Annotated in this window: 36 protein-coding genes and 2 pseudogenes; 23 read left to right on the forward strand and 15 right to left on the reverse strand. The window is 71.4% G+C overall.

Features of this window, described 5'->3' with window-relative positions; genetic code table 11:
* Positions 1-88 precede the first annotated feature (88 nt).
* The 5 genes from hutU (at position 89) to K4G64_RS16535 (ending at position 5,955) form a co-directional block, all read left to right on the forward strand.
* On the forward strand, positions 89-1,702 hold the full coding sequence (gene hutU / locus K4G64_RS16515; protein WP_221756827.1) for a urocanate hydratase: 1,614 nt from the start codon (positions 89-91) through the stop codon (positions 1,700-1,702).
* A gap of 29 nt (positions 1,703-1,731) precedes the next feature.
* Entirely contained in the window at positions 1,732-2,934 is a 1,203-nt protein-coding gene (locus K4G64_RS16520) for an allantoate amidohydrolase (RefSeq protein ID WP_221756828.1), read from the forward strand.
* Entirely contained in the window at positions 2,925-4,277 is a 1,353-nt protein-coding gene (locus K4G64_RS16525; protein WP_221756797.1) for a formimidoylglutamate deiminase, read from the forward strand. The genes K4G64_RS16520 and K4G64_RS16525 overlap by 10 nt, the downstream gene beginning before the upstream one ends.
* On the forward strand, positions 4,274-5,569 hold the full coding sequence (gene hutI, locus K4G64_RS16530; protein WP_221756798.1) for an imidazolonepropionase: 1,296 nt from the start codon (positions 4,274-4,276) through the stop codon (positions 5,567-5,569). The genes K4G64_RS16525 and hutI overlap by 4 nt, the downstream gene beginning before the upstream one ends.
* A gap of 65 nt (positions 5,570-5,634) precedes the next feature.
* A complete protein-coding gene (locus tag K4G64_RS16535; RefSeq protein WP_221756799.1) occupies positions 5,635-5,955 on the forward strand; it encodes a hypothetical protein in 321 nt (106 codons plus the stop codon).
* 109 nt (positions 5,956-6,064) lie between these two features.
* On the opposite strand, the gene K4G64_RS16540 is transcribed toward K4G64_RS16535, so the two are convergent.
* Positions 6,065-6,979: an RNA polymerase sigma factor SigF gene (locus tag K4G64_RS16540; RefSeq protein ID WP_374206418.1), complete on the reverse strand. Its 915-nt coding sequence runs from the start codon at positions 6,977-6,979 to the stop codon at positions 6,065-6,067.
* Between the two features lie 250 nt (positions 6,980-7,229).
* Here K4G64_RS16540 and K4G64_RS16545 point away from each other — a divergent pair, with 250 nt between their 5' ends.
* The 4 genes from K4G64_RS16545 to K4G64_RS16560 all read left to right on the forward strand — a co-directional run bounded on the left by K4G64_RS16545 (position 7,230) and on the right by K4G64_RS16560 (position 10,876).
* Positions 7,230-7,607, forward strand: a complete 378-nt coding sequence (locus tag K4G64_RS16545) for an STAS domain-containing protein (RefSeq protein ID WP_031102780.1) — start codon at positions 7,230-7,232, stop codon at positions 7,605-7,607.
* A gap of 242 nt (positions 7,608-7,849) precedes the next feature.
* The gene (locus K4G64_RS16550) at positions 7,850-8,404 is read left to right on the forward strand and encodes an ATP-binding protein (RefSeq protein WP_221756801.1); all 555 of its coding nucleotides are present in this window, start codon (positions 7,850-7,852) and stop codon (positions 8,402-8,404) included.
* Between the two features lie 346 nt (positions 8,405-8,750).
* The gene (locus K4G64_RS16555; RefSeq protein WP_221756802.1) at positions 8,751-9,452 is read left to right on the forward strand and encodes an LPXTG cell wall anchor domain-containing protein; all 702 of its coding nucleotides are present in this window, start codon (positions 8,751-8,753) and stop codon (positions 9,450-9,452) included.
* A 434-nt stretch (positions 9,453-9,886) separates the two neighbouring features.
* Positions 9,887-10,876: a hypothetical protein gene (locus K4G64_RS16560; RefSeq protein WP_221756803.1), complete on the forward strand. Its 990-nt coding sequence runs from the start codon at positions 9,887-9,889 to the stop codon at positions 10,874-10,876.
* 117 nt (positions 10,877-10,993) lie between these two features.
* Here the strand turns inward: K4G64_RS16560 and K4G64_RS16565 are convergent, their stop codons facing one another.
* A complete protein-coding gene (locus tag K4G64_RS16565; protein ID WP_221756804.1) occupies positions 10,994-12,499 on the reverse strand; it encodes a peptide MFS transporter in 1,506 nt (501 codons plus the stop codon).
* A gap of 515 nt (positions 12,500-13,014) precedes the next feature.
* On the opposite strand from K4G64_RS16565, the gene K4G64_RS16570 reads away from it, so the two are divergent.
* Entirely contained in the window at positions 13,015-13,692 is a 678-nt protein-coding gene (locus K4G64_RS16570) for a response regulator transcription factor (RefSeq protein ID WP_062927250.1), read from the forward strand.
* Between the two features lie 28 nt (positions 13,693-13,720).
* Positions 13,721-14,998 carry an ATP-binding protein gene (locus K4G64_RS16575; protein WP_221756805.1) on the forward strand — a complete coding sequence of 426 codons (1,278 nt, stop codon included), beginning with the start codon at positions 13,721-13,723 and terminating at the stop codon, positions 14,996-14,998.
* A gap of 27 nt (positions 14,999-15,025) precedes the next feature.
* Here K4G64_RS16575 and K4G64_RS16580 read toward each other — a convergent pair whose 3' ends face one another.
* Positions 15,026-15,532 (reverse strand): GtrA family protein, encoded by a 507-nt coding sequence (locus tag K4G64_RS16580; protein WP_221756806.1) that lies wholly within the window; start codon positions 15,530-15,532, stop codon positions 15,026-15,028.
* Between the two features lie 164 nt (positions 15,533-15,696).
* Here K4G64_RS16580 and K4G64_RS16585 point away from each other — a divergent pair, with 164 nt between their 5' ends.
* Genes K4G64_RS16585 through K4G64_RS16595 form a run of 3 tightly spaced genes read left to right on the forward strand, consistent with a single transcriptional unit; the run spans position 15,697 to position 18,553 of the window.
* A complete protein-coding gene (locus tag K4G64_RS16585; protein ID WP_221756807.1) occupies positions 15,697-16,836 on the forward strand; it encodes a 5-(carboxyamino)imidazole ribonucleotide synthase in 1,140 nt (379 codons plus the stop codon).
* Positions 16,833-17,360: a 5-(carboxyamino)imidazole ribonucleotide mutase gene (purE, locus tag K4G64_RS16590; RefSeq protein ID WP_003990723.1), complete on the forward strand. Its 528-nt coding sequence runs from the start codon at positions 16,833-16,835 to the stop codon at positions 17,358-17,360. Before K4G64_RS16585 ends, purE begins: the two co-directional genes overlap by 4 nt.
* Before the next feature lie 5 nt (positions 17,361-17,365).
* Entirely contained in the window at positions 17,366-18,553 is a 1,188-nt protein-coding gene (locus tag K4G64_RS16595; RefSeq protein ID WP_221756808.1) for a dipeptidase, read from the forward strand.
* Here the strand turns inward: K4G64_RS16595 and K4G64_RS16600 are convergent.
* Complete coding sequence (locus tag K4G64_RS16600; protein ID WP_221756809.1) at positions 18,493-19,635, reverse strand: alkene reductase; 1,143 nt, start codon at positions 19,633-19,635, stop codon at positions 18,493-18,495. The genes K4G64_RS16595 and K4G64_RS16600 overlap by 61 nt on opposite strands.
* A 54-nt stretch (positions 19,636-19,689) precedes the next feature.
* On the opposite strand from K4G64_RS16600, the gene K4G64_RS16605 reads away from it, so the two are divergent.
* Both K4G64_RS16605 and K4G64_RS16610 read left to right on the forward strand, forming a co-directional pair.
* Entirely contained in the window at positions 19,690-20,049 is a 360-nt protein-coding gene (locus K4G64_RS16605; protein ID WP_221756810.1) for a MerR family transcriptional regulator, read from the forward strand.
* A gap of 112 nt (positions 20,050-20,161) precedes the next feature.
* A complete protein-coding gene (locus K4G64_RS16610; protein WP_221756811.1) occupies positions 20,162-21,298 on the forward strand; it encodes a dipeptidase in 1,137 nt (378 codons plus the stop codon).
* 43 nt (positions 21,299-21,341) lie between these two features.
* On the opposite strand, the gene K4G64_RS16615 is transcribed toward K4G64_RS16610, so the two are convergent.
* Both K4G64_RS16615 and K4G64_RS16620 read right to left on the reverse strand, forming a co-directional pair.
* The gene (locus K4G64_RS16615) at positions 21,342-21,734 is read right to left on the reverse strand and encodes a VOC family protein (protein ID WP_221756812.1); all 393 of its coding nucleotides are present in this window, start codon (positions 21,732-21,734) and stop codon (positions 21,342-21,344) included.
* Positions 21,735-21,748: 14 nt separating this feature from the next.
* Positions 21,749-22,120, reverse strand: coding sequence for a VOC family protein (locus K4G64_RS16620; protein WP_221756813.1), 372 nt, complete (start codon positions 22,118-22,120; stop codon positions 21,749-21,751).
* A 116-nt stretch (positions 22,121-22,236) separates the two neighbouring features.
* On the opposite strand from K4G64_RS16620, the gene K4G64_RS16625 reads away from it, so the two are divergent.
* On the forward strand, positions 22,237-22,743 hold the full coding sequence (locus K4G64_RS16625) for a CGNR zinc finger domain-containing protein (RefSeq protein WP_221756814.1): 507 nt from the start codon (positions 22,237-22,239) through the stop codon (positions 22,741-22,743).
* Between the two features lie 229 nt (positions 22,744-22,972).
* On the opposite strand, the gene K4G64_RS16630 is transcribed toward K4G64_RS16625, so the two are convergent.
* Complete coding sequence (locus K4G64_RS16630; protein ID WP_221756815.1) at positions 22,973-24,316, reverse strand: UDP-glucose/GDP-mannose dehydrogenase family protein; 1,344 nt, start codon at positions 24,314-24,316, stop codon at positions 22,973-22,975.
* A gap of 188 nt (positions 24,317-24,504) precedes the next feature.
* Between K4G64_RS16630 and K4G64_RS16635 the strand changes: the two genes are divergently transcribed.
* Positions 24,505-25,662, forward strand: coding sequence for an acyl-CoA dehydrogenase (locus K4G64_RS16635; RefSeq protein ID WP_221756816.1), 1,158 nt, complete (start codon positions 24,505-24,507; stop codon positions 25,660-25,662).
* 54 nt (positions 25,663-25,716) lie between these two features.
* Here the strand turns inward: K4G64_RS16635 and K4G64_RS16640 are convergent, their stop codons facing one another.
* Positions 25,717-26,922, reverse strand: a complete 1,206-nt coding sequence (locus K4G64_RS16640; RefSeq protein WP_221756817.1) for a phosphatidylserine/phosphatidylglycerophosphate/cardiolipin synthase family protein — start codon at positions 26,920-26,922, stop codon at positions 25,717-25,719.
* Between the two features lie 244 nt (positions 26,923-27,166).
* On the opposite strand from K4G64_RS16640, the gene K4G64_RS16645 reads away from it, so the two are divergent.
* Positions 27,167-27,535, forward strand: coding sequence for a four-helix bundle copper-binding protein (locus tag K4G64_RS16645; RefSeq protein WP_221756818.1), 369 nt, complete (start codon positions 27,167-27,169; stop codon positions 27,533-27,535).
* A gap of 88 nt (positions 27,536-27,623) precedes the next feature.
* Here K4G64_RS16645 and K4G64_RS16650 read toward each other — a convergent pair whose 3' ends face one another.
* Positions 27,624-28,922 carry an LCP family protein gene (locus K4G64_RS16650; protein ID WP_221756819.1) on the reverse strand — a complete coding sequence of 433 codons (1,299 nt, stop codon included), beginning with the start codon at positions 28,920-28,922 and terminating at the stop codon, positions 27,624-27,626.
* A 119-nt stretch (positions 28,923-29,041) separates the two neighbouring features.
* Here K4G64_RS16650 and K4G64_RS16655 point away from each other — a divergent pair, with 119 nt between their 5' ends.
* Entirely contained in the window at positions 29,042-29,599 is a 558-nt protein-coding gene (locus K4G64_RS16655; RefSeq protein WP_260460539.1) for an acyl-CoA thioesterase, read from the forward strand.
* 261 nt (positions 29,600-29,860) lie between these two features.
* On the opposite strand, the gene K4G64_RS16660 is transcribed toward K4G64_RS16655, so the two are convergent.
* Positions 29,861-31,342, reverse strand: coding sequence for an LCP family protein (locus K4G64_RS16660; RefSeq protein WP_221756821.1), 1,482 nt, complete (start codon positions 31,340-31,342; stop codon positions 29,861-29,863).
* A 126-nt stretch (positions 31,343-31,468) separates the two neighbouring features.
* On the opposite strand from K4G64_RS16660, the gene K4G64_RS16665 reads away from it, so the two are divergent.
* Both K4G64_RS16665 and K4G64_RS16670 read left to right on the forward strand, forming a co-directional pair.
* Positions 31,469-32,506 carry a glycosyltransferase family 2 protein gene (locus K4G64_RS16665; protein ID WP_221756822.1) on the forward strand — a complete coding sequence of 346 codons (1,038 nt, stop codon included), beginning with the start codon at positions 31,469-31,471 and terminating at the stop codon, positions 32,504-32,506.
* Positions 32,507-32,607: 101 nt separating this feature from the next.
* Positions 32,608-32,906: pseudogene (locus K4G64_RS16670) on the forward strand (ABC transporter permease); the annotation flags it as partial.
* A 75-nt stretch (positions 32,907-32,981) separates the two neighbouring features.
* Here the strand turns inward: K4G64_RS16670 and K4G64_RS16675 are convergent.
* The 5 genes from K4G64_RS16675 to K4G64_RS16695 form a co-directional block, all read right to left on the reverse strand.
* On the reverse strand, positions 32,982-34,643 hold the full coding sequence (locus K4G64_RS16675) for an LCP family protein (protein ID WP_221756823.1): 1,662 nt from the start codon (positions 34,641-34,643) through the stop codon (positions 32,982-32,984).
* A gap of 225 nt (positions 34,644-34,868) precedes the next feature.
* Entirely contained in the window at positions 34,869-36,623 is a 1,755-nt protein-coding gene (locus K4G64_RS16680) for an LCP family protein (RefSeq protein WP_221756824.1), read from the reverse strand.
* Positions 36,624-36,856: 233 nt separating this feature from the next.
* The gene (locus K4G64_RS16685; RefSeq protein ID WP_221756825.1) at positions 36,857-38,596 is read right to left on the reverse strand and encodes an LCP family protein; all 1,740 of its coding nucleotides are present in this window, start codon (positions 38,594-38,596) and stop codon (positions 36,857-36,859) included.
* Positions 38,597-38,838: 242 nt separating this feature from the next.
* A complete protein-coding gene (locus K4G64_RS16690) occupies positions 38,839-39,957 on the reverse strand; it encodes an LCP family protein (protein WP_221756829.1) in 1,119 nt (372 codons plus the stop codon).
* A gap of 258 nt (positions 39,958-40,215) precedes the next feature.
* Positions 40,216-40,986, reverse strand: a complete 771-nt coding sequence (locus tag K4G64_RS16695) for a TIGR03089 family protein (protein ID WP_221756826.1) — start codon at positions 40,984-40,986, stop codon at positions 40,216-40,218.
* 149 nt (positions 40,987-41,135) lie between these two features.
* On the opposite strand from K4G64_RS16695, the pseudogene K4G64_RS16700 reads away from it, so the two are divergent.
* Positions 41,136-41,315 (forward strand): annotated as a pseudogene (locus K4G64_RS16700) (N-acetylmuramoyl-L-alanine amidase); the annotation flags it as partial.

A 41,315-nucleotide genomic window follows, 5' to 3' on the forward strand; every position in this document is an offset into this window, starting at 1 on the left:
GCCCGTCTCCCTCCACCACCCTCAAACGAGGCCCTACGGGCCGCCCCCTGGTCCTGTCCGAGCACCGCGCGGCACGGAACCGAGCGCCCTGGGATGGCAGCAGGAAGCCGCCCTGCGGATGCTGCAGAACAACCTCGACCCCGAGGTCGCCGAGCACCCCGACAAGCTCGTCGTCTACGGCGGCACCGGCAAGGCCGCCCGCGACTGGCGCTCCTTCGACGCGATGGTGCGCACGCTGCAGGGGCTGAAGCAGGACGAGACCATGCTGGTCCAGTCCGGCCGGCCCGTCGGCGTCATGCAGACCCACGAGTGGGCCCCGCGCGTCCTCATCGCCAACTCCAACCTCGTCGGCGACTGGGCCAACTGGGAGGAGTTCCGCCGCCTGGAGCACCTCGGCCTGACCATGTACGGGCAGATGACCGCCGGCTCCTGGATCTACATCGGCACCCAGGGCATCCTCCAGGGCACCTACGAGACCTTCGCCGCCGTCGCGGCGAAGAGGTTCGGCGGGACGCTGGCCGGCACCATCACCCTGACCGCCGGCCTCGGCGGCATGGGCGGCGCCCAGCCGCTCGCCGTGACGATGAACGACGGCGTCGCGATCTGCATCGACTGCGACCCGCGCGCCATCGACCGGCGCATCGAGCACCGCTACCTCGACGTGAAGGCCGACAGCCTCGCCCACGCGCTCCAGCTGGCCACCGAGGCCCGCGACCAGCGCAGGCCGCTGTCCATCGGCCTCCTGGGCAACGCCGCCGAGCTGCTCCCGCGGATGCTCGCCGAGGGCGCCCCCATCGACATCGTCACCGACCAGACCTCGGCCCACGACCCCCTGGCCTACCTGCCGGTCGGCACCGCCTTCGAGGACATGGCCGACGCCGCCGCCAAGGACCCGGCCGGCTTCACCACCCGGGCCCGCGAGTCCATGGCCCGGCACGTCGAGGCCATGGTCGGCTTCATGGACGCCGGCGCCGAGGTCTTCGACTACGGCAACTCCATCCGCGGCGAGGCCCAACTCGCCGGATACGACCGCGCCTTCGCCTTCCCCGGCTTCGTCCCCGCCTACATCCGCCCGCTGTTCTGCGAGGGCAAGGGCCCCTTCCGCTGGGCCGCCCTGTCCGGCGAGGCCTCCGACATCGCCAAGACCGACAAGGCGATCCTCGACCTCTTCCCGGAGAACGAGTCCCTCGCCCGCTGGATCAAGATGGCCGGTGAACGCGTCCACTTCCAGGGCCTGCCCGCCCGGATCTGCTGGCTGGGCTACGGCGAGCGCGACAAGGCCGGCGAGCGCTTCAACGACATGGTCGCGAGCGGGGAGCTGGCCGCGCCGGTCGTCATCGGCCGCGACCACCTCGACTGCGGTTCCGTCGCCTCCCCCTACCGCGAGACCGAGGCCATGCTCGACGGATCCGACGCGATCGCCGACTGGCCGCTGCTGAACGCCATGGTGAACGTCGCCTCCGGCGCGTCCTGGGTGTCGATCCACCACGGCGGCGGCGTCGGGATGGGCCGCTCCATCCACGCCGGGCAGGTCACGGTGGCCGACGGCACGGCGCTCGCGGGCGAGAAGATCCGCCGGGTGCTCACCAACGACCCCGGCATGGGCGTCATCCGGCACGTCGACGCCGGGTACGACATCGCGGAGTCGGTGGCGGGGGAGCGCGGCGTCCGCGTCCCGATGCGCGAAGGTGACCAGGCGTGACCCAGAACAGCGGCAGCTCCTTCCACGACATGTGGCGCGAGCTGCTCCCCCTCGGCCGGCACCCCGACTCCGGCGGCTACCGGCGCTTCGCCTGGACCGCCGTCGACGGCGAATGCCGGGCCTGGTTCGAAGAGCAGGCCACGGCCCGCGGACTGCGCCACGAGGTCGACCGGAACGGCAACCAGTGGGCCTGGCTCGGCGACCCCGCCGAGGGCGACGCCGTCGTCACCGGCTCGCACCTCGACTCCGTGCCGGACGGCGGCGCCTTCGACGGCCCCCTCGGCGTCGTGTCCGCCTTCGCCGCACTGGACGAGCTGCGCCGCAGGGACGCCCGCCTCACCCGGCCCCTCGCCCTCGTGAACTTCGGCGACGAGGAGGGCGCCCGGTTCGGGCTCGCCTGCGTCGGATCCCGGCTCACCGCCGGGCAGCTCACCCGAGAGCAGGCGCACCGCCTCACCGACGGCGACGGCGTGACGCTGCCCCGGGCCATGGAGGCGGCCGGATACGACCCGGACGCCATCGGGCCGGACCCCGAACGGCTCGCCCGCATCGGCGCCTTCGTCGAACTGCACGTCGAACAGGGCCGGGCCCTGGACCTGTCCGGCGACCGGGTCGGCCTCGCCAGCGCGATCTGGCCACACGGCCGGTGGCGGTTCGACTTCCGCGGCGAGGCCAACCACGCCGGCACCACCCGGCTCGCCGACCGGCACGACCCCATGCTGTCCTACGCCGAGACCGTCCTCGCCGCCCGGCGCGAGGCCGAACTCGCCGGGGCCGTCGCCACCTTCGGCAAGATCGCCGTCGAACCCAACGGCGTCAACGCCATCCCCTCCCTGGTGCGCGGCTGGCTCGACTCCCGGGCCGAGGACCAGATGACCCTCGACGCCGTGGTCGGCGGCATCGAGAAGGCGGCCCGGAGTTACGCGGACGCCCACGGCATCGACCTCGACATCGTCCGCGAGTCCTTCACCCCCGTCGTCGAGTTCGACCACGCCCTGCGCGACGAACTCGCCCGCATCCTCGGCACGGACACCGACCTCGCGGTCCCCGTCCTCGGCACCGGCGCGGGACACGACGCCGGGATCCTGTCCGGGAGCATCCCGACCGCCATGCTGTTCGTGCGCAACCCCACCGGCGTCTCCCACTCCCCGGCCGAGTCCGCCGGCGAGGACGACTGCGTGGCCGGCGTACTCGCACTCGCCGACGTACTGGAAGGACTGGCGTGCAGGTGACGACAGCAGCCCCGCGGACGTACTGGCTGGAGCACGCCTGGCTCGGCACCACTGTCGAGCCGGGCGTGGCCCTCGACGTCCGGGACGGCCGCATCGCCGCCGTCCGCACCGGCGTCCCCGCCCCGCCCCCCGGCGCCGAGGTCCTGCGCGGACTCACCCTGCCCGGCCTGGCCAACGCGCACAGCCACGCCTTCCACCGCGCCCTGCGCGGCACCGTCCAGGTCGGCTCCGGCACCTTCTGGACCTGGCGCGAGGTCATGTACGCCACGGCCGGCCGGCTCACCCCGGACAGCTACCACGCCCTCGCCCGCGCCGTGTACGCCGAGATGGCGCTGGCCGGCATCACGGCCGTCGGCGAGTTCCACTACGTCCACCACAACCCCGGTGGCACGCCCTACGCAGACCCCAACGCCATGGGCGAGGCCCTCATCGCGGCCGCCGCCGAAGCCGGGATCCGCATCACCCTCCTCGACACCGCCTACCTCTCCTCCGGCTTCGGACAGCCCCCCACCGCCCACCAGCTCCGCTTCTCCGACGGGGACGCCGAGGCCTGGGCCGCACGCTCTTCACTTCTCAAGGAACGGGATCACGCACGGATCGGAGCGGCGATCCACTCCGTACGGGCCGTGCCGGCCGACCAGTTGGAGACCGTCGCACGGTGGGCCGGGGAGCGGCGGGCCCCGCTCCATGTGCACCTGTCCGAGCAGACCGCCGAGAACGAGGCGTGCCGGGAGGTCCACGGCTGCACCCCGACCCAGCTCCTCGCCCTGCACGGCGTCCTCGGACCGCGCACCACCGGCGTCCACAACACCCACCTCACCGCCGAGGACGTCTCGCTCATCGGCGGCAGCGGCACCGGCACCTGCATGTGCCCGACGACCGAGCGGGACCTGGCGGACGGCATCGGCCCGGCCGTCGCCCTGCAGAACGAAGGCTCCCCGCTCTCCCTCGGCTCCGACAGCCACGCCGTCATCGACCTGCTCGAAGAGGCGCGGGCCATGGAGCTGAACGAGCGGCTGCGCACCCGCACCCGCGGTCACTGGACGGCGGCGGCCCTGCTGCGGGCGGCCTCCGCCGACGGCCACACGGCCCTCGGCTGGGAGGACGCGGGCGCCCTGGAGACCGGCGCGCTCGCCGACTTCACCACCATCGCGCTCGACTCGGTCAGGACGGCAGGGCCGCTTCCGCGGCTCGGGGCCGAGACGGCCGTATTCGCCGCGTCGGCAGCGGACGTGTCGCATACGGTCGTGGCAGGCCGGCACGTCGTACGGGACGGGGTCCACTCCCTCGTACCGGATGTGCCGCGAGCCCTCGCGGACGCCGTCGAAGCCCTGCGCGGATGACCCCGGGCCGCCCGCCCGCGCGGCCCGGCACCGCCCCCGAACCCGACCCCACCGCCGACCAGGCCACCAAGGACGCCATGAGCAACGCGACGACCGTCAGCCCCGCCCACTCCGCGAGCACCGCAAGCACGCTCATCACGAACATCGCCAGCCTGGTCACCAACGACCCCTCCCTCGGTGACAAATCCCCCCTCGGACTGGTCCAGGACGCGGCCGTCGTCATCGAAGGCGACCGCGTCGTGTGGACCGGTGATCAAAGCAAAGCACCCGCCACTGACAACCGGGTCGACGCCGGCGGCCGGGCGGTCCTGCCCGGCTTCGTGGACTCCCACTCCCACCTCGTCTTCGCGGGCGACCGCACGCAGGAGTTCAACGCCCGCATGTCCGGGCGGCCGTACAGCGCCGGCGGCATCCGCACCACCGTCGCGGCCACGCGGGCGGCGAGCGACGGGGAACTCGAGGCCAACGTCACCCGTTACCTCGCCGAAGCCCTCCGCCAGGGCACCACCACGTTCGAGACCAAGTCCGGCTACGGCCTGACCGTCGAGGACGAGGCCCGCGCCCTGCGCATCGCCGCCGCCCACACCGACGAGGTCACCTACCTCGGCGCCCACATCGTCGCCCCCGAGTTCGCGGAGGACCCGGCCGGCTACGTCGCCCTCGTCACCGGCGAGATGCTCGACGCCTGTGCCCCGCACGCCCGCTGGATCGACGTCTTCTGCGAGAAGGGCGCCTTCGACGGCGACCAGGCCCGCGCCATCCTCACCGCAGGCAAGGCGAAGGGCCTGCACCCCCGAGTCCACGCCAACCAGCTCTCCTACGGCCCCGGCGTGCAGCTCGCGGTCGAGCTCGACGCGGCCAGCGCCGATCACTGCACCCACCTCACGGACGCGGACGTGGACGCCCTGGCCTCCGGCCGTACGGTCGCCACCCTGCTGCCCGGCGCCGAGTTCTCCACGCGGGCCGCATGGCCGGACGCGCGGCGGCTGCTGGACGCGGGTGCCACGGTCGCGCTGTCCACGGACTGCAACCCGGGCTCGTCCTTCACCTCGTCCGTCCCGTTCTGCATCGCGCTGGCCGTACGGGACATGGGGATGACACCGGACGAGGCCGTGTGGTCGGCGACCGCGGGCGGCGCGGCTGCCCTGCGGCGCGATGACGTCGGCCGCCTCACCCCGGGCGCGTACGCGGACCTGACGCTCCTCGACGCACCGAGCCACGTCCACCTGGCCTACCGCCCGGGCGTTCCGCTGGTCGGCGGGGTGTGGCGGCGCGGAGTGCGCGTGGTGTGATCACCGGCCGGTGAGAATGGGGTGCCGCGTCGGCGGACGACGGGCATCACCGGAGGGCGGGGCGGATGTTGAAGCACTGGTCGGCACCACTCGTGGTGAACGTACTGCTCGGGATCCCGGGCGTGGTGCCGTTCTGGCTGCTCTGGTACCTCGCGGTGAACTGGCCGCTCGCCGAGGCCGGCTGGACCGTGCGGGAACCCACGGAGAACGACGGCATGGCCCTCTGGCTCGTGATCGTCGTCCCCGTCGTCACGCTCTACGGCCTGATCTGGTGGCTCGCCAACAGGCCGCTCCGGCGCCGGACGGCACTCGCCCCGCACACCTACTGGCTGCTGAGCCTGACGGCCCCGCTGCTGCCGACGGCGGCGCTGTTCCTCAACTCCTGAGAGGCCGCCGGAGATACCCCTGAGAGGCAGCCGCCGACCACCGGTGGCACGCGCCCGGGGGCGGGCCGTCCGGCCCGCCCCCGAGGGACACGTACACCAGGGTCGAGGATCACTCCTCGACGGTCAGCCCCTTGCGCAGCCGTACCAGCGTCCGCGACAGCAGACGCGAGACGTGCATCTGCGAGATGCCGAGCTCCTCGCCGATCTCCGACTGGGTCATGCCCGCGACGAACCGCAGGGACAGGATCTTCCGGTCGCGCGGCGGGAGTTCCGCTATCAGCGGCTTCAACGACTCGACGTACTCGATGCCTTCGAGCCCGTGGTCCTCGTAGCCGATGCGGTCCGCGAGCGCGCCCTCGGAGTCGTCCTCCTCCGGCTGGGCGTCCAGCGAGGAGGCGGTGTAGGCGTTCGACGCGGCCATCCCCTCGACGACCTCGTCGTTGGAGATCCCGAGGCGCTCCGCCAGCTCGGCCACCGTGGGGGCGCGGTCGAGCTTCTGGGCCAGCTCGTCCCCGGCCTTGGCCAGGTCGAGCCGCAGTTCCTGGAGCCGGCGCGGAACGCGCACGGACCACGAGGTGTCACGGAAGAAGCGCTTGATCTCGCCGACGATGGTCGGCATCGCGAACGTGGGGAACTCCACACCGCGGGACATCTCGAAGCGGTCGATCGCCTTGATCAGGCCGATGGTGCCGACCTGGATGATGTCCTCCATCGGCTCGCTGCGGGAGCGGAACCGGGACGCGGCGAACTTGACCAGCGCGAGGTTCAGTTCGACGAGCGTGTTGCGGACGTACGAGTACTCGTGGGTCCCTTCCTCCAGCGTCTCCAGACGCTCGAAGAGGGTCTTGGACAGCGCCCGGGCGTCGACCGCGTCGACTTCCTCGTACGGGGGGATGTCCGGAAGTCCGGAGAGAAGGTCGTCCTGTGTGACGAGCATCTCGACCTGCTCGATGGGATCCAGATGTTCCGGAGTGGGTGTCGACGCCGCTTTGTGGGTACGCGAGTCGTCGAGCCGGGGTGACATGATGTCCTCCATCGTTCTCGGCATAAGGCTGCCGGAGCCGTCAGGTGCACTGCGGTGTGCGGCGCCTCCAAAGCCGGCCGTGTCGGGTACGTGTCCTTACTAGGCCTACCCGCTTTCCGGAGCCCACCGCAAGTGCGTTCTGTGGGCATATGTCCGTTTGTGTGTAGTTGTTCGGGTGTCGGACCGTGTGGGGAAGGCGTAGTGTTCGAGTGCGTCAGCAACCACCTCGACGTCGGGAGAGAGAGACGGCATGGACCGCGGGACGGTCGGCAGCGCACAGTCTGGCCGGCTTCTGGTGGAGGTGCGGGAAGAGGGCTCTAGCGCCGTCGTGACCCCGGCGGGTGAGTTGGATCACCACACCGCCGATCTGTTGCGTGAGCCACTCGAAGACTGCCTCGCCAAGGGATTCAAGCGCCTGGTCATCGACTGCGCGCGCCTGGAGTTCTGTGACTCCACGGGCCTCAACGTGCTCCTCGGGGCACGGCTGAAGGCGGAGGCCGCCGGTGGCGGCGTCTCGCTCGCCGGTATGCAGCCGGTGGTGGCGCGCGTGTTCGAGATCACGGGCGCGGATGCGGTCTTCAGCGTCCACGACTCGCTCGAGGCGGCCCTGGCCGACGAGTCGGGCTGAGCGGCGGTGCGTCGGCGCGCGGTGCCTCGGCCATCCCTCTGTGACCGGCGTCCCAGCCCCGTCACGTTTTCGTGCCGGATACATGGGTGTTCAGTCGGTCCGCCAGGGCAGGAGACATCCTGAGCCTGTCGGTCGCCAGAGTGGCGGGGGCGCCGCGAAACCGACGTGCCGCGCACTGTGTGACCGACTGTGTAGTGAATTTCTTGAATCCTGAACTGGTGAATCGGTGAGGTGAAGCGCTGATGAGCACCACCCGGCCTTACCCGCCGGGCGACCGCGGGCCGGAGCCCGGCGGCGCTTCCGGGGCGTCCGAGGGTGGCGTAGCGGCGGCCGGTGCGGCCGGCGAGGGCGTGGACGCGCCCTCCGGAGCCGCGGCGCCGCCCGGCGGTCGGCAGGTGCGCCGGCTGAGTCTCGAGGGCGAGAGCGGCGTGGTTCCGCTGGCCCGCGACTTCACCCGCCAGGCGTTGCACGCGTGGGGGTGGCTGCCCGCCGCCTCCGCCGACCAGCGGGCCGCCGCCGAGGACGTGCTGCTGGTCGTCTCCGAGCTGGTCACCAACGCCTGCCTGCACGCCGAGGGGCCGGACCAGTTGCAGATCACTTGCGACAACAAGGTGATCCGTGTGGAGGTCACCGACCGGGGCACCGGTCAGCCCGCCCCCCGCAACCCGCACCGCGCGGGGCGCCCGGGCGGTCATGGCATGTTCATCGTCCAGCGCCTGTGCCTGGACTGGGGCGTCGTCCGAGCGCCGGGCGTCTCTGGCAAGACGGTCTGGGCGGAACTGGGCGCACCCGCCTGATCGCGGGGAGTGCGCACATCGGTCCCGGAGTGTGAGCGACCGGCCCCGGTGGGTGATCGACGGGGCTTGGGGCGCGCCTGTCCGCTCTCGGTCATTCCTGTCCGATTTAGGGCTTACGTGCGGATCTCGGGCGTGATGATCTCAGGCGTTGGCGGGCGCCCTGGGGTGCGTCCGAACGGGTGACCACCCCGCACGGGATCCTCGCCACGCATCCCCTCGTACGTCACTCCTCGCACGCCGGATCCCCACAGATCCGGCGTGTGCTGTGTCTTCCTTCCTCAAGGCCCCGGGCGTACCTTGACGGCCCATCTGATACGCCGTCAGGAACAGGAAGGGGAGCGGCACCGTGTCGTACCGGAAACGAACCGCCGCACTCGCGTCCGCCGCGGCCCTGGCCGGCTCGGCGGTGTGGATGGCCGCCCCCGTCGCCCGGGCCGAGGTCGTCGACGTCAACTACCAGTGCAAGACGCCGATCGGCGACAAGAGTGCCGTCTCGCCCATCGACATCAAGGGCGTCAAGAGCGGCAGCGGCTACCGGATCACCATGTCCTGGCAGAAGGGCGTCTCCTCCAGCCCGGTCGAACTGGGCAAGGGCGCGATGACGCCGAGCGCCACCATCACCCTGGGCGGGGCCGACAGCGGCACTCTGGCGGTGTCGGGCCCCGCCAACGACACCGCGATCCCCGCCAACACGCCCATCAAGATCAGCGATCTGAGCGGCACGTACACGCCGGAGAAGAGCGGCGAGGTCACCTTCACTGCCGGTGTGCTCACCATCAAGGCCCTCGGTACGACGACCACGTGCACCCCGACGAACGACCCGGGCCCGTCCCTCACCCTGGACGTCAGCGCCGGGAGCGGGGGCGGCGCCGGCGGTTCCGCCCAGGGCGGCGGCTCCGGCGCGGACACCGGTGCCGGACTTCCGCAGACCGGGCCCGAGGACTCGGCCGTCGCCCTCGGCACCCTAGGCGGCACGGTCCTGCTCGCCGGGGCGGCGGGTGCGCTGTGGTTGACGCGACGTCATCAGGGGGCTCGGGCGGGCCGTTGACCACCAGGGTCGTCGACCGCCCCGCAAACCCTCCTGGCGGGTGCGCCGCTGAGCGCGGGACCGCACGGGGGTCGGTATGGCCGAGCGCCGCGCCGTAGGACTGCACGGGGCGGGTCTGTCCGAGCGTCGCACCGCAACGCCGCACAGGGCGGGTCTTCCGAGCGTCGCACCGCGGGACTGCACGGGGTCGGCCTGGCCGAGCGTCACACCGCAGGACCGCACAAGGTCGGTCTGGCCGAGCCCGCACACCGCAGGACCGTACGCCGCCAAGTCCGGTCGAGCCCGCACACCGCAGGACCGTACGCCGCCAAGTCCGGTCGAGCCCGCACACCGCAGGACCGTACGCCGCCAAGTCCGGTCGAGCCCGCACACCGCAGGACCGCACCCCGCCCGGTCCGGCCGAAGCCCGCACCGCACGAGCGCTGGAGCCGCCGATGCCGTCCGTCGTCCGTCTTCCGTATGTGTCGCTGCCGGTTCTCCTCGCCCTGCTGCTGGTCCTGGCGGGTGCCGGGCCAGTGGGGGCGGTGGAGGGGCCCGCCGTCGAGTTGTCCAAAGCCCAGGCGGGGACGGGTGGTTCGATCACCGTCAGCGGCAGCGGCTGGCGGCCCCGTGCCCTGCTGACGCTGCTCGTGTGCGGGCAGGCCGAGCCGAAGCGGGGCGTGACCGGCGGCACCAACTCCTGCGCCAACGCCGACGGCCGGGCCGTCACGACCGGCGCCGACGGGCGCTTCCGCCGCGAACTGCCCGTAGTGGAGCCGCCCGTGCCGTGCCCCTGCGTGGTCCACGTGGCCACGGTGACCGGACGCGGGGCCGAGGCCGACGCGGCTCTCCAGGTCGCCGGGCACGCCGTCGAGCCGCTGCCCGCCGAAGCGGCCGGCGGCCGGCTGTCCCTGCTCGCGGACACCCGGCTGCGCGGCTCCGGCGGTCTGCTCACCTGGTTCGGCTCCCCGCCCGCCCGGACCCTCGTGATCACCGTCGGCAACGTCGGCACGTCTCCGGTGAAGAACCCGGTCTTCCAGGTCGGCACCTCGCACGGCGTGTTCGCCCCGCAGTGGCAGGACCAGCGGTGGCGCGGCACGATCCGCCCGGGCGGCAAAGCCAGCATCGAGCTGCCCGTGGAGCTCGGGGCCGGAGCGCACGGCGACTACACCGTGTCGCTGAAATACGGCGGCAAGGTCCTCGCCGAGCACCCCTGGGGCGTGGGACGGCCCTGGGGCGTGACCCTGTTCTGGGCCCTCGTCCTGCTCGTCGTGCCGGTGGCCCTGTTCCGTGCGGGCCTGGGCGTGATCGACCACGTACGACCGCGCCGCCCCGGCCACGCGGCCCGTTCACCCCGCCGGGCATGGCCGCCCCTGGCCCGCCGGGCCTCCACCGAGCCCTGGTTCGCCCCGGAAGCCGACCCTCCGCGATCAACCGGGACATGACCGCCCGGGACATGACCGACCGGAACGTGGCCGACTGGGGCATGACCGCCCGGGGCATGAGGAAGGGCCGCCGCACCGGGGTGCGACGGCCCTGCTCGTGCAGTCAGGCGGCGTTGATCAGCGGACGTCGCCCATCATGGACTTGACCTTCTTGCGGTACATGTACACCGCGAAGCCGGCGACCACGGCGAGCGCCGCCTCCAGCGCCACGAAGCCCGTCTTGTCGAGGTTGATCCCGCCGACGGCCGGGTTGGACAGCAGCGCGGTGACGGAGTCGCCCGCGGTGACCGCGAGGAACCAGACGCCCATCATCTGCGAGGCGTACTTCGCCGGAGCCATCTTCGTCGTCACGGACAGGCCCACCGGGGACAGCGTCAGCTCACCGATGGTCTGCACGAAGTAGATCGCGACCAGCCACATCGCCGCGGCCTTGTGACCGCCCTCGGCGATCGACAGCGGGGCGAGGAAGAGGAAGAAGGACGCACCCACCAGCACCAGACCGGAGCCGAACTTCACGATGGTGCTCGGCTCCTTGCCGCGCCGGTTCAGCCACAGCCACAGCCAGGCGAAGACGGGCGCCAGGGCCATGATCAGGACCGGGTTGACCGACTGGTACCAGGAGACCGGGAACTCCCAGCCGAAGATCGTGTTGTCGGCGCTCTTCTCGGCGAACAGCGACAGCGTCGAACCGCCCTGGTCGTAGATCATCCAGAACACGGCGGCGGCGACGAAGAACCAGATGTACGCCGACACCTTCGACCGCTCGCCCGAGTCCAGGTCCTTGTCGCGCATGATCCGGGAGATGACCAGGACCGGCACGATCAGACCGAGGAGCGTGAGCGGGATCAGCGCCCAGTTCAGCGTGAAGTGGCCGGTGCCGCCGATGAGGCCGTAGAAGACCACGGCGATGGCCAGCCAGATCAGGCCCTTGCGCAGGGTGGACGCCTTCTCGGCGGGCGTCAGCGGGGTCGGGACCACGCTGCTCCTGGCGTCCAGGTGACGGCTGCCGAGCAGGAACTGGACGAGGCCCAGCGCCATGCCGAGCGCGGCCAGCGCGAAGCCCAGGTGCCAGTCGACGCTCTCACCGACGGTGCCGATGACCAGCGGCGCGATGAAGGCGCCGAGGTTGATGCCGATGTAGAAGACCGTGAAGCCACCGTCGCGGCGCGGGTCCTCCGGGCCGTCGTAGAGGTGGCCGACCATCGTCGAGATGTTGGCCTTGAGCAGACCGGAACCGATCGCGACCAGGCCCAGGCCGACGTAGAAGCTCGCGGCGGCGGGCAGTGCCAGGCACAGGTGGCCGAGCATGATGACCACGCCCGCGGCGGCGACCGTCTTGCGGGGGCCGAGCACACGGTCGGCGAACCAGCCGCCGGGCAGGGTGAGCAGGTACACCAGCGACAGGTACACGGCGTAGATCGCTGTCGCCGTGCCCGCCGGCAGATGCAGGCCACCCGGGGCCACCAGGTACAGCGGGAGCAGGGCCCTCATGCCGTAGTAGGAGAACCGCTCCCACATCTCGGTCATGAACAGAGTGGCCAGTCCGCGGGGGTGGCCGAAGAAGGTCTTCTCGGAACCGGGGGTTGCCGGTCGGGCCGAGTCCTTCGTCAGGCTGGACGCCATGGTCGTTCCTTGCTGCTCGGGACGCGCCCCGCGGCAGCGGTGGTGCGCCCGGTGGGGGGCTGCCGGCACCGGTGGGTACGGCCGTCCGCCCGACGCCTACGGGGGTCCGCTCCGGGTCACGAAGCGGTGGGCGGTCGCCACCGGGATCCACGCCTCTACGCGCGTCGCCGCACTACGAGGCCCGGCCACAGGTCGTTCACATCGGGGGCCGGCGGGAACCGGCCCGCACACAAAAGAGACCCTCAGGGCAAACGGCCTCCGAAGGTCGCCGTGGTGCTACAGGCGCTGAATCACCATACGGCAGGACACCGCCGTATATGGAAGGGCTTGAGACGCGGATCACAGGTTTCGACGGAACCGCGCGCCCGGTTTCCAAGGTCCTTACCAGGATCGCACCCCACAGGCAGAGGTTCGTGCGCGTACCCCCGGAACGTAAGACCCGGGTATGCCGGTGGTAAGAATCAAGGATTCCGGTCACACCCCAGCTCAGGGCGCCGCAGGTCTACCATCACCTCATGACCCGTGTACTGCTCGCCGAGGACGATGCGTCCATCTCGGAGCCGCTGGCCCGTGCTCTGCGCCGGGAGGGCTACGAGGTCGAGGTCCGCGAGGACGGACCCACCGCTCTCGACGCCGGACTGCAGGGCGGCATCGACCTGGTCGTGCTCGACCTCGGCCTGCCCGGTATGGACGGTCTGGAGGTGGCCCGCCGCCTGCGGGGCGAGGGCCACGCCATCCCGATCCTCATCCTGACCGCGCGCGCCGACGAGGTGGACACCGTGGTCGGGCTCGACGCGGGCGCCGACGACTACGTCACCAAGCCGTTCCGGCTCGCCGAGCTGCTCGCGCGTGTGCGGGCCCTGCTCCGGCGCGGCGCCTCCGAGCCGCAGCAGCCGCCCGCCACGCACGGCGTGCGCATCGACGTCGAGTCGCACCGCGCCTGGATGGGCGAGGAGGAGCTCCAGCTCACCGCGAAGGAGTTCGACCTGCTGCGGGTGCTGGTGCGCGACGCGGGCCGGGTCGTCACCCGCGACCAGCTGATGCGCGAGGTCTGGGACACGACCTGGTGGTCGTCGACCAAGACCCTCGACATGCACATCTCCTGGCTGCGCAAGAAGCTCGGCGACGATGCGGCCAACCCCCGCTACATCGCCACCGTGCGCGGTGTGGGCTTCCGTTTCGAGAAGAGCTGAGCCGCGAGGCGGGCTCGGGTAACAGGACATGCGTCGCCGACTGATCCAGTCCACGCTCGCCGTGGTGCTCGTCGTGATCGCCGTCTTCGGCGTCTCCCTCGTCATCGTCGAGACCCGCACGATCAGCAACAGCGCCCAGGAACGGGTGGAGTCCGAGGCGGTCCGGCTCGCCAGCATCGTCGACAGCCGGCTCTTCGGGGCGCAGCAGGTCGACGCGGAGGTGCTGCGCGACCAGGTCACACAGGACCGCTACTACGCGGTGATCCGCATCCCCGGGGAGTCGCCCATCGAGGTGGGCACGAAACCCGCCGGGGACGTCATCAGCGCGACCGCGCCCGGTGAGGAGGGCGAGACCGTCACCGTTCAGGAGCCGCGCTCCTCGGTGACCCGTGAGGTCGGCCGGACCCTGGTGATCATCGCGCTGGTCGCGCTGCTCGCGGTGGTGGCCGCGGTCCTGCTGGCCGTCCGCCAGGCGAACCGGCTGGCGTCGCCGCTGACCGACCTCGCGGAGACGGCCGAGCGGCTCGGCTCGGGCGATCCACGGCCCCGGCACAAGCGGTACGGGGTGCCCGAGCTGGACCGGGTGGCGGACGTGCTGGACGGCTCCGCCGAGCGCATCGCCCGCATGCTCACCGCCGAACGCCGGCTGGCCGCGGACGCCTCCCACCAGCTGCGCACCCCGCTGACGGCGCTGTCGATGCGGCTGGAGGAGATCACCCTCACCGACGACCCGGACACGGTGAAGGAGGAGGCCACGATCGCGCTGACGCAGGTCGAGCGGCTCACGGACGTCGTGGAGCGGCTGCTGACGAACTCCCGCGATCCGCGCACCGGCTCCGCCGTCTCCTTCGACCTCGACGAGGTCATCCAGCAGCAGCTCGCGGAGTGGCGCCCGGCGTACCGCAGCGCGGGCCGGGCGATCGTCAGCTCCGGCAAACGGCATCTGCGCGCGGTGGGCACGCCCGGCGCGGTCGCTCAGGTCCTGGCCGCGCTGATCGAGAACTCCCTCATGCACGGCGGCGGCACGGTGGCCCTGCGCACCCGCGTCACCGGCAACCAGGCGGTCATCGAGGTCACGGACGAGGGCCCCGGCATCCCCGCCGACCTCGGCGCCCGGATCTTCGAGCGGGCGATCAGCGGCCGCAACTCCACGGGCATCGGCCTGGCCGTGGCCCGCGACCTGGCGGAGGCCGACGGCGGGCGCCTGGAGATGCTCCAGACCAAGCCCCCGATCTTCGGCCTGTTCCTGTCCCGCACCCCCCTGCACAGGGCCGAGAACGACGACGGGGAACCGACGGTCCGCTAGGTGCGGCCCGCGGTCCGGGCCCGAGGGCTACGGCACCTGCTGCTTCGTCTTCGCAGGGACGGCCGGCTCGTTCCGCAGGACCGGGGCCGGGGCGGCCGGCGTCTCGCGGGCGGGGAGCGCGCGGAAGACCCAGGAGCGGTAGGACCAGAAGCGGAACAGGGTCGCGATGCCGATGCCCAGGAACTTGAAGACGTTGTTCTGGAGCGGGGTGTTCCAGCCGAAGCCGTACGTGGCCGCGTACAGGACGCCGTTCTCGATGACCAGGCCGATCGCGCTGAACAGCAGGAAGAGAGTCATCTCACGTGTGCGGCGGCTCTTGTCGCGGTCGCGGTACGTGAAGTAGCGGAAGCCGACGTAGTTGAAGACGATCGCGACGACGGTCGCGATCACGCTCGCGCGGACCACCTGGAGGTCGGTGGTGTGCCGCACCAGGTTGAAGACGGCGAGGTTGACCAGCACCCCGGCACCGCCCACCGCGCCGAACTTGGCGACTTCGTGGACGATCCGCCGGAGCCGAGAGGCACCATGTCCCATGGTCGTGCAGGCCCCCGTCCGGTCGTCGGCGTCAACCCAGCCATGCTAACCACCCTCCCTCGCGATCTTCCTGCGGATACCGGGGGGAGGGCCGGAGATGGTCCGGGTGGCCCCGGGGAGGGACGGGAAACCGGCCACCCTGGCGCGGCCGATACCCTGAGGGAGTGACGTTCCCCGTAGTCGGCATGGTCGGCGGTGGCCAGCTCGCTCGTATGACACACGAGGCTGGCATCCCGCTGGGCATCAGGTTCAAGCTCCTCAGTGACACCCCGCAGGACTCCGCTGCGCAGGTCGTGAGCGATGTCGTCATCGGCGACTATCGCGACCTCGACACGCTGCGCGAGTTCGCCCGTGGGTGCGATGTGATCACCTTCGATCACGAACACGTACCCACCGAGCACCTCCGGGCCCTGGAGGCGGACGGCATCCCCGTGCGCCCCGGCCCCGACGCGCTCGTGCACGCCCAGGACAAGGGGGTGATGCGAGCGAAGCTCGACGCGATCGGCGTGCCCTGCCCCCGGCACCGGATCGTGAGCGACCCGCAGGACGTGGCGGCCTTCGCGGCCGAGGGCGACGGATTCCCCGTCGTCCTCAAGACCGTCCGCGGCGGCTACGACGGCAAGGGAGTGTGGGTCGTCGACTCCGTCGAGGAGGCCGCCGACCCGTTCAAGGCCGGCGTCCCCGTGCTCGCCGAGGAGAAGGTCGACTTCCTGCGCGAGCTCGCCGCCAACGTCGTGCGCTCCCCGCACGGCCAGGCCGTGGCCTACCCGGTGGTGGAGTCGCAGCAGGTGAACGGCGTCTGCGACACGGTCATCGCCCCGGCGCCCGACCTCGAAGAGGCCCTCGCCCTGGAGGCCTCCGAGATGGCACTGAACATCGCCAAGGAGCTCGGCGTCGTCGGGCACCTCGCGGTCGAGCTGTTCCAGACCCGCGACGGCCGCATCCTCGTCAACGAGCTCGCGATGCGCCCGCACAACTCCGGCCACTGGTCGATGGACGGCGCCGTCACCAGCCAGTTCGCCAACCACGTGCGCGCGGTCCTGGACCTGCCCCTCGGCGACCCGCGCCCGCGCGCCCCGTGGACGGTCATGGTCAACGTCCTCGGCGGCGACTACCCGGACATGTACTCCGCGTACCTGCACTGCATGGCCCGCGACCCCCAGCTCAAGATCCACATGTACGGCAAGGACGTGAAGCCCGGCCGCAAGGTCGGTCACGTCAACACCTACGGCGACGACCTGGACGACGCGCTGGAGCGCGCCCGTCACGCTGCCGCCTACCTGAGAGGCACCATCACCGAATGAGCCCTGTTGTTGGCATCGTCATGGGGTCGGACTCCGACTGGCCCGTCATGGAGGCCGCCGCCAAGGCCCTCGACGAGTTCGAGATCGCCTACGAGGTCGACGTCGTCTCCGCGCACCGCATGCCGCGCGAGATGGTCGCCTACGGCGAGCAGGCCGACGCCCGCGGGCTCAAGGTGATCATCGCCGGGGCGGGCGGCGCCGCCCATCTGCCCGGCATGCTCGCCTCCGTGACCCCGCTGCCCGTCATCGGCGTCCCCGTGCCGCTGAAGTACCTCGACGGCATGGACAGCCTCCTGTCGATCGTGCAGATGCCGGCCGGTGTGCCCGTCGCGACGGTCTCCGTCGCCGGTGCCCGCAACGCCGGCCTGCTGGCCGCCCGCATCCTCGCCGCGCACGACGAGGAACTGCGCGGCCGGATGCGCGACTTCCAGCAGGAGCTGAACGACCAGGCCACCGAGAAGGGCAAGCGCCTGCGCTCCAAGGTCGAGGGCTCGGGCGGATTCGGCTTCGGCGCGGGGAAGTGACGACGATGACCTCCCAGGAGGCGGCCCGGGAACTCCTGCGCGAGTTCCCGGTCGTCGACGGCCACAACGACCTGCCCTGGGCGCTGCGCCAGCAGGTCCGCTACGACCTCGACGCCCGCGACATCGCCGCCGACCAGAGCGCCCATCTGCACACCGACATCCCCCGGCTGCGCGCGGGCGGGGTCGGTGCCCAGTACTGGTCGGTGTACGTCCGCACGGACGCGCCCGACCCGGTCGCGGCCACCCTGGAACAGATCGACTGCGTACGGCAGTTGCTGACCCGTCACCCCGAGGACCTGCGTCCCGCGCTCACCGCCGCCGACATGGAGGCCGCGCGCGGGGAGGGCCGCATCGCCTCCCTCATGGGGGCGGAGGGCGGCCACTCCATCGCCAACTCCCTGGGCACCCTGCGCGGCCTGTACGGGCTCGGCGTGCGCTACATGACCCTCACCCACAACGACAACGTGGACTGGGCGGACTCCGCGACCGACGAGCCGAAGGCCGGTGGTCTGACCGCGTTCGGCCGCGAGGTCGTCCGGGAGATGAACCGGCTCGGCATGCTCGTCGACCTCTCCCACGTGGCGGCGACGACCATGCGGGACGCCCTCGACGCGAGCTCCGCCCCGGTGATCTTCTCCCACTCCTCCGCCCGGGCCGTCTGCGACCACCCGCGCAACGTCCCCGACGACGTCCTGGAGCGGCTGCCCGCCAACGGCGGCATGGCGATGGTGACGTTCGTGCCGAAGTTCGTGCTCCAGGCGGCCGTGGACTGGACGGCCGCGGCCGACGAGAACATGCGCGCCCACGGCTTCCACCCCCTCGACACCACCGCCGAGGCCATGAAGGTCCACCGCGCCTTCGAGGAGCGGCACCCGAGGCCGGTCGCGACGGTGTCGACGGTCGCCGACCACCTGGACCACATGCGCGAGGCGGCCGGCATCGACCACCTCGGCATCGGCGGCGACTACGACGGCACGGCCTTCACCCCCGACGGCCTCGCCGACGTCTCCGGCTACCCGAACCTCCTCACCGAACTGCTCGACCGCGGCTGGTCCAAGGCCGATCTGGCCAAGCTGACCTGGAAGAACGCGGTCCGGGTGCTGGACGCGGCGCAGGACGTGGCCCGGGGGCTTCAGGCAACGCGGTCGCCGTCCAACGCCACGATCGAGTCGCTGGACGCGTCCGCCGGCTGATCACCGAGGGTGGGGTAGTCGGTGTAGCCGGTCGCCCCGCCCACGTACATGAAGTAGCGGTCGCGCATCGCGTTCAGCGGTGCCCCGAGCCGCAGCCGTGCCACCAGGTCGGGGTTGGCGAGGAAGGGCCGGCCGAGCGCGATCAGATCGGCCCCGGCGGCCAGCAGCGCGCCGGACGCCCGGTGCACCTCGTGCGTGGTGAACTCGCTCAGCACCGGGTTGCCGATGAGCACGCCCGGCCAGGCGGCGCGCACCGAACGGAACACCTCGGTGTCCGGGTCGGAGCGCACCAGGTGCAGATACGCGAGCCCCAGCCCGCCCAGCCGCTCGGCGAGCGCCGGGTAGAGCTCCTCCGTCTCGCCCTCCGCGATGCCGTTGACGGTGGCGCCGGGGGAGACCCGCAGCCCCGTCCGCCCGGCCCCGATCTCGGCGGCCACGGCTTCGGTCACCTCGGCCGTGAACCGGATCCGGGCGGCGACGGAACCGCCGTAGCCGTCGGTGCGGAGGTTGGTGTTGCGGGCGAGGAACTGGTGCAGCAGATGTCCGTTGGCGGAGTGCACCTCGACGCCCTCGAAGCCGGCGTCGAGGGCGTTGCGGGCGGCCCTCGCGAAGTCGGCGACGGTGGTGCGGATGTCCTCGCCCGTCATCTCCCGGGGGACGACGGACGGCAGCCGCCCCTCGGGCGTGTGGATCGTCTCGGGCAGCGGGACGGGCGAGGGCGCCAGCGGCGTGAGCCCGCTGGTCGCGGGGTGGCCGACCCGGCCGCCGTGCTGGAGCTGCAGGAACATCCGCCCGCCCGCGTCCCGCACGGCGTCCGTGACCCGTCGCCAGCCGGTCACGTGGGCCGGGCTGTGGACGGCGGCGATGTGGGGGTACGTCTGCCCGACCGCGTTCGGTGCCGAGGCCTCGGCGATGATCAGCCCGGCCGAGGCGCGCTGGGCGTAGTACTCGGCCATGAGCGGGGTCGGGGTGCCGTCCGCCTCGGCGCGGTTGCGGGTCAGCGGGGCCATCACCAGTCGGCTGGGCAGGTCCAGGCCGGGGAGGCGAGCCGGTTCGAAGAGAGCTGTCGTGTGCTGCGTCATGCCCGTACGCTAGAACCTGACACTCATGTCAGAATCAAGCCCTGGAGGTGGTCCGTGCGGATCGGTGAACTGGCCCGGCGCACGGGGGTCAGCGAGCGGTCGCTGCGCTACTACGAGAAGCAGGGCATGCTCTCCGCCGAGCGGACTCCCGGCGGGCACCGGGAGTATTCGGAGGCGGCCGTGGACCGGGTCATCCGGATCCAGGAGCTGTTCGCGGCGGGACTGTGCAGCGAGAAGATCGTCCAGTTGCTGCCCTGCATGCGGGACACCGACGGCGGTCCCTCCGTGGTCGCCACGCCGAAGCTGGTCGCCGACCTCACCGCCGAGCGCGCCCGCATCGACCGGATGATCGCCGACCTGGTCCGCTCCCGGGACACCCTGGACGAGGTGATCGACGCGGCCCAACTGTCCTGAGGGCCCCCGCACGCGAGGCCCGCGCCGTACTCCGAACGCCCCGCCCACCAGGAACCACTCCCCGCTCCGTGCGACGGTGGCCGTACCTCACGAACGACCGTACGGAGCCGCCATGGCAGACCTCCAGGACGACCTGCGCACCGCCGCCGCGGCCGCCGGCGAGTTCGACGAACTGGCCGAGCCGTACCCCGACGAGGGCATCGTCACGGCGGAGTCCTACGAGCCCGTCTCCGACCCGGACGACGCGCCCATGACCCGGGCCCGCGCGATCCTGGCCGCGCACCCCGTCGCCGACGGCTACAACGGTCTGCCCTGGGCGCTCAAGCGCCTGTCCTGGTACGACCTGGAGGACGGCGAGAACACCGTCGACACGGACGTGCCCCGGCTGCGCAGCGGCCATGTGGGCGCGCTGTTCTGGTCGTTGCACCTGCCCGAGGGCCTGGACGGCGACCGGGCCGTCGGCGCCACTCTGGAGCAATTGGACCTGGCGAAGACCGTCGTGCGGACCTGCGAGGAGGGGCTGCGGCCGGCCTGCACGGCCGGGCAGGTCGCGGACGCCCGCAACTGCGGCCGCGTCGCCGTGCTCCTCGGCCCCGTCGGCGCCCCGGCCCTGGGCGACTCGATCGGCATTCTGCGTCAGCTGCACCTGCTCGGCCTGCGCGTCCTCACGCTGACCGGCGCGTCCTGGGCGAGCGAGGCGGGCCTGACCCGGTTCGGCGAGGAGGTGGTACGCGAGATGAACCGCCTCGGCGTGATCGCGGACCTCTCCGGCGCGTCCGCCCAGACCCTGCGCCGCGTCCTGAGCCTGTCCCGGGCACCCGTGCTGTGCAGCCGCTCCGCGGCCCGGAGCCTGCGCCCCCACCCGGCCAACCTCCCCGACGACCTGCTGGCGGAGCTCGGCGCGGCCAAGGGGCTGTGCCTGGTGCCGCTGACCGCCGAGCAGACCGGCCCGACCGTCCGCGATGTCGCCGACCACCTCGACCATGTCCGCTCCGTGGCCGGAGCGCACTGCGTCGGGCTGTCCGGCACGTACGACTCCGGAGCCGCGCACCCGCAGGAGCTCGGCGACACCTCCTGCTATCCGCGGCTGATCGCCGAGCTGCTCAGGCGCGGCTGGGAGGAGGCGGACGTGGCCCTGCTGACCTGGGGCAATGTCCAGCGTGTCCTGCGCGGCGCCGACTTCACGGCCCGCGCCGCCCAGCAGCGCCGCGAGCCGTCCACGGCGACGATCTCGGAGCTGGACGGGTAGCCCGGGGCTGAGCCGCGCTGCTCGGTTCGACCGGCCCCGAGGCTCAGTCGTGCTCGATCCGGCACAGGCAGAACGGGTGCCCCACCGGATCGGCGTAGACGCGGAAGTCCTTCTTCTCGTCGTCCTCCTTGTCCAGCACCCGCGCGCCCAGCGCCAGCACCCGCTCCTCGGCCGCGTCGATCTCGTCCCAGGTCGAACCGGCGTCGAAGTCGAGGTGGAACTGCTGGGCGTTGCGGTCGGCCCGCGGCCACTCCGGCGCCGTGTAGCCGGGAGAGCGCTGGAAGGCGAGCCGGGGCCCGCCGGGGACGCGCAGCACCACCCAGTCGGGGTCGTCGTCCTCCGGTGTGCCGCCGCCGACCCGGGCGTAGAAGTGGGCCAGTTCGCGGGGTTCGGGGCAGTCGACGACCACGGAACGGAAACGTGCCACGGCGGGCATGGGGCCTCCCGGTGTCAGCAGGCGCAGAGGCAGAACGGGTGCCCGGCAGGGTCGGCGTAAACCCGGAAGGTCCGCTCCCGGTCGTCCGCGTCCAGCGGCTTCGCGCCGAGCGCGAGCACGCCCTTCTCGGCCGCGTCCAGGTCGTCCACCACGAGGTCGAGGTGGAACTGCTGGGAGCCGTCGGGGGAGGGCCACCGCGGCGGTACGTACCCGGCGGAGGTCTGGAAGGCCAGGGGTGTGCCGCCCGGCATCTTCAGATCGACCCACTCGTCCTCCCCGTCGGTCTCCACCGTCGGTGTGCCGCCGAGCACCTCGGCGTAGAAACCGGCCAGTGCGCGCGGGTCGGGACAGTCCAGGACGACGACACCCAGTTTGGCGAGAGCCATGACTTCCTCCTTGAAGTCGCCGTTACCCGCAGAGCCGGGCAACCAGTAACCGTTACTCCATGCTCCCCCATTGGCGGTAACCTCGCAAGGAGAATCGCGAGAGGTACGGTCCAGCCATGATGGAGAGATCGCCCGCGCCCGGAGGCCTGACCCTGGTCGAGGCCCTGGTGAACACGCTGGACCTGGAGTCCGGCGCCGACGCGCTGGACACAGCCGAGGGCCGGGCGCGCCTCGGCGTCACCGCGGACGAGGCGGACCGGGCCCGCACCCTGCGCGAGTCCCTGCGCGCGACGCTGCTCGCCCACGCCGGCCACCCGCCGCACCGCGACGTCACCCCGCTCGGCGAGCTCCTGGCCGAGGCCCCGCTCCTCGTCACGGTCGACGCGGCGGACGGCTCGGCCGCCCTCGCCCCCGCCGACGGCCGCTCCCTGCACGCGCGCGTGGCCGAGGCCGTCGCGCAGGCCCTGGTCGCCGGCACCTGGACACGCCTCAAGGCCTGCGCGGCCACCGACTGCCACTGGGCCTACTACGACCGCAGCCCGGCAGGCCGCGGCCGCTGGTGCTCCATGCAGGTCTGCGGAGCCCGCGCTAAAATGCGCCGCTACCGGGCCAAGGACGTGTAGCCACCACCGGGCCCACAGAGGTACAGCAGTTTCCGGGCCGACGAGATCAAGCCGCCGCCGGGTCCGGAGAGGTACAGCGGCCTGCGGGCCACAGTGGTACAGCCGCTACCGGCCCAAAAAGGTATGGACGGCCCGCCGCACGGCCCGGTGGGGCAGAATGCACGAAGACGCCGCTTCGGCCGACTGAGCCTCGGCCGAACCGGCGTCGTCCGTATGACGCGCCTCGCGCTCAGGCCCGGGGACGCCCCATCGCCCGGTACGTCCAGCCGGCCTTGCGCCACAGCTCCGGGTCCAGGGCGTTGCGGCCGTCCAGGATGACCCGCGCCGCGGCGACCTCGCCGAGCGCCTCGGCGTCCAGCTCGCGGAACTCCCGCCACTCCGTCAGATGCAGCACGATGTCGGCCCCGCGCACGGCGTCCAGCGCCGAGTCGGCGTAGCCGAGCGTCGGGAACACACCGCGGGCGTTGTCCATGCCCTTCGGGTCGTAGACCGTGACCTGGCCGCCCTGCAGGTGGATCTGCCCGGCGACGTTCAGCGCGGGCGAGTCCCGCACGTCGTCCGAGTCGGGCTTGAAGGTCGCGCCCAGCACCGCCACCCGCTTGCCCAGGAACGGCCCGCCGCCCAGCGCCTGCCGGGCCAGCTCCACCATCTGCCCGCGCTGGCGCATGTTGATCGAGTCGATCTCCCGCAGGAACGTCAGCGCCTGGTCCGCGCCCAGTTCACCGGCGCGCGCCATGAACGCCCGGATGTCCTTCGGCAGGCACCCGCCGCCGAAGCCGATCCCGGCCCGCAGGAACTTCTTTCCGATCCGGTCGTCGTAGCCGATGGCCTCCGCCAGCTTGGCCACGTCACCGCCCGCGGCCTCGCACACCTCCGCCATGGCGTTGATGAACGAGATCTTGGTGGCGAGGAAGGAGTTCGCGGAGGTCTTCACCAGCTCCGAGGTCGGGAAGTCGGTCACCACGAACGGCGAGCCCTCGGCGATCGGTGTCGCATACACCTCCCGCAGCAGCTTCTCGGCGCGCTCACTGCGCACGCCCACCACGAGACGGTCGGGGTGCAGCGTGTCGTCGACGGCGAAGCCCTCGCGCAGGAACTCCGGGTTCCACGCCAGCTCGGCGTCCTGACCGGCGGGCGCGTGCGCGGCCAGGTAGGCCGCGAGGCGGTCCGCGGAGCCGACCGGCACGGTCGACTTGCCGACGACCAGCGCCGGACGGTGCAGATGCGGGGCCAGGGAGGCGATCGCGGCGTCGACGTAGCTCATGTCGCAGGCGTACTCGCCGTGCCGCTGCGGGGTGTTCACACAGACGAAGTGCACATCGCCGAACGCGCCGATCTCCGCCCAGTCCTGGGTGAAGCGCAGCCGGCCGCTGGAACCCTCGATGCCGGCGACGTGCCGGCGCAGCAGCTCCTCGAGACCCGGCTCGTACATCGGGGCCTCGGCGCGCTCCAGCTTCTCGATCTTCTCGCGCACCACGTCGAGGGCGAGCACCTCGAAGCCCAGTTCGGCCATGGCCGCCGCGTGTGTCGCGCCGAGATAACCGGTGCCGATCACGGTGATCTTCAGGGCCATGGGTACTCCAGGGGTCTACGGCATGCGGTGCGCGCCCGAGCATAGCCGGGGCATGGCAGCGCGCTTCACTGGGCAACTTCTCCGCTGTCGCCTAGCTCACGTATCACTCGCGTGGGCGACCCCATAAACTTTTGATTACTTAACGGTAGTTAGCGTCAGCATCGCAGCGTTTTGGAGCGTGAGAGACCTTGGCCGGATCGGCTGACTTCGACCTGTACCGCCCGTCCGAGGAGCACGACATGCTCCGTGACGCCGTCCGCTCCCTGGCCGAGGCGAAGATCGCGCCGCACGCCGCCGCGGTGGACGAGGAGGCCCGCTTCCCGCGCGAGGCCCTCCAGGCGCTGGTCGCGAACGACCTGCACGCCGTGCACGTACCCGAGGAGTACGGCGGCTCCGGCGCGGACGCGCTGGCCACCGTCATAGTGATCGAGGAGGTCGCCCGGGTCTGCGCCTCCTCCTCCCTCATCCCGGCCGTGAACAAGCTGGGCTCCCTGCCGGTGATCCTCTCCGGCTCCGAGGACCTGAAGAAGAAGTACATGACACCGCTCGCCAAGGGCGAGGGCATGTTCTCCTACTGCCTCTCCGAGCCGGACGCCGGCTCCGACGCCGCCGGCATGAAGACCAAGGCCGTCCGCGACGGCGACCACTGGATCCTCAACGGCGTGAAGCGCTGGATCACCAACGCCGGCGAGTCCGAGTACTACACGGTGATGGCCGTCACCGACCCCACCAAGCGCTCCAAGGGCATCTCCGCCTTCGTCGTCGAGAAGTCCGACGAGGGCGTCTCCTTCGGCGCCCCCGAGAAGAAGCTCGGCATCAAGGGCTCCCCGACCCGCGAGGTCTACCTCGACAACGTCCGCATCCCCGCCGACCGCATGATCGGCGAGGAGGGCACCGGCTTCGCGACGGCGATGAAGACCCTCGACCACACCCGCATCACCATCGCCGCCCAGGCCCTCGGCATCGCCCAGGGCGCCCTCGACTACGCCAAGGGCTACGTCCAGGAGCGCAAGCAGTTCGGCAAGCCGATCGCCGACTTCCAGGGCATCCAGTTCATGCTCGCCGACATGGCCATGAAGATCTCGGCCGCCCGCGCCCTGACCTACCAGGCCGCCGCCGCCTCCCAGCGCGTCGACGCCGACCTCACCTACCTCGGCGCCGCCGCCAAGTGCTTCGCGTCGGACGTGGCGATGGAGGTCACCACGGACGCGGTCCAGCTCCTCGGCGGCTACGGCTACACGCGCGACTACCCGGTGGAGCGCATGATGCGCGACGCGAAGATCACGCAGATCTACGAGGGCACGAACCAGGTCCAGCGCATCGTCATGGCGCGCAACCTGCCGTAACCCGACCCTGCGGACGCTCCTCGGCCCCCGGCTCGTGCCGGGGGCCGACGTGTCTCACAGGAACCGCCGGATCGGGGTCACCGCGGCCTCGGCCAGGCGCTCGGACAGCGGGCGGCGCTTCCAGCGGGCCGGGTCGATCGGGTCGCTGTGCTTGCGGTCGGCCTCGAAGTCGGCGTCGAGCCGCGCGGTGAAGTCCTCGTCGAGGACGGCGAGGACGACCTCCTCGTCGTGCTCCATGGAGCGGCGGTTGAAGTTGGTGGAGCCGATGAGGGAGCAGACCCCGTCCACCGTGATGATCTTCGTGTGGAGCATGGTCGGCTGGTACTCCCGCACCTCCACACCGGCGTCGACCAGCGTCTGGTAGTGCTGCCGTCCGGCCAGCAGGCACGCCCGCTGGTCGGTGTGCGGGCCGGGCAGCAGGATCTCGACCCGGACCCCGCGGCGGGCCGCGGCGGCCAGCAGGTCGATGAAGTAGGTGTCGGGGGCGAAGTAGGCCGTCTCCAGCCGCAGCCGTTCCTGCGCCGAGGTGATCAGGACCCGCAGGACCGTCTGCATGTCCTGCCAGCCGAAGGAGGCCGAGCCCCGCACCACCTGGACCGTGGCCCGGCCCGGCTGCTCCTGGGCGGTGAAGCGGTCGTGCTCGTCGTAGAGGTCGTCGTGGCACTCGGCCCAGTTCTGCGCGAAGGCCGCGGCGATGCCGTCCACGGCGGGGCCGCGGACCTGCACGTGGGTGTCGCGCCACTCGTCCGGGTTGCGCGCGTCGCCGCACCATTCCTCCGCGATGCCCACGCCCCCGGTGAAGGCGGTGTGCTCGTCGGTGACCAGCACCTTGCGGTGGCAGCGGTGGTTCTGCCGCATCGGCGACAGGCGGGAGGGTCTGCGGAACCATGCCACCTGGACGCCGGCCTCGTCCATGGCGTTCAGCAGGTCCCGCTCTATCTCCTTCGCCCCGAAGCCGTCCAGCAGCAGCCGCACCCGGACACCCGCCCGGGCCCGCTCGGCCAGGGCCGCGGCGAACTCGTGGGCGACCTCGCCCCGCCAGTACACGAACGTCATCATGTCGACCGTGTGCTCCGCGGCCCGGATGGCCGCCAGCATCGCCGGGAAGATCTCATCGCCGTTGCGCAACGGCACGAGTTCGTTGCCCTCGGTCGCGGCGATACCGAGCAGCCGCTCCAGCCGTCTGCGCAGCCGCTGTTTCTGCTCCTCGGGCCCTCTCGGCTCCGGAGTTCTCGTCTCGTCGTACGTCTGTTGTGTCATGTTCGGGTCTCCCCCCTGCACGTGTCTCTCGCCGCCCCCGCCCCGGCGACGCCGGGCCCCCGGCGCACCTGCACCCCGTTTTGCCGCTGCGGGCTGTTTCACGCAGGGCCCGGTGCGTCGTGCCTCACAACCGGAAGAGCACCGCACACGGGTGGGTCCGCCCTGTGGTGCTCATGGGGTCACAGGCGTAGGACGAGAGGTGCGGGTGTCGAACCGCGGCTCCCGCCACCCCCTGGAGGACGACATGACCCAGCAGCCCGCCGCCACCACCACCCCGCTGAGCAAGGAGATGCAGGACTGCGTCCAGGCGTGCATGACCTGCCACAGCGTGTGCGAGGAGACCATGAGCTCCTGCCTGCAGATGGGCGGCCCGGCCCAGATGCAGATCATGCGCACGGTCATGGACTGCGCCGAGATGACGCGCATGTGCGCCGACATGATGATGCGCCGCTCGCCCCTGATGGCCGAGATGTGCGCGATGTGCGCCCGGGCCTGTGACATGTGTGCCGAGGCGTGTATGTCCATGCCGGACGACGCGCAGATGATGCGCTGTGCCGAGGCGTGTCGCCGCTGCGCCGAGAGTTGCCGCTCGATGTCGGCCGCGTCGATGTGAGAACCGCCGCAGACAGCGGAAGGGGGGCACCCGGACCGGTGCCCCCCTTCCGCTGCCTGCCCGCCCGGTCGTCCGGGGCGGTGTCCGCTCAGTTGCCCGAGACGGTGACCTGCTCGTCGTTCTTCAGCTGGCTCACCAGCGTCTTCACCTTCGCGGTGTCCCACTGGAGGTTGCCGTTGGCGCTGTTGCCCGCGATCGGCATGTTCATCGACTTGCCCTCGCCGCCGCTGACGCCCTTCATCGCCCAGAACATCGACGCCAGGTCGAACAGGCTCATGTCCTTGTCGACCACGAGGGTGTCCAGGCCGGCGCTCATGGTCGGGTACAGCTTGAAGGGGTTGAGGACCGTGGCCGGGGTGGCGACCTGGTTGGCCAGGGCCGAGAGGAACTTCTGCTGGTTCTTCGTACGGTCCAGGTCGGAGCCGGCGAGCGCGTAGCGGGTGCGGACGAAGGCGAGGGCCTGCTCGCCGTTCAGCGTCTGCTTGCCCTTCTTGAGGTCCGCGCCGGACTTGGTGTCCTTGATGTCCTGCGGGATGTCCATCTCGACGCCGCCGACCGCGTCCACGATGTTCGCGAAGCCGGCGAAGCCGATCTCCACGTAGTGGTCGATGTGCAGGCCCGTGTTGGCCTCCACGGTGCGCACCAGCAGCTCCGGGCCGTCCTCGGCGTAGGCCGCGTTCAGCTTCGTCTGGCGGCCGGTGTTCGGGTAGAGCTTGCCGGAGCCGGAGCCCTTGAACGACGGGATCGTGATGTTCGAGTCGCGCGGCAGCGAGATCAGCGTCGGGGCGCCGCCGCCGGTGTGCAGGATCATCATCGAGTCCGTGCGCTTGCCCTCGGCGGAGCCGGTGTGCAGCTTCTTCTTCTCCTCGGCCGACATGCCCTTGCGGCTGTCGGAGCCGACGATCAGGTAGTTCGTGCCCTCGCCCGCCTCCGGACGCTCGATGACCTTCGACAGGTCGACGTCGCGGTTGAGCTTGGAATCGGCCCAGAAGTACGTGGCGACGCTCGTCACGACCAGCAGGGTCACCAGCGTGATGGTCGTCACCTTGATCCGGCGGCGCCAGTTCGGGGCGGGGCGCGGCTCGTACAGGCCGTCGTCTGGACCGCCGGGGCCTCTGCCGCCGGGGGAGCCGTAGACCTGGCCGGTGTTGTAGCCGCTGTCGTAGCCGTCGCCGGTGCCGTAGCCCCCGTCTACGTACGACGGCTGCTGCGGCACTCCGCCGCCGTACGGCGGGGCGCCGCCGTATCCCGCCTGCCCGGGCGATGCCGCCGGACCGCGGCGGACCTGCCGCATGACACGGGCGCTCTCGGGCTGTGCGCTCGAGCTGCCACGTCCGTAGCGGCTGCCGCGGTTGTCGCCGGTGTATCCCTCGGGCCAGTCATTCATGCGCCCCAGTGTGCCGGTCTCCGTAGTGGCCCATACAAGAGTCGTCGGAAAATCAGAGCACGGCTGTGGCGAAGCTGACACAAATCCCCCTCATGCCGCCTCGGCATAAGGTGGGGGCCATGACAGACCAGGCCCCAGCTGCGGATTCCGGCAGTACGGATATCCCGGGCAAGCCGACTTCGGCGTCCCGCACCACCCTCAGCCACATCATGACCCACAACGACACGAACCTTCTGGGGACCGTGCACGGTGGGGTGATCATGAAGCTGGTCGACGACGCGGCGGGGGCCGTGGCCGGGCGGCACTCCGGCGGGCCTGCGGTCACCGCGTCCATGGACGAGATGGCGTTCCTGGAGCCGGTCCGCGTCGGTGACCTGGTGCACGTCAAGGCCCAGGTCAACTGGACCGGCCGGACGTCCATGGAGGTCGGCGTCCGGGTCCTGGCCGAACGCTGGAACGAGTCCGCCCCGGCCACGCAGGTCGGCTCCGCGTATCTCGTCTTCGCCGCGGTCGACGCCGACGGCAAGCCCCGCCGGGTCCCGCCGGTCCTCCCGGAGACCGAGCGCGACAAGCGCCGCTACCAGGAGGCCCAGATCCGCCGCACCCACCGCCTGGCCCGCCGCCGAGCGATCATGGACCTCCGCGAGAAGCGAGCAGCAGAGGGCATCGAGGACTGACCGGCCCGGCCGGGCGTTGACGCCGCGCGCCTCCTTGGTATTTCGCTGACGCCGTGGGAGGGCGCGCTGGACTTTGGCCTCGGGTGCGTGGGGGTTTGTCGCGCAGTTCCCCGCGCCCCTGGGGGCATGCGCCGCCTGCCTACACGAACGCCACGACAGGGCGCGCTGGACTCCGGCCTTGGGTGTGTGGGGGCTTGTCGCGCAGTTCCCCGCGCCCCTGGGGGCATGCGCCGCTGCCGGATTGCACGGACGTCGTCGCCCCTAGCTGCACGCCACCTCGTCCCCCCGTACCACCCCGAACTCGCCCTGCCCCGGGTCCTCGGCGCGTACCTTGCGGACGCGTTCGAAGTCGGGGCCCGCGATCACCTTCAGGGTCGCGCCCAAGCCCTTGACCACCCGCAGTTCGCTGCCCGGCAGGGCCGCCGCCAGGGATCGGGCCGAGCGGTCCCAGCGGGGGTCGTAGGCGACGACCGTGCGTTTCACGTCACGGGTGGCGGAGTTCACGGGGGTGTGGGTCGTGCGGAAGCCCGTCGAGGCCAGGGCCGCGTCCACGCGGCGGCCGAGGCCGGGCGCGCCGGTGCCGTTCTCCACCTGGACGCGGATCTGCTGCGGGGCTACGGGGACGACCCGGGCCGCGCCGTGCGGCCGGTGCAAGGACAGCGGCTGGTCCTTGCGCAGGGCGTGGAAGAGCCGCTCCGACTTCACCGGGTCCCACTTCAGCGTCGAGCCGACGCCCTTCACGGCGAACCCCATCCGCCCGATCGGGACGGTCGTGAACTCGGAGGAGGAGGGGGAGAAGTTCCGCATGGCGCGGCCCAGTTCCAGCATCTCGTCCGTGCCGAAGCCCTTGTCGGCCCGTACGGAGCCGAGCACCGCCCGGGTCGCGTCCCGGAACTTCATCGGGTTGAGGAGGATCCCGGACGAGGTGAGCCGTTCCACCAGGGCCGCCATGAAACGCTGCTGCCGCTTCATGCGGCCCAGGTCGGACGCCCCGTCGACGTGCCGGGCGCGGACGAATTGGAGCGCCTGCCCGCCCGCGAGCGTGTGCCGCCCGGCCGGCAGGTTCAGGCCGGTGTAGCTGTCCTTGAGGGGGTCGGCGGTGCAGATCTGGACGCCCCCGACCACGTCCACCGTCTTCATGAAGCTGGTGAAGTCGACCTCCAGGTAGTGGTCGATCTTCACCTTCGTCATGCTCTCGACCGTGCGCACGGTCAGTTGCGGCCCGCCCTCGGCGTACGCGGCGTTCAGCTTGACGGGGTGTCCGTGGTGCCGCTTGCCGGACACCCGGTCGACATGCGCCGGCGTCACCGCGTACGAGTCGCGCGGCAGGCTCACCACGCTGGCCCGTTCCCGGTCCTCGGAGATGTGCACGATCATGATCGTGTCGGTGCAGTGGCAGGGCGCGCCGCCCAGCCGGTACTTGCGGCGCTCCTCCTTGCTGATCTTCTCGCGGCCGTCCGTGCCGACCAGCAGGACGTTCATGCCGTGGCCCGCCTGCGGGCGGTTCTTCATGTCCTTGAAGGGGTCGACCCGGGCGATGTCCGCGTCCAGGCTGGTCATGACCGCGTGCCCGATGCCGGCGGAGGCGAGGACCACCACCGACAGCGTGGTGACCGCCCGCATGGCCCAGCGCGGCCGCCGCGCGGGCGGTGCGGACCTGCGGGGAGCGCGGCGGGGAGCGGGCGGCTGCGTGCGGCGGCGGGGAGCGGCGGTGGACCGAGGGGACCGCGGCGGTGTGGGCATGGGGCACCTCCGGACGACGGCCGTACGTGGGATCCGTGAAACCGTAGGCCGATACGATCTGCGGCCCGCGCCACCGCCCCGGCGGCGCGCAATGCTGTCCCCCGTTCGCGGTAACGTGAGGCCCCTATGAACGCCAATCCCGACGTGCGGCACCCCGCCGTTTCCGTGATCATGCCCGTCCTCAACGAGGAGCGGCATCTGCGGGGAGCAGTCCAAGCGATCCTCGCGCAGGAGTACGCCGGCGAGATGGAGGTCGTGATCGCCCTCGGTCCGTCCACGGACCGCACGGACGAGATCGCCGCCGAGCTCGTTGCCGAAGACGCGCGTATCCACACCGTCCCCAACCCCACCGGCCGTACGCCCGCGGCGCTGAACGCGGCGATCAACGCCTCCCGGCACCCGATCGTCGTCCGCGTCGACGGGCACGGCATGCTCTCGCCGAACTACATCGCGACCGCCGTACGGCTCCTGGAGGAGACCGGCGCGCAGAACGTCGGCGGCATCATGCACGCCGAGGGCGAGAACGACTGGGAGCACGCGGTCGCCGCCGCGATGACCTCGAAGATCGGGGTCGGCAACGCCGCCTTCCACACCGGCGGCCAGGCCGGTCCGGCCGAGACCGTCTACCTCGGTGTGTTCCGGCGCGAGGCACTGGAGCAGCAGGGCGGATACAACGTGGAGTTCATCCGCGCCCAGGACTGGGAGCTGAACTTCCGTATCCGTGAGGCCGGTGGCCTGATCTGGTTCTCGCCCGAGCTCAAGGTGTCGTACCGCCCGCGGCCGAGCGTGAAGGCCCTGGCCAAGCAGTACAAGGACTACGGCCGCTGGCGGCACGTGGTCGCCCGTTTCCACGAGGGCTCGATCAACCTGCGCTACCTCGCCCCGCCGGCCGCCGTGTGCGCGATCGGGGCCGGGATCCTGGTGGGCGCCCTGCTGACGCCGTGGGGCTTCGTCGTGCCCGGCGGCTACCTCGCGGCGATCCTGCTCGGCTCGCTGCCGGCGGGCAAGGGCCTACCGCTGAAGGCGCGGCTGCAGATCCCCGTGGCGCTGGCCACGATGCACATGTCGTGGGGCTGGGGCTTCCTGACCAGCCCGCGGGCGCTGGCGAGGAAGGTCATCGCCTCCCGGCGCCCCGCGGTGCGTGCGGACGCCACCGCGAGCTGACCCGACGCGGCCAGGGGCCCCTCCCCGGACGGGGAGGGCCACCTGGCGTGTGCGCACGCCGGAGTGCGGTGCCGGTCCCGTCGGTCAGCGGGCCCCGGCCGCTCGTCGCCGTGCTGGAGCGCACCGGGGAGAGCGGCCTGCGCCGCGCGCTCGGCGCCCGGGGGCGGCACATCACCGTCCAGTTCCTGGCCGAGCCGGCGCGCTCGGCGGCCTGGTCGGCACGAGCCTCGGGACGGTGACCGTCGTCGTCATGGCCGTCCACCGCGAGTGGACGCCGGTCATCCATCCGGCGACGGCGGTGACCGCCCCCCTGGTCGGCCGGGCCACCGGTGGGCTCGCCCGGCTCTACCCGGCCTGGCGCGCCAGCCGCAGCCAGCCGGCCGAGGCACCTCGCCGCTGAACCGCCCGCGCATACGAAAGGGGGCCCGTCGTCCTCCCGGACGGCGGGCCCCGCTCCTTCATGCCGCGGACGCGTTCACCACTGGTAGGGCTTGTACACGTCCATGCACTCCTTCTTGTCCGCGCTCAGCGCGTCCGCGGAGTCGGGCAGGTCGCCCGCCTCGGGAGCCTTCTGCTTCGGGTAGGTCGTGCCCTCCCGCCAGTCGCTGCCGATGGTCAGCGTGGTGGTCAGGTCGTCCGTGGCCCGCACCTGGCTGCTCGGGATGCCGACCGCCTTCGCCACCGACAGCGCGTTGGCCCGGCCCTGCTCCCCGGTGCTCTTCGGGTACGTCACCTGGGTCCGGCCATGCGGATCCTGCTGCCCGGAGGCGACGGCCCGGCTGAAGCCCTCCTGCTGCAGCGCGGCCACGATCGCGGCGGCCCGCCGGGGAACGGCGGCCTGCTGATCACTGGCCGTGCCGTTGACGACGGAGACCGAGAGGCCCGCGGCCGGCGCGGCGGCGGGACCCGTGGCCTCCACCGACGCCGGGGACGGGCCCGAGGCCGCGTCGGCGCGGGCCTTCCCGGCCTTGTCGAAGGAGATGTCGTCGCGCAGCATCGCCCACATCTTGGCGGCGTCCTCGGGCTTGGGCACGAGGTGGTTGCGGTCCAGGGGGTCCTCGATCCACGGCATCGTCGTCATCGTGATGCGGTTGGTCGGGACGGACTTCAGCTGCATGCCGACGTCGTACAGCTCCTTGACCGTGCCGATCTCCTCGGACACCTTCAGCGCCTTGGTGCCCGACTCGGCCAGGCCCATCAGGCGGCCGGTGTCGGTGAAGACGTTCTGCTGCTTGAGCGTCCGGATCATGGCGTTCATGTACATGTGCTGCGCCTTGGCGCGCAGCGGGTCACTGCCCCAGGCGTGGCGGGTGCGCAGCCACTGCAACGCCTGCTTGCCCTGCACCTTGTGCGTGCCGCGCTTCAGCTTCAGCCCCGAGCCGCCGCCCTGGCCGGGCAGCGGCCGGTCCCACACGTTCTGGTTGACGCAGACCGGGACGCCGCCGACGGCGTCCGCCATGTCCACCACTCCGGCGAAGTCGACCATCATCCAGTGGTCGATGTACACGCCGGTCAGGTTCTGCCAGGTGGCCAGGGTGCAGCCCGGGCCGCCGCGCTGGAGCGTCTCGTTGATGATCGTGTTCTTGGCCGGGTAGGTCTCGCCGGTGTCGGGGTCGATGCACTTCGGGATGTCCACCCGGGTGTCCCGCGGGATGCTCACCACGGACGCGCTCTCGCGGTCCGCCGAGACGTGCAGGAGCATCTGCACGTCCGCCAGGGGCTTGCTGCCGACGTTGTCCCGGCCGCCGCCGAGCTTGACGTTCTCCGCGGAGTTCCGGCTGTCGGAACCGATCAGCAGGATGTTGAGCGGGGTCTGGCCGTCCGCGTTGGGCCCGGTCTTCTTGACGTCGGACTCGCCGGCGTTGCGCTTGCCCTTGTCGATGTTGCCGTTGAGATGGCGGTAGTAGAGGTATCCGGCGCCGGCCGTCCCGAGTATCAGGACCGACAGCACGATCGCGGACCAGCGCAATATCCGGCGGCCCCCGCCGCGCCGACGGCCACGCCGCCGGCCGTGACCGTCGCCCGTGTCCCCCTCGCTCCCGCCCCCCGCGGGCGCCGCCGTCCCCGGACGCTCGTCCTGGGCCAGGCCGCCCGAATCGTGCCGTGTGCTGCCTCCGCGCACGTCACTCTGCGCCATACCCCTGCCTCCCACCCCTACGGCCGACCCACGGGATCGCCCGCGTCATGTTCGGATCACGGGTGACCCGTGTCCGTGCGAAACGCGGGTTCCCCCGCCGCTCCGCCGGAGCACGCTCGTGCCCGCTCCTGGTTGGACCACTGACATGCCCGGTCGGATGTACACCCGGCCGATTCGTCCGGGCATGCTCCGTCCATCTGTGAGACGCGGAACGGGACGCTCAGGTCACTTCGCGCACTCGACCTTGTCGGCCGTGGCCTTCTGCACGTCCTCCGGCACCTTCTCCGGAGTCGTGAGCGGCACGCCCGCACCCTCGAAGTCCTTGCCCAGGGTCAGCGTCATCGCGGGGACGCCCTGGGAGTTGGTCACGCTCTTGCCCGGCTTGAGCGCCGCCCCCGACAGGCCCATGATCTCCGCGAGCCGACGCGCCTGGTCCGCCTCGTCGGGCCCGTATTCCAGGGTGGTCTTCGCCAGCGGCTGCTCGGCGTTGCCCGCGTTCTCGGACTTGGTCACGCCCTCCTGGACCTGCAGCCAGCTGAGGGTCTCCTGGGCGCTGCCGGCGACGGCGCCGCCGTTGAGGATCCGCACCCGCACCTCGGAGGCCGGCGCCTTGGTGCCCTTCAGCCGGGCGGCCTCGGCGGCCTTCTCCTTCTTCTTCTCCTGCTTCACCTCGGTCAGCGACACGTCGTCCCGGACCATCGCGAACAGCTGCTGGGCCTGAGGCTCCTTCAGAACCACCGTCGCCTTGACCTGCTCCGCCGGGTTGTCGACGACCGGCACGGTGGCGAACGTGAGGTTCTTCGTGTCGAACTTGCCCAGTTCCGCCCCGAGATCGGCCAGCTTCTTGATCGTGCTGATCCGGTCGTCGACGGTCAGCGCCTTGGTGCCCGCCTCCGCCAGCTTGATCATCTTTGACGGGCTGGTGAGGGTGTCGTTGGACTTCAGCTTGCGCATCATCGAGCCCAGGAACTGCTGTTGCAGCTCGATCCGGCTCAGGTCGCCGCCGAATCCCACGGAGTGCCGCGTGCGGACGAAGGCCAGGGCCTGCTCGCCCTCGATCGTGTGCTCGCCCTTGGGCAGGTCGAGTTTGGAGTCGGGGTCCTTGATGTCCTTGGCCAGACAGACGTCGACACCGCCCACCGCGCTGGTCAGCGTCTTGACCGCGTTGAAGTCGGCCACCATGAAGTGGTCCATCTTCAGCCCGGTCAGCTCGGTGATCGTGCGCATGGTGCAGCTCGGCGTCCGGTCCTCCTGCCCGAGGCTGTTGTTGAAGCGGGTGCGCTGCTTGCCCGGGATGATCTTCTCCGAGCCGTCCTCCTGCGTCGTCGGACAGTCCGGGATGTCGGTGATCAGGTCACGGGGAATGCTGAGCACCGTGGCGTTCGACCGGTCCTTGGACACGTGCAGTACGAGCGTGGTGTCCGCGTGCCCGGCGCTGTCCTTGTCGCCGTAGCCCTCGTTGCCCTTGCCGGTGCGCTTGTCGGTGCCGATCAGCAGGATGTTGATCGCGCGGTCCTTGCTGAACCCGCCGGTGCCGGCGCCGTCGTCGGAGACGGACGTGATGTTGTTGTTGAGATGCTCGTAGTAGAGGTACGCGGCCCCGCTCGCCCCGATCAGGACGAAGGCCAGCGTGCCGCCGGTCCACATCAGGACCTTCTTGCCCTTCGCCTTCTTCTGCACCGGACGGCGCCCGCGGCGCCCCGCGGCCGCGTCGGCCGGGGCGCCGGTGCGTCTGCGCGTGGAAGGGGCCTCACCGTCGGGTGGGGCCGCACCGGGACGCCGGGCGGGGGCGGTCCGGCCGGTGCGGGCCGCGCCGCCCCTTCCGGCCGTGCCGCGGCCGCTGGAACCACGGGGCCCGGGAACGGACGACTGCGCTGCGGAAGGGGCCAGTCGCAGTTCGTATTCGCCGGTGTTCGGGTTGAGTACCCACTGGTCTGCGGGGTCGAAGTCGTCCGCCCGCCCACGGCCTTGCGCGTCCACGGTTGCCTGATTCCTCCGTCGGGCCACGCGGCGCCCTCCCCCGGAAGGCGCTCGGTGCTGGTGAAGCAGTGCACGCCCCCAGGACGGAGCTCATGGGTGAGAGCACTGGATCGCACACACTATCCGCACACTTCGGCGTCAAGCGACGTGGGTGAGAAATTCCACGTTCTCACAACTGGGCAATCCCACCCATTTGTTTGAAGGAACTTCGGCGAACGCGAAGGGAATGCACGTCACTTGGCGCACTCCACCTTGTCGGCGGTGGACTTCTGCACGCCCTCCGGTGCCTTTGAAGGTGCGGCGAGGGAGACCCCCGCCCCCTCGAAGTCCTTGCCGAGGGTGAGCGTCATCGCGGGCAGCCCCTGGTCGTTGGTCACGCTCTCGCCCGGCTTCATCGCGGACCCGGGCAGGCCCATGATGCCGGCGAGCCGGCGGGCCTGGTCGGCCTGGTCCGGCGCGTACTCGAGGGTGGTCTTCGCCAGCGAGGCGGGCGCGTTGCCGGCGTTCTCCGACTTGGTCACGCCCTCCTCGTTCTGCAGCCAGCTCAGCGTCTCCTGGGCGCTGCCGGCGACGGCACCGCCGTTGAGGACCCGCACCCGCACCTCGGAGGCCGGGGACTTGGCGCCCTTCAGCCGGGCGGCGACCGCGGCGGCCTCCTTCTTCTTCTGCTCCTTGACGGCGGTGAAGGAGACGTCGTTCCTGATCATGCCGAAGACCTGCGGGGCCGTCGACTCGTTCAGCACGACCGTGGCCTTCACCTTCTCGGTCGGGTTGTCGATGACCGGAACGGTGGTGAACGTCAGGTTCTTGGTATTGAGCTTGCCCAGCTCCAGACCGAGGTCCTTCAGCTTGCCGATGCTGTCCAGCTGCGAGTCCACGGTCAGCGCCTCGGTGCCCGCCTCGGCCAGGTCGAGCATCTTCGACGGGCTGGTGAGGGTGTCGTTGGACTTCAGCTTGCGCATCAGCGCGCTCAGGAACTGCTGTTGCAGCTCGATCCGGCTCAGGTCCCCGCCGAAGCCGACGGCGTGCCGGGTGCGCACGAAGGCCAGGGCCTGCTCGCCCTCGATGGTGTGGGTGCCCTTGGACAGCTTGAGGTGCGAGTCCGGGTCGTCGACGTCCTTGCCCACGCAGACCTCGACCCCGCCGACCGCGCTGGTCAGCGTCTTGACCGCGTTGAAGTCCGCGACCATGAAGTTGTCCGGCTTGACCCCGGTCAGCTCGGTCACGGTCCGCATGGTGCAGCTGGGCGTGCGGCCGTCCTGGCCGAGGCTCGTGTTGAAGCGGGCCTGCCGCGTGCCGGGGATGACCTTCTGCGTGCCGTCCTCCTGCGTGGTCGGGCAGTCCGGCACGTCGGTGATCAGGTCACGCGGGATGCTCAGCGCGGTCGCGTTCGAACGGTCCTTGGAGACGTGCAGGAGGATCGTGGTGTCGGCGTGCCCGACACTGCCCGCATCGCCGTAGCTGCCGTTGCCCTTGCCGGTGCGCTTGTCCGTGCCGATCAGCAGGATGTTGATGGCCTTGTCCTTGCTGAAGCCACCGGTGCTCGCGCCGTCGTCGGAGACCGACGCTATGTTGCCGTTCAGGTGCTCGATGTAGAAGTACGCCGCGCCCGCACCCGCGACCAGCACGAACGCCATTGTGCCGCCGGTCCACAGCAGGACCTTCTTGCCCTTCGAGGCCTTCGCCGGACGCCGTCCGCGCCGGCCCGGCAGCGGCTCCTCCGGCGCCCCGCGGCGTCTGCGCGGCGGCGGCACCGCTCGCCCGGGCGTCTCGGGTCGCGACCGGCCGGGTGCGTCCGTGCGGCCGCGGGCCGGCGGGGCCTCCTCGGAGGGCCGTGGCCTGCGGGGCGCGGGGACGCCCGACTGCGGGGCGGAGTGCCCCAGTCGCAGTTCGTATTCGCCGGTGTTCGGGTTGAGCACCCACTGGTCGGCGGGGTCGATGTCGTCCGCCCGCCCACGGCCTTGCGCGTCCACGGTTGCCTGATTCCTCCGTCGGGGCACGCGGCGCCTTCCCCCTCCACGGCGCCCGGGTCTCGGTCACTCAGTGCGCGACCTCAGGACCGTCCCTCAGAGCCGGGCGCACCGGATCGCTCACACTAACCGCCCCATTCCGCGCCGAGCCACGACGGTGACCCATTCCACGTCCCTACACCTGGGCAATTCGCCCATTTCCTGGGTGCGGGGCCCATTGCCTTGGAGTGGCCTTGGTGCCCGCTTTACTCACAGGTGTCCTCGGCTGCCGTGTTCCCCCGAAACGTCGGTGGAGGAGAAACGGTGACGGAGGGCCCGCGATAAGGGCCCGGAAGTGAATCCCCGTACGACCCGTCACGCGTGTCGGGGAGCCTCAGCGGGGCCTGATTCTGCAGGCCGCCCCCCTCGACGACCACCGGCGCGTCCGTCCGCAGCCGCTCGAAGAGCCTCTCCGCCGCGGGCTCCACGAGTTGGTCGCGATTGGTGTCGTACGCATACGACTCCCGGGGGACGGTCAGGAATTGCACTTGTTCCATGGGGATGTCGCGCAGGCCGCGCACGAGTTCGTACAAACCACGCAAGCTGGCCAGTTTCGGGTCGGTGGTGAGAGACGACGTGGCGGCGTCCAGCACGGGATACAGTTTCGCCGGATTCAGCAGGACGTCATTGCTGCGCACCTTGTTGACGAGTGCCCCGAGGAATCGCTGCTGCCGCTCCATCCGCTCGGTGTCACTGCCGTCGCCGAGGGTCTTGCGGGCCCGGACGTAGCCGAGTGCCTGCTCGCCGTTCAGGGTCACGCGCCCAGCGGGCAGCCGTAGCTTGGCGGCCCGGTCGTCGATCGGCTCCCGCAGGCACACCTGGACGCCGTCGACCGCGTCGACCATCTCCTTGAAGCCATGGAAGTCGACGACGACGTGATGGTCGACGCGGATGTCGGTCAGCTTCTCCACGGTCCGGATCGTGCAGGCCGAACCGCCCAGCTGGAAGGCCTGGTTGAACATGGCGAACCGGGGCGCGCTGCGGGACCCGTCCGGGCGCCGGCAGCCTGGCAGGTTCACCATCAGGTCCCGGGGGAGGGAGACGGCGGTGGCGCTGCCCCGGCCCGCGGACAGGTGCAGCAGGATCGTGGTGTCGGACCGCTCGGTGCCGGAGTCCCGCCCGTAGCGGGCGTTGTCGCTCCCCTCGCGCGAGTCCGACCCGATCAGCAGGATGTTCCGGGCGTCCTTGACCAGGGAGGTGGGCCGCTCCTTGTCGTACTTCTCGAGCTCGGCCGCGGCGGCCTCGTCGGGGGTGATGTTCCCGCTGAGCTTGGCGTAGACGGCCCAGCCGACCCCGCCGGCCCAGGAAAGGTCCCGCCGGCCCAGTGAAGGCCCCGCTGGCCCAGCGAAGGCCCCGCCGGTCCTGGAAAGCCCCGCCGTCACGCAACGTCCTGGGCTCGCAAAGCCCCCGCCGGGCCAAGAAAGCCCCGCCGGCCCCGGAGCGCCCCGCCCTCACGCAAAGTCCCGGGGTTCGCAAGGCCCCGTCGGCCCCGCGACACCCGGCGTGACCCCGAGCGCCGCGCGCGGGAGGCCCCATGGCGCCGCGGGGCCATACCCGGGGGAACGGACCCTCGCGGGAGCGGCCTAGTGGCCCGCCGCGCCGCGGGCGATCGTCGTGACCCGTTCGCTCTCCACCCGCTTGTCCAGCACCCCGTCCCCGGCCTGCTCCAGATGCCGGCACAGCACCACGGAACCCCCGGTGGCCAGCGGCCCGTACAGGCCGGCGTGCAGCCCCTCCCACGTGTCGTACGGCAGCCCCGACAGGATCCGCGACCCGGGCCCGGTCAGCCCCAGCGCCGTCGCCTCCGCCCGGGCGCGCTCGACCACCTCGGCTCCGCTGAACTCCCGCCCGGCCACGACCAGCGCGGGCGCCTCCGGATCCACGGGCGCGTACGGCACGAACCGGTCACCCTGCCCCGGCACCTCCACCGCGTAGTCGGTGAAGCCCTCGGGTGCCTGCGGGAACCGCCCCCCGAGAGGCCGCAGCGCCATCGCGATCCGCGCACCGGAGCACGCCCGGGCCTCCTCCAGCCGGTCCGGCCCGCTCACCACGACGTCGGCCGCCCGGGCATCGCCGGACACGTCCGCGACGACTCCCACCGACGCACACGCCAACAGCCACACCGCCGTCTGCCAGTGCGCGGGCAGCAGCAGCGCCACCCGGTCCCCGGGCTCGACGGACAGCTCGTCCTGGAGGAGGTTCGCGGTCTTGGCCACCCAATTGGCGAAGGTGGCCACGGACAGTTCGACGCGTTCGCCCGTGGCGTCGTCGTAGAAGGTCACCAGGGGGCGTCCCGGATCCGCGGCGAGCGCGGAACCCAGCAGGTCGGCAGGGGTGCGATCGGTGGCGTTCACCGCGCAAGCGTACGCAACGCACGGGTCCCCGCCCAACGGCCCGCCCACCGCGGCGCCCCGAATCCGCCACCGGTTCGGCGGAACTCCGACCGACGTCCCGTCAACTCCCAAATAGACAGACTTGTACGACTATGTCCAAGATCAGGGGCATGCGTGGATTCCTTGCTTCCTCGATCGGTGTCACCTGTGCGGCCGCTCTGGCCCTCCCCCTCACCCCTCCGGCCCACGCGGCGACGGCGAGACCGGTGCCGGCCGCGGAAGCCGCGAGACCCGCGCCCCACGCGGGGACCCCGGCCACCACCCCGTCCGACCGGCGCGCCGCGGAGCCG

This window comes from Streptomyces sp. WAC04114 (genome assembly GCF_019733245.1).
Classification (GTDB): domain Bacteria; phylum Actinomycetota; class Actinomycetes; order Streptomycetales; family Streptomycetaceae; genus Streptomyces; species Streptomyces massasporeus_A.

What these genes read in the sequence shown, in the direction of transcription:
- hutI (WP_221756798.1), top strand. Translation starts at nt 4,274, where the DNA reads ATGACCCCGGGCCGCCCGCCCGCGCGGCCCGGCACCGCCCCCGAACCC.
- K4G64_RS16625 (WP_221756814.1), top strand. Translation starts at nt 22,237, where the DNA reads ATGATGGAGAGATCGCCCGCGCCCGGAGGCCTGACCCTGGTCGAGGCC.
- K4G64_RS16620 (WP_221756813.1), bottom strand. Translation starts at nt 22,120, where the DNA reads ATGGCTCTCGCCAAACTGGGTGTCGTCGTCCTGGACTGTCCCGACCCG.
- K4G64_RS16545 (WP_031102780.1), top strand. Translation starts at nt 7,230, where the DNA reads ATGGACCGCGGGACGGTCGGCAGCGCACAGTCTGGCCGGCTTCTGGTG.
- K4G64_RS16560 (WP_221756803.1), top strand. Translation starts at nt 9,887, where the DNA reads ATGCCGTCCGTCGTCCGTCTTCCGTATGTGTCGCTGCCGGTTCTCCTC.
- K4G64_RS16520 (WP_221756828.1), top strand. Translation starts at nt 1,732, where the DNA reads ATGTGGCGCGAGCTGCTCCCCCTCGGCCGGCACCCCGACTCCGGCGGC.
- K4G64_RS16645 (WP_221756818.1), top strand. Translation starts at nt 27,167, where the DNA reads ATGACCCAGCAGCCCGCCGCCACCACCACCCCGCTGAGCAAGGAGATG.
- K4G64_RS16550 (WP_221756801.1), top strand. Translation starts at nt 7,850, where the DNA reads ATGAGCACCACCCGGCCTTACCCGCCGGGCGACCGCGGGCCGGAGCCC.
- K4G64_RS16565 (WP_221756804.1), bottom strand. Translation starts at nt 12,499, where the DNA reads ATGGCGTCCAGCCTGACGAAGGACTCGGCCCGACCGGCAACCCCCGGT.
- K4G64_RS16535 (WP_221756799.1), top strand. Translation starts at nt 5,635, where the DNA reads ATGTTGAAGCACTGGTCGGCACCACTCGTGGTGAACGTACTGCTCGGG.
- K4G64_RS16600 (WP_221756809.1), bottom strand. Translation starts at nt 19,635, where the DNA reads ATGACGCAGCACACGACAGCTCTCTTCGAACCGGCTCGCCTCCCCGGC.
- K4G64_RS16640 (WP_221756817.1), bottom strand. Translation starts at nt 26,922, where the DNA reads ATGACACAACAGACGTACGACGAGACGAGAACTCCGGAGCCGAGAGGG.
- K4G64_RS16660 (WP_221756821.1), bottom strand. Translation starts at nt 31,342, where the DNA reads ATGCCCACACCGCCGCGGTCCCCTCGGTCCACCGCCGCTCCCCGCCGC.
- K4G64_RS16650 (WP_221756819.1), bottom strand. Translation starts at nt 28,922, where the DNA reads ATGAATGACTGGCCCGAGGGATACACCGGCGACAACCGCGGCAGCCGC.
- K4G64_RS16630 (WP_221756815.1), bottom strand. Translation starts at nt 24,316, where the DNA reads ATGGCCCTGAAGATCACCGTGATCGGCACCGGTTATCTCGGCGCGACA.
- K4G64_RS16540 (WP_374206418.1), bottom strand. Translation starts at nt 6,979, where the DNA reads ATGTCACCCCGGCTCGACGACTCGCGTACCCACAAAGCGGCGTCGACA.
- K4G64_RS16655 (WP_260460539.1), top strand. Translation starts at nt 29,042, where the DNA reads ATGACAGACCAGGCCCCAGCTGCGGATTCCGGCAGTACGGATATCCCG.
- K4G64_RS16615 (WP_221756812.1), bottom strand. Translation starts at nt 21,734, where the DNA reads ATGCCCGCCGTGGCACGTTTCCGTTCCGTGGTCGTCGACTGCCCCGAA.
- K4G64_RS16570 (WP_062927250.1), top strand. Translation starts at nt 13,015, where the DNA reads ATGACCCGTGTACTGCTCGCCGAGGACGATGCGTCCATCTCGGAGCCG.
- K4G64_RS16595 (WP_221756808.1), top strand. Translation starts at nt 17,366, where the DNA reads ATGACCTCCCAGGAGGCGGCCCGGGAACTCCTGCGCGAGTTCCCGGTC.
- K4G64_RS16675 (WP_221756823.1), bottom strand. Translation starts at nt 34,643, where the DNA reads ATGGCGCAGAGTGACGTGCGCGGAGGCAGCACACGGCACGATTCGGGC.
- purE (WP_003990723.1), top strand. Translation starts at nt 16,833, where the DNA reads ATGAGCCCTGTTGTTGGCATCGTCATGGGGTCGGACTCCGACTGGCCC.
- K4G64_RS16580 (WP_221756806.1), bottom strand. Translation starts at nt 15,532, where the DNA reads ATGGGACATGGTGCCTCTCGGCTCCGGCGGATCGTCCACGAAGTCGCC.
- K4G64_RS16665 (WP_221756822.1), top strand. Translation starts at nt 31,469, where the DNA reads ATGAACGCCAATCCCGACGTGCGGCACCCCGCCGTTTCCGTGATCATG.
- K4G64_RS16610 (WP_221756811.1), top strand. Translation starts at nt 20,162, where the DNA reads ATGGCAGACCTCCAGGACGACCTGCGCACCGCCGCCGCGGCCGCCGGC.
- K4G64_RS16575 (WP_221756805.1), top strand. Translation starts at nt 13,721, where the DNA reads ATGCGTCGCCGACTGATCCAGTCCACGCTCGCCGTGGTGCTCGTCGTG.